The sequence below is a fragment of the Draconibacterium orientale genome (assembly GCF_900111425.1).
Classification (GTDB): Bacteria; Bacteroidota; Bacteroidia; order Bacteroidales; family Prolixibacteraceae; genus Draconibacterium; species Draconibacterium orientale.
In genome coordinates, this window is record NZ_FOHT01000014.1 from 57672 (window position 1) to 115342 (window position 57671).

Here is a 57671-nt window from a genome sequence, read left to right on the forward strand (position 1 = left end):
TAGTGGCGCTATTTCGCAAAGTGGCGGTTCGTTTGGGCCAACGCGTCCAACAACATTTCCTGGCGAAAACATGAAAACACTCGAAAAGGCAGAAGCCGATGGAGTGGAGTACATGCAAAAAGCAGGTGTTTCCAGTCTTGCTGAACTTCGTGCCTTGGATGCCGACGAAGTGCCAAGTGGTTTCGGCATGGCCGGCGGATGGCCAATTGTTGATGGTTATGTAATTCCCGACGATCAATATAAACTTTACGAAAAGGGAAATTACAACGATGTGCCTGTGCTTATCGGATACAATTCGGATGAGGGAGCAAGTTTCTCGCGCGAAAGAGAACCCGAACAATATTATGCCGGGGTACGAGCGCGCTACGGAAAATTTGCTGACAAGCTGATTGAAGCGTATCCTGCCGGTGAAAACACGGTTCCTAAAACCGCACGCGACCTGGCTCGCGATGCCGCTTTTGGCTGGCATACCTGGAGTTGGGCGCGTTTGCAATCGGAAACCGGACAAGCGGATGTGTATTTGTACTATTTCGATCAGCATCCCGATTATCCTGAAGATTCGCCACGTTACGGTTATGGTTCGCCACACGGACAGGATGTTGCTTTTGTTTTTGGTCTGAATCCCGAAGATCAGCATGAGAACGAGTCAGATCTGGCACTTTCGGAAACGATGGTTGACTACTGGACCAACTTTGCAAAATATGGTAATCCGAATGGTGAAGGAGTTCCGGAGTGGCCGGCTTTCAGCAACGAAAATCCCGACGTGATGTACCTGAAAGGGGCAACACCTTTTGTAGGAGAAGTTCCAAGTGCAGCGTCTTTGGAGGTGCTTAACAATTACTTTGAGTGGCGACGTTCGCCCGAAGGTAAAGAATGGGTAAATAGCCTTGAATAATTGTAGATGTATAAATTATAAATCAGAATTAAAATGAAGAAAATACACAGAGTCCTATTTTTATTAGTTGTGTTGGCGGCCGCGTTTGTAAATCGGGCTACCGCACAGGAAAGTGCTTCGCGAATTGTTGAAGACGGCGGTACTGGTGAGTACAAAGCCATTATGATTTCGGAGCCTTCGTTGGCTACACACACCGTTTTTCGGCCTCAGGATTTGAGCGCTTTTGGCAAGAAAAACAAACTGCCCATAATTGCCTGGGGAAACGGCGCTTGTGCCAACTCGCCCTGGGAACACATTAATTTTCTGAACGAAGTGGCATCGCACGGATTTTTGGTAATCGCTATTGGCCCGATGCCGGCAGAAGGCGAGCAAGGCGGTGGCCGTTCGCAATCGTCGCAACTAAGCGATGCCATCGATTGGGCCATCGCGCAAAACAGCGACAAAAACAGTCCGTATTACAAAAAAGTAGATGTGAAAAACATTGCCGTTAGCGGAATGTCGTGCGGAGGCCTACAAACCCTAGAAATGGCTCCCGACCCGCGTGTAACCACCACCGTGGTTTGCAACAGCGGCGTTTTGCCAACGCCAAACGGAGGCATGCCGGGAATGCCGGCTTTGGAAAAAGAAGACCTGAAAAAGTTACATACGCCCACGCTTTACCTTTTAGGTGGCGAAACCGATATTGCCTACAATAACGGCATGGACGACTACAAACGCATCAACCACGTTCCTGTGTTTGTAGCAAATTTGGATGTGGGCCATGGCGGAACCTATCGTGAGCCACACGGAGGCGAATTTGCAAGAGTGGCAACAGCCTGGTACCAGTGGCAAATGAAAGACGACAAGGAAGCATCGAAAATGTTTGTTGGCGACGACTGCGGTTTGTGTAACGATGAGGATTGGAAATTTGAATCGAAGAACCAAAACTTTTAAAGTGCAAAAAATGTAATTCGAATCAATTTGTATAGGTTTTGTTCGAATTATTCCGGAGCCCCTTATAAGGTTTACCTTGTAAGGGGCTGTTGTTTAATTTCTTTTGTACAGCCTGCTTCGTGCATTGTTTGCCCCCACAATTCCTGAGTTTTTCAATTTTTATCTAAAATTGAAATTGAATTATCTAAAATATAATGCCTGTCATTCATTACAGCAGTACATTTAGCTTTATGAATTACCGGTGAATTCTGTCTGGTTTTTAGTTGGGCAGAATACAGCGGTGACTATAATTTTTAAGAGACTAAATCAATTATTACTAATTCAAATGAAGACGGTGAAAAGTTACATTCTTGCAATATTTTTTATTCTTATTATTGGCCCAATCACAGCTCAACAAAATCAACTAACAAGTCCTGATGGAAAACTTGTTGTTGCTGTTGATATCAAAAACGGGCTACCTGTTTACAGCGTTTTGTTCAACGATAAAACCTTCATCAAAGAATCTCCGCTTGGAATGGAAACCAATATTGGTGATTTCACACAGGAACTTACCCTTTCCGAATCTGTTGAAACAAATCAAATAAAAGATTCTTACGAACTCCGGAACATAAAACAAAGCAAGGTGGATTATTCGGCCAACGAAGCTGTATTTTCTTTTCTGAAAGCTGATAAAACAGTTTTTGATGTTGAGTTTCAGGTAAGCAACAACAATATTGCCTTTCGTTATAAAGTGCATCCGCAAAAAGAAACCCGCAGTTGTGTGGTAAACCGCGAATCAACGGGTTTTGTATTCCCCGAAGGAACCACCACCTTTTTGTGTCCGCAAATGGAGCCCATGACCGGTTTTGCGCGCACTGCGCCAAGTTACGAAACCGATTATACGCCCGACGATGAAATGGGTAAAAACGGATGGGGATTTGGTTACACTTTCCCTTGTTTGTTTAAAGTGAACGATGCCGGTTGGGTACTGGTTTCGGAGACAGGAGTTGACAGCCGTTATTGCGCCAGCCGCCTGGTTGGAAACGAAGACAAAAGCTACTCCATTGGCTATCCTTTGCAGGAAGAAAATAATGGAAACGGCACCAATACCGCCGGAATTCCCTTGCCCGGATACACGCCGTGGCGAACCATTACCGTTGGCGAAACGCTGGCGCCAATTGTTGAAACCACTATTCCTTTTGATGTGGTGGAGCCACTTTACGAGGCCTCGCAAGAATATGAATACGGAAGTGGAAGCTGGAGCTGGATTATAAAAATGGACGGTGCAACAACTTTTGATGTTCAGAAAGAATACATCGATTTTAGCGCTGTCATGGGATTTGAAACCGTGTTGGTTGATGCCTTGTGGGATACGCAGATCGGTCGCGATAAAATTGAGGAACTGGCAAAATATGCGGCATCAAAAGATGTAGCCTTGTATTTGTGGTACAATTCTAACGGTTACTGGAATGATGCTCCGCAAGGGCCACGCGGAATTATGGATAATACCATTATCCGACGCAAAGAAATGGCCTGGATGCAAAGCATTGGAATTCGTGGAATAAAAGTCGATTTTTTTGGTGGCGACAAACAGGTTACCATGAAAGTGTACAAAGACATTTTGTACGATGCCAACGATTACGGCTTGTTGGTTGTTTTTCACGGTTGTACCTTGCCGCGTGGCTGGGAACGCATGTTTCCGAATTTTGCCTCTGCCGAAGCCGTTCGTGCCAGCGAAAACCTGCATTTCGGGCAACACAGCTGCGACATTGAAGCTTTAAACGCTTGTTTGCATCCTTTCATCCGTAATGCCGTTGGCAGCATGGATTTTGGCGGTAGCGCCCTGAACGAGTTTTACAATGCCAACAATACGCCGGGAAGAGGAACAAAACGAATGACTTCGGATGTTTATGCGCTGGCCACAGCTGTTCTCTTTCAAAGTGCAGTGCAGCATTTTGCGCTGGCACCCAACAACCTTACCGATGCTCCCGAATGGGCCATAAATTTTATGAAAGAAGTACCCACCACCTGGGACGAAGTGCGTTTTATCGACGGTTACCCCGGGAAATACGTGGTGCTGGCGCGCAGAAAAGGCGATGCCTGGTATGTGGCCGGTGTTAACGCACAGAAAGAAACCCGGGAGTTAACGATAAAACTGCCCATGATAGCTGCCGGAAATAGCTACCGGATTTATAGCGACGATGACGCATTGAATGGGAAACTTGAAACAGAACGATTCCCTAAAAGCCAGGAGCTAACAGTTTCAATTCCGGGTAATGGCGGGCTGCTAATCGTAAACCAGAAATAGAAATCGACAAAAAGAAAATTAACGAGAATGATCAAGTTACTGACAGCGCTTTTTGCCTTTGTTTTATTAAGTACAGGAGTTAACGCCGAAGATGGACACAACCTTTGGTTGCGAGCCAAAAGTACTATCCCGGTTGAGGTTAGGTGCTCAAAAAAATCGCCCACCATTAACATTGCAATTAACGAATTGAAAAATGGCTGGCAGGGAAAAGCCGGTCAGGTTATCGAGTTGAAGATTTTAAAAGACAAACTTTTAAAAGAGGATGGCTTTCGATTACGTGAAAATAGCATTCAGGCAAAAACTGATGCCGGCCTTTTATACGGTGCTTTCGAAATTTTGCGCCGGCAACAAACCGGTGAATCATTAACGGAAGAAGTTATAAATCCGTCGTATAATTTGCGCCTGTTAAACCACTGGGATAACCTGGATGGAAGCGTTGAACGGGGTTACGCCGGTCGTTCCATTTTCTGGCGTGGAATCGATTCGCTGGAAGTATCCGCAGATGATATAAACCTTTGGACGGAATATGCCCGGGCCAATGCTTCGGTCGGAATTAATGCAACAGTACTGAACAATGTAAATGCTTCGCCAACCGTACTAACCACGCCTGTTCTGGAGCGGGCAAAAGCAGTTGCCGACGTGCTGCGTCCTTACGGAATAAAAACGTATCTGGCTGTAAATTTTGCTTCGCCTGAAGTAATTGGTGGCCTCGAAACTGCTGATCCTCTTAACCCCGAAGTGCAAGCCTGGTGGAAAGAAAAAGTAAAAGAAATATATGATTTGATTCCCGATTTTGGTGGTTTCCTGGTAAAAGCAAACAGCGAAGGACAACCCGGACCGCAAAACTTTGGGCGCACCCATGCCGATGGTGCCAATATGATGGCTGAAGCGCTGGAACCCTACAATGGGATTGTAATGTGGCGTGCCTTTGTTTACGATCCATCGGATGAAGACCGTGCCAAACAAGCCTACAACGAATTTATGCCGCTTGATGGGCAATTTCACGAAAATGTAATTATTCAGGTGAAAAACGGCCCCATCGATTTTCAGCCACGCGAACCCTTTAGTCCGCTGTTTGGAGCAATGAAACAAACAACTGTAATGCCCGAGCTGCAGGTTACCATGGAATACCTGGGGCAATCGGTGCATCTGGTTTTTCTGGCTCCCATGTGGGAAGAATTTCTGAAAAGCGAAACCCGGCAGGAAGGTGTAGGCAGCACGGTTGCCCGTTGCACCGATGGCAGTCTTTTTAATCAGAAATACAGCGCTATTGCCGGCGTTGCAAACATTGGCCTCGATGCCAACTGGTGTGGTCACTATTTTGCGCAAGCCAACTGGTATGCGTTTGGTCGCCAAGCCTGGAATCATTCAATTACTAGTGCACGAATAGCCGACGAATGGTTGAAACTTACCTTCGGGCCACAAAATTCAGATGAAGAAACAAGCGCTTATGATCTGGAGTGGAATCTGTCGTTTTTGCAGCCTGTAAAACAAATGATGCTCGACAGTCACGAAGCAACCGTAAATTACATGATGCCTTTGGGGCTTCACCATATTTTTTCGGCACATGCACATTACGGTCCTGGTCCGTGGTGGGCGCCGGACGGTATGCGGCCCGACTGGACACCACCGTATTATCACCAGGCCGATTCGTTTGGGATTGGATTCGACCGTACAGCTTCGGGCAGCGATGCAATTAGTCAGTACCGCGGACCGCTTGCCAGCCAGTTAGCCGATGTGAATACCTGTCCCGAGGCGTTTTTGCTTTGGTTTCATCATGTTTCGTGGGATCATAAAATGAAAAATGGCAGAACACTTTGGAATGAGCTATGCTATCGCTACGACGAAGGAGTGAAGCAGGTGCGCGAATTTCAGCGGATTTGGGATAAGGCAGAGCGTTTTGTCGATGCCGAACGCTTTGCAGCCATTCAGTATAAACTTACAAAACACAGCCTGGATGCTCAGGAATGGAAAGATGCCTGCTTGCTGTATTTTCAGCAATTCAGCAAACAGCCAATTCCATATGAGCTGGAGCGCCCACTTTATAACCTGGATGAACTGCTCGAACGCGACGAACAGCGGGTTCGGCAAAGTGAATAGCCGGGAAACTATATGAAGAAAACCTCTTGTAAATATTCTTGATTGTAAATAATTAAACCGAATAAAAACCAGCAAAATGAACTTGAAAAAATACTTTACCCTTGCCATAATTTTTACCGTATCGGCGTTCACGGTTTGGGCGCAAAATCCGGTAATCAGAGATCAGTTTTCAGCTGATCCAACGGCCCGTGTATTCAATGGGAAAGTGTATGTTTTTCCATCGCACGACATTCCGGCTCCACCCAATAAAAACCTGCGCGAGAATTGGTTTTGTATGCCCGATTATCATGTGTTTTCATCAGAAAATCTTAGCGATTGGACCGATCATGGGGTAATTGTTAGTCAGAATAAAGTGCCCTGGGTCGATTCAACATCATATAGCATGTGGGCTCCCGATTGTATCGAACGTAACGGAAAGTATTATTTCTACTTTCCGGCCAATAAAAATGTAGCGGGCCCCAATGGCCGCAAGGGTTTTGGAATTGGAGTTGCCATTGCCGATAAGCCTGAAGGACCTTATGTTCCGCAGGAAAATGCCATTGACGGAATTTTTGGTATCGATCCGAATGTTCTGATCGACAAAGACGGGCAAGCCTATTTGTATTATTCGATGGGTAATATTTACGTGGCAAAACTAAAAGAGAACATGACAGAGCTGGCTTCGAAGCCGGTTGCCATAGATAATTTACCCACAAAAGGGATGAAAGAAGGCCCGTTTGTTTTTGAGCGAAATGGAAAATATTACCTTACATTTCCGCATGTAGAAAATAAAACCGAGCGGCTGGAATACGCCATGGGCGACAGTCCCGAAGGCCCGTTTACAATGACCGGCGTAATTATGGACGAGTCGGAAACTGGCTGCTGGACCAATCATCACTCGATGATCGAATACAACAATCAGTGGTATTTGTTTTACCACCACAACGATTATTCACCTCATTTCGATAAGAACCGATCGGTTTGTATCGACAGCCTGTTTTTTAACGCCGATGGAACCATTCAAAAAGTTATTCCAACCAAACGAGGTGTTGGCTTAACTGCGGCAAACGAGAAAATACAACTCGATCGCTACAGTGATAAAAGTGAAAATGTGAAGATCGTTTTTAACGACACCACCAACACCTTTGCCGGCTGGAAAACGGTTCTGGAAAATAAAGATGCCTGGATTTCGTACAACGCAGTAAATTTTGAAAAGAAAAATACAGCGAAAGTAGTGGTGAATGCCCGTGCATTAAACGGAGGAAAAGTTGAATTGAGAATTGATGCAGCGGATGGCCCCGTACTGGCGGAAATTAGTGTGCCGGAAGGTAGTGAAATGACGGTGTCAAAAACAAAAATAAGCAAAGTTAAACCCGGTATTCATAATCTTTTTGTGGTGGCGGCAAATAATAATCCGGTAGAAATCGACTGGATAAGTTTTGAATAGAATAAGAAAAACGCTTCTTCGTATGAAGAGTGTCAATAATGTGGAAAGATGAAGAGACTTGTATTTTTAATATTTATTGCCTTTTGTGCCTGCGCGCAGCAAGAACCCGAAGATAATACGCTGCTAAAACTTCGCTACGATAAGCCGGCTGAACAATGGGTTGAAGCACTTCCGGTTGGAAACGGCCGTTTGGGGGCGATGATTTACGGAAACCCTGAGAACGAAATTATTCAGTTAAACGAGAATACGATTTGGGCCGGAGAACCCAACCGAAACGATAATCCCGATGCCAAAGCAGCGTTGACAAAAGTGCGTAAGTTAATTTTCGATGGAAAATACAAAGAAGCTCAGGATCTTGTAAATCGTGATTTTATTACCAAAAAATCGCACGGAATGCCTTACCAAACTGCAGGCAATCTGAAGTTGAATTTTGAAGGGCACAAAGATGTTAGCAACTATTCGCGCGAATTGAACATCGAAAAGGCTGTGGCTTCAACTAGCTACCGGGTTGGCGAGGTAAACTACAAAACTGAAGTATTCTCATCGTTTCCCGACCAGGTAATTGTGGCCCGTATTTCTGCCGATAAATCAGGCGCTTTGAATTTTTCGGCAACGCTCGACCGGCCTTCAAAAGTAACTGTAACTACACGAGGAAACGACGAGTTGGTTATGACAGGTGTTACCAGTAGCCACGAAGGCGTAAAAGGTGCTGTTGAATTCGAAACCAGGGTAAAAATAATAAACGATGGTGGCGAAATAACTGCCGATGAATCGGTGCTGACCGTGAGCGAAGCAAAAGCGGCTACCATTATTGTTTCTATGGCCACCAATTTTAACAGCTACAACGATATTAGCGGAAATGCCGGCGAACGCGCAACCAATTATTTGGAAGCTGCGATTGAAAAGAGTTACAAGGATTTGTTAAAAGATCATATTGCTGATTACCAGCGCTATTTTAATCGGGTTGATCTGGATTTGGGGAAAACCGAATCGGTAAATAAAACGACGGATGTGCGGGTGGAGGAATTCGCAACAACCAACGATCCGCAGCTGGTGGAGCTCTATTTTCAGTTTGGCAGGTACTTGCTTATTTCATCGTCGCGCCCCGGTGGTCAGCCCGCCAATTTGCAGGGCATTTGGAATGACCAGTTAATGCCACCCTGGGACAGTAAATACACGGTAAACATAAATGCCGAAATGAATTACTGGCCATCGGAAATTACCAACCTCAGCGAATTAAACGAGCCGCTGGTGCAGATGGTAAAAGAATTGTCGGAAACCGGCCAAAAAACCGCGCAGGATATGTACGGCGCCAATGGTTGGGTACTGCACCATAATACTGATATCTGGCGAATTAACGGGCCAATTGATGGCGCTACCTGGGGCATGTGGCTAATGGGCGGTGCCTGGTTGTCGCAGCATCTGTACGATAAATATGCTTTTAACGGAGATACCGAATACCTGAAAAGTGTTTACCCGGCCATGAAAGGAGCAACTTTGTTTTTCCTTGATTTTTTGATTGAAGAACCTGAAAATGGTTGGCTGGTGGTTTCGCCTTCTGTTTCGCCCGAAAATACGCCGGCAGGCCACGGTTCAAACATTGCTGCCGGGACAACCATGGATAATCAGCTGCTTTTCGATTTGTTTTCGATAACTGTTAATGCTGCTGAAGTATTAGAAGCGGACACTGCTCTGGTAGAAAAAATTAAGGCCGCCATGCAGAAACTGCCACCCATGCAAATTGGCAACTGGGGGCAACTGCAGGAGTGGATGTACGACTGGGATAATCCCAACGATCATCACCGGCACGTATCACATTTATACGGACTTTACCCTTCGAACCAGATATCGCCTTATCATTCGCCCGAATTATTCGAGGCTGCACGCACTTCGTTGGTAGCCCGCGGCGACGAATCAACCGGCTGGTCGATGGGATGGAAAGTAAATCTGTGGGCACGTTTGCTCGATGGCGATCATGCCTACAAACTAATTACCGATCAGCTAAAACCTGTTTCGCGAAGCGGACGAAGAATGAGCGGCGGAACTTACCCGAACTTGTTTGATGCGCACCCGCCTTTCCAGATTGACGGCAACTTTGGTTGCACTGCAGGAATTGCCGAAATGTTGATGCAAAGTCAGCACGGAGCCATTCACTTGCTTCCGGCGCTTCCCTCAAAATGGAGCAAAGGATCGGTGAGTGGATTGGTGGCTCGCGGAGGTTTTGAAGTGGACATAAAGTGGGAGAGTGGTGAAGTGCAAACAGCGCTTATTCGATCGAAACTGGGCGGAAATTGCCGTATTCGTTCTTACGTTCCTTTAACAGGCGACGGATTGAAAGAAGCTGTCGGCGAAAATACAAATCCGTTTTATTCCATTCCTAAAATAAAATCACCAAAAGTAAACACGGAAGATGTGAAATTGCCGGAGTTGAGAAAGGTATATGAGTATGATTTGGAAACAATTGCCGGAGAGGAAATACTGCTTCTGAGATTATAAAACGGGAAAATGGAATATAACTTGAAAACTACAATGAATAGGAAAATGGTAAGAACATTCTGTTGCTTTATTACAGTATTCCTGCTGTTGCCGGCAACTAATATATTTGGTCAGCAAACAGACGAAAAACAAGGCGCCTATTACACCGGTGAGTACCCAAACCTTTTTACCGAAGCCGGGTATGCGCAAAAAGATATTGATGCCAAACTGGAAAAAGCCTATCACGATCTTTTTGAGGGGCCCAATCGTATTTATTTCGAGGTGGAAGATTCGTTGGCTTACGTTTCGGATATTAAAAATAACGACGCACGCACCGAAGGCCTTTCGTATGGTTTGATGGTGGCAGTTCAGCTGGATAAAAAAGAAGTGTTTGATAAACTTTGGCGATGGAGCAAAAAGTATATGCAACATCAGTCGGGGCAACGCGAAGCTTATTTTGCGTGGAGCGTTAATCCGGAAACCAACCGACTGAACTCGCCAGGCTCAGCCTCGGATGGCGAGCTGTATTTTGTAACTTCACTGTTGTTTGCATCGAACCGTTGGGGCAACGATACCGGAATTGATTATTACGCCGAAGCACGCCGTATTTTAGATGCCATGTGGGAAAAGGACGGCTCCAACAGAGTAAACCATATTATCAATGTGGAGCACAAGCAAATAAGTTTTGTTCCCGAAGGAGATGGGTACAACTGGACCGACCCATCGTATCATGTTCCGGCATTTATGGAAGTGTGGGCCGATTTTGCCAACGATGGCCACGAGCAGTTCTACCGCGACTGTGCCGATACGGCGCGGGTTTTTCTGCATCGCGCCTGTCATCCGGTAACCGGATTAAATTACGATTATGCCAATTTCGACGGCTCGAAACACGATGCCCGCTGGATGCCCCAGGCGTTTCGCTACGATTCGTGGCGCGTACCCATGAATATTACCATGGACTACATTTGGTTTGGGAAAGACAAAAACTGGCAGGAGGATTATGCCGGCCGCTTTCAGGGATTTTTACGTGCGCAGGGTATGAACGACTTTGTTGATCAGTATAATCCCGATGGTACTGAGCCGGAATGGATACTTCAGGCTGGCGGATTTAGGAAACTGCGCCATTCGCTGGGATTAATTTCTACCTCGGCAACACTTTCGATGGTTGATGATGTTGATCCGGATTTTGATTTTGTACATAAACTTTGGAACGCCAAACTGGAACCCTACGGAGATGGCTACTTCGATCCGTATTACGATGGTTTGCTGTACCTGTTCAGTTTAATGCACCTGAGCGGAAACTACCAGGCAATTTTACCCGGTCAGCAATAATAATGGACGATGATTTAATTTGAATTCCAACTAAAAATTAATATAAAATGATGACTAAAATGAAATTAACAGTGGCCGTTTTGTTAGTGCTTACAACGAATGTACTCTTTGGCCAAACCAAACTTACCTTGTATGCCGATCAGGCCGAGACAAAAATCAATAAAGAAATATACGGGCATTTTGCCGAACACCTGGGCCGTTGTATTTATGGCGGTATATTTGTTGGCGAAGACTCAGAAATCCCCAATACCCGCGGGTTTAGAGATGATGTTACCGGCGCTTTAATCGATATGAAAATACCGTTGTTACGTTGGCCGGGCGGTTGTTTTGCCGATACCTACAACTGGAAAGACGGCATTGGCCCACGCGAAGAACGCCCATCGATGGTAAATGTACACTGGGGCGGCGTTACTGAAGACAACAGCTTTGGAACACACGAATTTCTTGATTTTTGTGATTTGATAAATGCCGAACCCTATATTAATGTGAACGTTGGCTCGGGTACCGTTCGCGAAGCTTCGGAATGGATTGAATACGTAACATCGTCGAACATTAGCCCGATGACGGATTTGAGAAAGAAAAACGGACGCGAAGAACCATGGGACGTAAAGTACTGGGGAATTGGAAACGAAAACTGGGGCTGCGGCGGTAATATGACGCCTGAATATTATGCCGATGTTTATAAAAATTACGCGACCTACAGCCGTGGAGCTGATTATAAAATTGCCTGTGGTGCCAGCGATTCAGACTATAACTGGACCGATGTTTTAATGAAAAAAATGCAAGGTAAAGAAAACCTGATGCAGGGATTATCATTGCACTATTATACCATCACTCACAACTGGACCGTAAAAGGTTCGGCAACTGATTTTGATGAAAAAGAATGGTTTACCACACTTAGCAAAACCCTGTTTATGGATGAACTGATCCAAAAACATTCAACTATTATGGATAAGTACGACCCGGAGAAACGTGTTGGCTTAATTGTTGACGAATGGGGAAACTGGTTTGATGTAGAGCCCGGAACCAATCCAGGGTTCCTTTATCAGCAAAATACTATGCGCGATGCATTGGTGGCCGGTATAAACCTAAATATTTTTAATAATCACGCCGATCGTGTTAAAATGTCGAACATTGCACAAACCATTAACGTGCTGCAATCGGTTATTTTAACCAAAGACGACGAAATGGTGTTAACACCAACGTATTACGTATTTAAAATGTATAGTGTACATCAGGATGCAACACTAATACCTGCTAACCTTAAAACCGATAAGTATGAACTGGACGGACAGTCGGTTCCGGCCGTAAATGCCTCAGCATCTACAAAAGATGGAGTAATTTCAATAACACTGTGTAACCTTAATCCTAACGCGGGCGAAAATGTTGAATTATCGTTACACGGAAGCGAATTGTCAACATCGAATGCACAGATTATTACAGCTAAGAATATGAACGATTTTAACGACTTTGGCAAAAACGAAAGCGTTAGCCTTGAGGAGTTTAACGTACCAAACCCAAAAAGTGGAAAACTTACTTTTGAATTGCCTGCAAAATCAGTTGTGCTTGTTCAACTGAAATAAGAATACATAATTTAATTGGATGGATAAAAAGAGGAAGCGGTTGAGCTTCCTCTTTTTATGTTTTTAAATACATAAAAGTGATAAACACAAATTCCAATTCGTAAGGCAGTTGCCATAAAATAGAATTGCCTTGTTATTTCAGAATGAATTAGCCCGGCAGGTATTTGTTTATTCTTCTTAAATTTCTATATTCCCTCTCCATATCAAAACTAAATCATGAATACCGGAAAATATTATTTTTTTCAGCTTGTTTTCATTTTCCTTAATTGTGTATCGGGTGTTACCATTGCTAAAAATTCAAACCAGTTTTACAACCTGAACGAAGACTACGGAATGTCAATTCGCGAAACCAATGAGGTTTGCGAAGATGATGATGGTTTTATCTGGATTTCTTCAAAAATTGGTATTGTGCGGTATTCCAGAGATGATATCAGAACCTACCAGCTACCTTATGATACGGAGGATATTATCACTGTTCGTATGGAATATACCAATGGGAAATTATATGTATATACCAATAACGGGCAGTTGTTCATATACAACAATATTCAGGATAGGTTTGAGTTGATAACCAATCTGGCCAAACAAGTGGAAGACCCTCATGTTGTGGTGAACAGAATGCTGGTTGATGCTGAAGAAACAATTTGGGAAGCAAGTACTTCCGGATTGTTGCGCTACCATAAAAATGAAGGACTAAGCACCTATTTTGATAACCGAAATATTCATTTTTTGGAATGGTTGGATGATCATCGTTTTTTTTATGGAACTGAAGAGTACATCGGTATTTTTGATATTACTACAAAAAGTTCGGCGGAGTATTACACTTTGCCTGAACACCAGAATATGTTTTTTTCTTACATCAAGTTCGACCAAAAGGAAAATACCTTATGGTTAGGAACCTTAAACGATGGCCTGTATTGCCTTAAAAAAGGAAATGCCGGGGCTGAATTAACTGTTGTGGCAAATATCCCCAATCAACCGGTACAGGCAATTTGTCCGATTTCAAAATCAACCTTGCTGATAGGTGTTGATGGGCAGGGTGTTTGGGAAATGGATAAGCACACGTTTGAAATACTTGCCGTTTATAAAGATGATGCAGATAATCCAAATTCATTAAAAGGCAATGGGGTTTATGATATTTTTTGCGACCGGAACAACAGGGTATGGATTTGCACTTATAGTGGAGGAGTTTCTTTTTTCGATCAGGCAAGTAGTTCTGTTGTTACCAAGGTGGCACACATCGCAAACAACCCAAATTCGCTAGTAAATAATGATGTTAACAGTATTCTCGAAGACCGGAACGGGAATCTTTGGTTTGCCACCAATAATGGCGTAAGCTATTGGAACACAAAAACCAATAAATGGAAATCATTCTACCATAATAAGGAACAGCATGCCCAGGTGTTTCTGGCTCTGTGCCAGGATTCGCACGGAAGAATATGGGCCGGTTCTTATTCTTCGGGTATTTATATTCTGGATGGAAATACCGGAAACGAACTAAGGCATTTAAGCCAGGAAAATACGCCGGGCGATTTTGCAGGCGATTTTGTGTTTAATATCATTGAAGACCAGCAGGGCGATATCTGGATAGGAGGAGTGCGCGGAGATTTAATCCGTTACAATTACAACACCGACACCTATACCTCGTATCCCGATTATACAATTTACAATATTGCTGAATACGGGCCCGATCAATTGTTAATGGGAACAACGTACGGATTGTTACTTTTTGATAAGACGGATGGTACCCATGAAGTATTGGTGGAAGGTTTTGTGGTTTTCGACCTGTATATTTCGGAAGATATAGTTTGGATTGGAACCAATGGTAACGGCGTAATACGGTACAGTTTAACCAATAAGTCAACTCAGTCTTATACCGCGGATAACGGACTTCCAAGTAATTTTGTAAGTAGCATTGATTACGCCAATGGTTATTACTGGATAGGTACCGAGCTGGGCTTGTGCCGCTTGAATGAAGCCGACCAAACGATATTAACTTTTAACTCCTTGTTGTACCTTAGCAATGTTTCTTTTAACCAGGATGCACAATGTATTTTAAAAAACGGGAATTTGGTTATGGGCTCCAATAAAGGGGCTTTAATGTTCGCCCCTAACGACTTAAAGCTTACCACGGAAGAAGGGCGTATTTATGTTCAGGATATTTCCGTTTCTGGACGATCAATACGCGATATTGAAGATTTGAAACCGGAAGCACCTCTTAATGAACTTAAGGAAATCCGCCTTAAATATTTTCAAAATACAATAAGTTTAGAACTAATACCACTTGGAGTTACTTCTCCCGGAGCGAAATTCTCGTGGAAAATTAATGGTTTGGATCAGGAATGGAGTAAACCTGTTGATAACCGGGTTTTATCCTATTCAAATATTCCGTACGGAAGCTATACCATACAACTTCGTATGGTCGATAATTCTATAACAGGTGTAATTGCCGAGCGGGAGATTAACGTGAAAATCATTCCGCCGTTTTGGAAAACAAGCTGGTTTATCCTGCTCGTAATTCTCTTTGTAGCTAGCCTGGGTATTTTCGGTGTTTACTTTTACATCGACTGGTTAAAGAAAAAGCACTCGGAAGAAAAGATCAGGTTCTTTGCAAATACTGCTCATGATATTCGTACATCTTTAACCCTGGTTAACGGGCCTATCGAAGAACTGAATAAGGAGTCAGGATTAAGCGATAAAGGTACGAATTATCTTCATCTGGCTACCGAGCAGGTTCATCGGCTATCGACGGTGGTAACCCAATTGCTCGATTTTCAGAAAGTTGACATCGGGAGGGAGAGAGTGGCCTATAGTTTTGTTGATATTGTTAAAACAATAAAAGACCGGGTGATGATGTTTGAGGCCTATGCGAAAAGCAGAGGTATTGATCTGGTTTTTAGGGCTAATTGCGATAAATTCGAAACTTCCGTTGATGAACGAATGATACAGAAAGTAGTCGATAATCTTATTTCCAATGCCATAAAGTATTCAAATCCGGATTCGCATGTAAATATCGAGCTCCGGTGTGCGGCAACAAAATGGATACTTGAAGTTCAGGACACTGGAATTGGAATTACCAAAAAGGCTCAAAAAATGTTGTTCAGGGAATATTACCGTGGCGAAAATGCCATCAATTCAAAAATAGTTGGCTCGGGTATCGGTTTACTACTGGTGAAAAATTATGTCTCCTTGCATGGCGGTAAAGTTACCTGTTACAGCCAGTCTGGTGCTGGATCCACTTTCCTGGTAACCATTCCGTTTATTGCGAAGGAAAGTTCGGAAATAAAAAAGGAGCGCGGGGCCAAAGCAATCGAGAAAGAGATACCGAAATCGTCAATAGTTAATCCTTTAACCGAAAAGCAGGTGGCCGACAAGCGTGGGAATAAAATGACGGTTTTAATTGTTGAAGATCACGATTACCTGAGAGAATTTCTTCAATCGGCCATGCAGGATTTCTTTCATATTTACCTTGCCGGCGATGGAGAGGAGGCCTGGGAAATAGTACAAAAGCACAACCCTGATCTGATTGTTTCTGATATAATGATGCCGAAAATGGACGGCTTTGAATTGTGCGAAAAAGTAAAATCAAATTTCCTTACTGCGCATATCCCGGTTATTCTTTTAACCGCACTGGCCGGTAAAGCCCAGCAAATGCGCGGACTAGGACTTGGAGCCGATGATTATTTAACCAAACCATTTGACGTTACCTTACTTCTGCAACGAATTAAATCAATTCTTAAAAACCGCGAAATTATCAGGGACAAGGCCATGAAAATGACCAGCGAGTGCAAAGAGCCCGTTATTTTGGAAAACGAACTGAACGATAAGTTCCTAAAACGTATGATAGAGGTTGTGAATGACAATGTTAGTAATCCGCAATTTTCTAAAAATGAATTTGCTGCAATCATGAATGTTAGTCCTTCGCTGCTCTATAAAAAAATAAAGTCATTAACCGACCAATCACCAATCGAATTTATACGAACAATCAGGCTGAACCGTGCTTATGATTTGCTAGCTTCTCAAAAACACTCGATTACAGAAGTTAGTGAATTGTGCGGATTTAGTAGTGTTGGCTATTTCAGTACCGTCTTTCGAAAACATTTTGGTAAATCACCAACACGGGTCTTGGAATAACATTTTCTGACGTATTTTTCTGTCATTTTAGTTTCATATTATGATAGCTATCCCTTTTAATTTTGGATATTCCGATGTGTAGTTTCTAATAATACGCTGCGGAATCAGCTTGTTGAGTAATTTCTAGGTGTTGTTGTACAGCGTGTTAGTGCTCTTGAGGGTAAGAATGTCCCATTTTAAAAATCAAATGTCTAAAATTAGAAAGCCCTGCATATAATGGAGTTTATTTTTGAGCAAGTGAAGGTGTGAAAAATACCTGCGTGAACAAATAAAACTATTATTCCTAATTGGACAACTTTGATGAAACTAAACTATTTCATTCAGCTATTGATGACAACTCTTGTGTTGGCCGGAGTTTTTATTTTTAACTCCTGTCAATCCATATCCGGTTCCGGTAATCCAAAATTTGCAAACGATAGTATGGTTGCAAATTTCGATTATTTCACCTACAAAGGCAACGATGATTTCTACAACAATAATCCACTGCCGGGAGACGATTATTATTACAATCCCATCCTTCCGGGCTGGTACTCCGATCCGAGTGTTTGTACCAACGGAAAGGATTATTTCCTGGTAACATCTACTTTTAGTTATTTTCCGGGCGTTCCTATTTTTCATAGTACCGACATGCTAAACTGGAAACAGATTGGTAATGTACTGAACCGTCCCGAACAATTACCACTGGATGGTCAAGGTATAAGTCGTGGAATTTTTGCTCCTGCAATTAGTTATAATCCGCATAACGAAACGTATTACATGATTACCACCAACATGCAAGGCGGTAATTTTTTGGTAAAGACACAAGATCCGTTTGGCGACTGGTCGGATCCGATTTGGTTACCCGATGTTCACGGTATCGATCCGTCGTTGTTTTTTGATGAGAACGGCAAAGCCTACATTGTAAATAACGATGAACCCGATGGAGGTTCAACTTACGAGGGGCATCGTGCCATTCGTGGTATTGAATACGATGTGGAAACCGATAAAACCGTTGGCGAAAGTATAATGTTGGTGAATGGCGGTGTTCGCCTGTCAGAAAAACCAATATGGATTGAAGGGCCGCACCTGTACAAATTTAATGGCAGTTATTACCTGATGTGTGCCGAAGGAGGAACCTCGGTTGATCATCGCGAAGTAATTTTTAAAAGCGATGCGCCATTTGGAAACTACGTACCATGGGATAAAAATCCGATACTTACCCAAAAGCATCTCAACCCGAACCGCGAGTTGCCGGTTACCTGTGCCGGACATGCCGATATTATTCAGAAAGACAACGGACAGTGGTGGTCGGTGTTTTTGGCCTGCCGCCCCATCGATAATAAGTTCGAAAACCTTGGGCGCGAAACCTTTATGATGCCTATTCGATGGAGCCGGGACGGATTCCCGTACATGACCAAAAATGATGAAGTAGTGCCGCGTATTATTCGCATGGAAGGTGTAAAAAGAGACTCGTCGGTTCCGTTCGGAAACTTCGAAAAGAACGATGATTTTAACACCACCGAACTGGGAATGGAGTGGCTAACCATTCGTGGAGATGCTGCCGGCTTATACAATTTGAACGAAAATCCCGGATTTCTAACATTAAAATGTGCAGAGGTAACTACCAACGAATTAAAGGTACCGGCTTTTGTGGGGCGGCGTTTACAGCATCACAAATTTGAAAGTACCACTAAAATGTATTTCACACCTGGTTCCGAAACTGAGTCGGCCGGAATGGTTTTAATGAAGAACGAAGAGCATCAGTATTTACTGGTAGTAGAGAAGGTTAACGGGCAGAAAGCAGTTCGTGTAAAAATGCTTTCGGATACAGCAATTGAAGTTATTGGTTCGGAAACCATTAACGCAGAAGACGAACCTGTACGATTGAAAATTACATCGAATGGAACAGAATTTAGTTTCTATTATGCCGTGGACGATAAGGACTGGAAACTACTGGCCGATAAAGTGGATGCCTCGTATTTATCGACTGCCCGGGCCGGAGGATTTACCGGAACAACCATTGGGATGTATGCTTCAGGAAAGAAAATCGAATTTATACAATAAATAATTCGCACTTAATTCAATGTCAAATTTATAAATGAAAAACTTAGATCTTATGAGGAAAAACACTAATGGACATTCTGTCCTTCATTATTTCTATTCAACCACTCATTCTTCGCCATAGGTAAACGTGGTGTAAAACAGAGTGAATAAAATCAATTTCTAATGAAAATTAGAACTCTTTTGTCAATTTAATAGAGAATATAATGAAACACAGAATTAATTTATCATCTCAAAAAGCTTTGTCAGCTTTGATGAAGAACTACTTGTTAAAAACACTGGTAGTTGTACTTGGGATTTTTATCAATTTATCGTTGTTTGCTCAGGATACCAAAACCATAACGGGTACGGTTGTTGATGAGCAAGACAATCCGGTAATTGGTGCTACAGTAATCGTAAAAGGTACGCAAATTGGTGTGCCTACCGATTTTGACGGAAAATTTGAGCTGCAAGTTCCAACCGATAAGGAGATCCTGCTGATCTCGTTTATTGGAATGGAGCCACAGGAAATCGACATTACTAACCAAACTAAACTGGAGGTTGTATTGGCGCCATCGAGCGTACAACTGGAAGAGACTATTGTTGTTGGTTACGGCCAGCAAAAAAAGGAGAGTGTTGTTGGGGCAATCACCCAAACAACGGGCGAAGTACTACAACGTACCGCCGGTGTTACCGATATTGGAATGGCATTAACCGGTAACCTGCCGGGTGTAATTACCATTAACAGTTCGGGGATGCCGGGCGAGGAAGATCCGCAAATTATTATTCGTTCGGCAAGTTCGTGGAACAACAGCGACCCACTGGTGTTGGTTGATGGTGTTGAACGCCCGATGAGCGGAGTAGATATGAACTCGGTTGAGTCGGTTTCGGTACTGAAAGATGCTTCGGCAACAGCGGTTTTTGGTGTGAAAGGTGCAAACGGTGTAATCCTGATTACCACTAAACGTGGTAAAGAAGGTTCGGCACGTATCGATGTTTCGGCCAACATGACCATGAAAGTACCGTCGAAATTGCCGAACAAACTCGATTCGTACGATGCTTTAATGGCTCGTAACTACGCTATTGAGCACGAACTGGGTGTTTCTCCTGATTCGTGGGGATATATGACGCCGCAGAATATTATTGAAAAATACCGTTACCCGGCTGATTTAGCTGAGGCTGAGCGTTATCCGAATGTTGACTGGCAGGATGTACTGTTTAAAGATTATGCCATGTCGTACAACGCCAACTTAAACGTATCGGGAGGTACTAAGTTTGTTAAATATTTTGCCTCGGCAGATTTTGCACACGAAGGCGACCTTTTTTATGTTTTTGATAACGGACGTAACTACGACTCGGGTTATGCTTACAACCGTATTAACGTGCGAAGCAACCTCGATTTCCAACTTACAAAATCTACCGTGTTCCGGTTGAACCTGGCCGGATCGAACGGACAAAAGAAAACTCCCTGGGGACAAACCAATTCGGGCGACTGGGCTGTTGCACAACAGTGGGCCGGTGCCTATAATATTGCTCCCGACGTGTTTTTGCCACAATATTCCGACGGATCGTGGGGATTCTATCCAAACATCTCGAACGTGTCGAACTCGGCTCAAAACCTGTCGCTTTCAGGAACCATGCTTTCAACAACAACACAAATCAACACCGACTTCATTCTGGAGCAGGAGTTGGATTTTATCACTAAAGGCTTGAAGTTCCGCGGTGCCGTTTCATGGGATAATACTTTCCTTGAACGTAACAGAGGTATTAACGACCTTTACAACGATGCACAGCAAAAATGGATCGATCCGGCAACCGGTATCGCTACCTATAAAAAGGAATATGAGAATAACAATAAATTTGATTTCCAGCAGGGCGTATTGTGGAATACCTCAGATGGCTCGGTGGATAACAATTTTACGCAGCGTAACCTGGAATACCAATTGCGTTTAAACTGGGATCGCCAGTTTGGTAACCATAACATTACCGCAATGGGTATGTTTAGCCGCAAAGAACGCGCTCGTGGTAGCATTATTCCTAATTTCCGCGAAGACTGGGCATTCCGTACTACATACGACTATAAATCGCGCTATTTCTTAGAGTATAATGGTGCATATAACGGCTCAGAAACATTTTCGAAAGATTATCGTTTTGCCTTCTTTAGCTCAGGCGCAATTGGCTGGATGATCTCTGAGGAATCATTTATGGAAAGCCTCGGCTTCCTCGACATGTTAAAACTGAGGGCTTCGTATGGTGAAATCGGTGACGACTATATCAGTGGTCGTTGGTTGTACCTTACCCAATGGGCCTACGGGGGTAACTCATCGCTCGACTTAAACCATGGAACCAGCCCTTACGACTGGTACCGCGAATCGGCAGTTGGTAACCCCGATGTACGTTGGGAAACGGTTAAAAAGTTCAATGCCGGTATCGACTATGCTTTCTTTGATGGTTTATTAGCCGGTAGTGTTGAGTATTTCCGCGATAACCGTGTTGATATTCTTGTTGGCGGCGGCGACCGCGCTGTACCTTCTTACTTTGGTCCAACGCCTCCAACAGCTAACCTCGGAGAGGTAGAAACCAACGGTTACGAAATACAGGTGCGTGTAAATAAAGTACTGAATAACGGTGTTCGCTTGTGGGGCGATATGAGTATGACGCATGCTGTAAATGAAATTATCGAAAGAGATGACCCTGCATTGTACGAAGATTACCGTAAGCAAGCCGGTTACAGCCTTGGGCAAACAAGAGCTTATGTTGATGCCGGTTATTTTAACACCTACGATGCATTATACGGTAGCCCAATGCACGATACCAACGATCCGTATAAAGTTCCGGGCGACTATTATGTCCTCGATTTTAATGCCGATGGTATTATCGATAGTAAAGACCAGATTCCTTATGGTTACTCAGGTTCGCCACAAAATACTTACAATGCCACAGTTGGTGTTGAATGGAAAGGCTTTAGCGCATTCGTTCAGTTTTACGGTGTAAACAATGTAACCCGTAACGTACCATTAACCAGTTTCGGAAGCAAGCTGAATACGGTTTACGATTTCGGAACGTGGTGGTCGCAAGAAACGCCAAATGCCGATGTAACTGTTCCGCGCTGGTTGTCGGAACCTAGCTATAACTCAGGAACTCAGTACTTGTTCGATGGTTCGTATGTTCGATTGAAAAATGCTGAATTAGCTTATACCGTTAATGGCGGTTGGATCAATTCGATTGGTTTCCGCACCCTGAAAATATTTGTTAACGGTAACAACTTGTGGGTATGGTCGAAAATGCCGGATGACCGCGAATCGAACTTCGCCGGATCAGGTGGACAGGGAGCTTACCCAACTATGAAACGATATAATTTAGGAATAAGATTTACACTATAATTATGAGTACAATGAAAAATATACATAAGACGCTTTTGAAGAGTGGTGTACTGTTCATCATGTTATTGGGGCTCTTTTCCTGCGAAGAATACCTGGACAAAGCACCCGAATCGATCGTATCGGAGGAGGTAGCGTTTAGTAATTTCACCAATTTCCAGGGTTATATTGAAGAGATCTACAATTGTATCCCTGATAAAGAAAAGAAATACTGGACCACTTCGTGGAACTGGGGAGATGATGAGCTGTTTAACCTTGAAGGTAGCTGGCACATGACCAACCAGGTTGATATTGGTAACTTCTGGGCATGGCAAAACAACGCCGGTACCTGGCTTGACGACGATAATGCAAATCCCACTTCAACCAATAAATTCGATCATGGTTTATGGGCTCATGCATGGTATTGTATCCGTAAAGCCAATATGGGGCTCGAAAATCTCGACTTATTAACTGTGGCAACACAAGAGGAAAGAGATTTTATTGAAGGTCAGCTTTACTTTTTCAGAGCCTGGTGGCACTTCGAAATGATGCAATATTTTGGTGGCCTGCCATACATTGATCAGGTATTGCCTTCAGGCGAAAAACTTACTTTACCTCGACTGAGCTACCAGGAATGTGCCGACAAAGCCGGAGCCGATTTAAGAAAAGCCGCTAACTTGCTGCCAATCGACTGGGACGAAACAACTGTGGGTAAAAACACACTGGGTAAAAACCAGTTACGCGCCAATAAAATTATGGCATTGGGTTACCTGGGTAAAAACTACCTGTGGGCTGCAAGTCCGTTAATGAAAAACGGTGCAGAAACCGGTGGTGCCAATACTTATAACTACGACGAGGATTATGCACGCAAAGCTGCCGAAGCTTTTGGCGAGTTGTTAAGTCTGGTTGAAAGCGGACAAACACAATACTCGCTGGTCGATTTCGATTACGATGATATTTATAATCATAAGAAAGCGAGCGGTGTTGAGAGCAAGTACAGCGATATGTTCTATACTACCGGACAAAACTGGTTAATGCCGGGTTCAACCGAAGCTATTTTCCGTGGTCCTTCAACCGATTACAACGGTAGTAACTGGAACACCACAAAAACTTTCGGCCCAAAAGTAAAAGGTTTGGTAGAGCACGATAACATCATTCACCATCCTACGGCCAATTACGTGAAAAATTACGGTATGGCCAACGGTTTGCCTTTGGATGATCCGGAATCGGGTTTCGATCCTGAATATCCGTTTAAAGACCGTGACCCACGTTTCTATCATGACATTGTTTTCGATGGATTTAAATACGTGAATGCCACAATGCCTGCCGATATGGAGTACCTGCGTTACACCGGTTTGGCAACAAACGGAACAATGCGCAACCCTGCCGATGGTAGCCGAACCGGTTATCTGATTCAGAAACTGGTACCACATACCGCAAATAAATACGATGGAGCTTATAACTGGAGTTATAACCTGCATACTTACCTGCCATACATGCGTTTAGGAGATATTTACACCATGTATGCCGAAGCATGTGCCGCTTTTGGTGGCGCATCAGGAAAAGCCTCAAATTTCTCGAAAACGGCAGAAGAAGCCATCAACACACTTCGCGATCGTTGCGGAGCCGGACATGTTGCTGCTTCATATACTGCAAGCCGCGAAAAATTCATCGACGAGGTGAGAAGAGAACGTGCCGTAGAGCTTTCTTTCGAAGGTTTCCGCTTTAACGACTTACAACGTTGGTTGTTGCTTACCGAGTATCCTTACAATGTAAAAACTTCTCAAGAGTTTGACCGGGTAGAAAACCTTGAATTCTTCGAGAACAACGATCCAAGAGATGCAAGGGTGGCCAACTTTAGAGAAGAAGTTATTTTAACACGTCAGTTTGGTGTTAAACACTACTGGTTCCCGCTTAAAATCGAGGATGTATCAATGTATCCGGAGTTTGGGCAGAACCCGGGTTGGTAGCCAGATTGAGTTAAAGTTTTATGTAATTATAATCGAATAAGCAATGAAACGACCATGACAAAATCCGGCCACGTTGACATACGATTAAAATCATGGGAGTTACATCTTATACAGTTAAGAATTAACAATATTAATAAGATGAAACATATACAAAAGAGATTCATTTTATTTGCCCTGTTTGCAGTTGTTCCGTTTTTGATGAACGCGCAAACTCCGGCAGGAAATGAAACGGATACGATCATTATAACCGACGATCCATTAGTGCAGGTTCCTTATCGTAAGGTAGCTCAAAGCGACATTCTGGGTGGTGTTTCGGTGGTCGATCTCGAAGAATTAACCAAAAAGAACTATAATACCTATAGTTTAGACAATATGCAGGGCTACATTGGTGGTTTCACCGGTAATGCACTGTGGGGCATGGGCGACTACCTGGTGCTGGTTGACGGAGTGCCGCGTGCGGCCAACAATGTGCTGCCTACTGAAATTGAGCAGATTACATTCCTGAAATCGGCGGCAGCAGTGGTACTTTATGGTAGCCGTGCAGCAAAAGGTGCCATTTTAATTACTACCAAACGTGGTAAAAACACACCGCTTGAAATTAATGTGCGCGCCAACACGGGTTTTCATGTATCAAAAAGCAATCCTTCTTATTTAGGATCGGCACAGTACATGAGCTTGTATAACGAAGCACGTGTAAATGATGGACAGACGGCTTTGTACAGCGATGAAGATATTTACCACCACGCATCGGGAAGCAATCCATACCGTTACCCGAATGTGGATTTCTATTCATCAGATTATTTAAAGTCGTACTACAACCGTACCGACGTTTCTACCGAAATTTTAGGTGGTAACGAACGAGCTAAGTTTTACACCAATATTGGCTACTACCGTCAGGGCGATGTTTTCGACTTTGGCGAAGCTGCTGATAATTTTACCGACCGCCTGAATATCCGCGGTAACATCGATTTGAATCTGAATGATTTTATCAGTGCCTACATCAATACCAATGCAACCTTCTACAATGCAAGAAGTGCAAATTCGAGCGAAGAAGACGGCAATTACTGGACTGCTGCTTCTACACTACGTCCTAACCGTATTGCTCCGTTAATTCCTCTCGACTTTATTGATCCAAACGATCAGCAATCGTTGAATTTGGTAAACGGAAGTGCAAACATTATCGGTGGCCGTTATTTCCTGGGTGGTTCTCAGTTAGACCGTACCAATGTATTTGCAGATTATTATGCAGGTGGTTACAGCAAATGGACAAGCCGACAGTTTCAGTTTGATACCGGTTTGGATTTCGATCTGAAAGGTATTACTGAAGGTTTAAAATTTCACACACAGTTCGCTGTTGATTATGCTACTTCGTACAGCACATCGTATAATAATACGTATGCGGTATATATACCAAGCTGGTACGATTACAACGGTGCCGATGTAATTGCCTCACTGGCGAAGGAAGGTAACGATGAAAATCCGGGTGTGCAAAATGTAGGGGGAAGTACCAATAATCAAACAATTGCGTTCTCGGGATACTTTACCTACGACAAAACGATAAATGCCGACCATAACCTGAATGCGATGTTAATTGCCTCGGGTTATCAAATTACAAACTCTGGTCAGTATCACCGCACCAGTAGTGCAAATGCCGGTTTGCAACTGGCTTACAACTACAAGAATAAGTACTATGCCGATTTTAGTGCATCGGTAATTCATTCGGCAAAACTGCCCAAAGGAAACCGTCAGGCACTGTCGCCAACAGTGAGTTTAGGATGGAAAATCAGTGAAGAGGATTTTATGGCCAACTCATCGGTAGTTGATGAATTAAGCCTGAACCTATCGGGAAGTATCCTGAATTCAGACCTCGACATTGAAGACTTTTACATGTACGAAGCCACTTACGATCAGGCTGATGGTGCATGGTGGGGATGGTACGATGGTGCATCGGAACGTTCAACCAACTCGAAACGAGGCGGAAATGAGGAACTCGACTTTGTAAAACGCAAAGAAATTTCGGCTACTTTAAATGCCTCGCTTTGGGAAAAACTTTTAACAGTTAATGCCTCGTTCTTTATCAATTCTACCGAAGGATTGCCTATCGAACCGTCAACCATTTACCCGAATTATTTCTTTACCTGGTGGCCTGAGGCTTCATTTATTCCAACTGTTAACTTCAACAACGATAAACGCGTAGGATTCGACTTTAGCGCGAACGTAAACAAGCAGGTTGGCGAAGTAGATCTTAGCTTGGGTGTTTCTGGTATTTATTATACCACCGAAGCTACTCAACGTGATGAAAATTACGAGTACGATTACCTGTACCGCGAAGGAACTGCCATCGACGGACTTTGGGGTCTGGAAAGCGCAGGCTTATTCCAGAGTGCCGAAGAAGTAGCCAGTTCTCCTGAGCAAAAATTTGGTGGTGAGGTTAAACCCGGCGACATTAAATATGTGGATCAAAACAATGACGGTCAAATCGATGAAAAAGATGAAGTATACCTTGGCCGCGCCGGATGGAGTGGAGCTCCGCTTACTTTGGGTGTAAACTTTACAGCTAAATACAAAGGCTTTACCTTCTTTGCTTTAGGTACCGGAAATTATGGCGCTTATGCCTTTAAAAACGACGCGTACCACTGGGTTTACGGCGAAAGAAAATACTCGGAAGTAGTGCTCGATCGTTGGACAGAAGGAACAAAAGCTACAGCTACTTATCCGCGATTAACAACAACGAACGGAAGTAATAATTTCCGTAACTCTGATTTCTGGATGTACAAAACCGATCGTTTTAACCTGGCGAAAGTACAAATCACTTATGATTTGCCACAAAGCCTGATTCAAAACAGTGTGTTCGAAAGCATCTCGACATACGTAAGTGGAGCCGACCTGTTAACCATTTCAAAGGAAAAAGATATCCTGGAACTGGAATTCGACAGTGCTCCGCAAACGCGATTCTTTAACATTGGTTTAAAGGCCACATTCTAATAAGTAACACTAAAGAATTTTAACGATGAAGAATATAATAAAATTAGTGGTTCTTGTATTTCTGTTCACCGCCTGCGAAGACATGTTCGAGCCGGCTTTGGAGAACAACAGGGGACTTGAAGCGATGTACAACGAACCTACATATGCACAAGGTATTTTGGCCAACGCATACATATTATTGCCTTATTCGTCGGCTCCGCAAAGCGATGTGGCAACAGATGATGCAGTAAGCAACGATAACGAAAACGATTACCTGGCAATGGCCACCGGATCGTGGACTGCCAATACTAATCCAATGTCGCAATGGCAAGGCCGAAGAAATGCTATTCAGTATATCAACCTGTTTTTAGCCAATACCGATGAGGTGGTTTGGAGTAAAGACGAAGTGATAAACACCATGTATAACGACCGTTTGAAAGGCGAAGCTTACGCGCTGAGAGCCGTTCAAATGTTGGCACTTTTAAAGGCTCACGGCGGTTGGACCGCAGGTGGTGAACTGCTAGGTGTACCTATTGTTACCGAGCCTGAAACTGCTGAGTCGGACTTTAACGCACCACGTAATACATTCCAGCAATGCATCGATCAGATTATTGCCGATGCAAATACGGCAATGGATCTGTTACCATTGGATTTCGGCGATATTTCTGATGGCGAAATTCCATCAAAATACCAGTCGCTGGGCGTTACCAACGCCGGCGATTACAACCGCGTAAACGGTAATCACATGCGTGGCCGTATTACCGGGCGTATTGTTGAAGCCGTTCGTGCACAGGCTGCTTTGTTAGCTGCCAGCCCGGCATACAACGCCGGAACAACAGTATCGTGGGAAGATGCTGCAAACTTTGCGGCTGATGTGTTGGACCGTATTGGCGGACCAAACGGTTTGGCTGCCAACGGACATACCTGGTATGCCAATATCAGCGAAATTGAAGCTTTGGCATCAGGTGTAACACCTCCCGAAATTATCTGGAGAGGCGATATCGGCCAGAACAACGACCTGGAAACCGACAATTTCCCTCCGTCGTTATACGGCAACGGACGTGTAAATCCTACACAGAATTTAGTTAATGCATTCCCAACTGTTGATGGTTACCCAATTACCGATGCGGCAAGTAGCTACGATGCTGAAAACCCTTACGCCAACCGCGACCCACGATTAAACGATTACATTGTGGTAAACGAAAGTACGCAAGGACCAAACAGCGATGTAATTATTACCGGTACATACGCCGACGACAAAGACGGAATCAACCAGGAAAACGGAAAATCGACACGTACCGGTTATTACCTGCGTAAACTGTTGCGTTACGATTGTAACCCAAATCCTGAGTTCGATACCGACCAAAAGCACTATGCTGCACGAATTCGCTACACCGAAATATTCCTGGCCTATGCCGAGGCGGCTAACGAAGCCTGGGGCCCAACGGGAAATGGCGGAAACGCTTACTCTGCATACGATGTTATTAAAGCCATCCGCGAAAGAGCTGGTATTGGCCTCGAAAACGGCGATGCTTACCTCGAATCGGTTAAAGGCGACCAGGATGCAATGCGCGAGTTAATCCGTAACGAACGTCGTATTGAGCTTTGTTTCGAAAATCACCGCTTCTGGGATTTACGTCGCTGGGAGGTAGCAAACCTGAACGAAACGGCTCGCGGAATACAAATAGAAGATGCGAATGGTACCTATACATTAATTGATGTGGAATCGAGAAATTATGCCGATTACATGTATTACGGACCAATACCTTACGGTGAAATACAGAAATGGAGTAACCTGGAACAAAATGCAGGTTGGTAATTTTCTGAATATTAATTCAAAATATTGAAAGAGATGAAACAGATTAAATTTTTAATGATAGTGGCAGCCGGAATTTTTGCAATGCTATTCACGTCGTGCGAGAACCAGGATGTAGAGTTTCCGGATTTTGACTACAGCACCGTATATTTTGCCTATCAATACCCGGTAAGGACTATTGTGCTGGGCGAAGATATTATCGATAATACGCTCGATAACGAACATAAATGCGAAATTTATGCTACAATGGGGGGTGTTTACGCCAACGATCTAAGCATTGGTATCGATGTAACTGTTGACAATAATTTGTGCAGCAATCTGTATTTCGATACTGAGTTTACAACGCCGGTTCAGGCTATGCCAACCAACTACTATTCGTTGGCTGCCGATAAAATTTATTTGGATAAAACCTTACAAGATGGCGTTGAAGTTCAACTTTCGGATGCATTTTTTGCCGATCCGGATGCAATCAAAAATACCTATGTTATTCCTTTGCGAATGACAAATGTGGTAAATGCCGATTCTATTCTTTCAGGCGTTCCAAAATTTGACGGAGCACTTAGAGGAAACGATACCGACTGGGAAGTTTTACCAAAAGACTTTGTATTGTACTGCGTAAAATTCATCAATCCATGGCACGGTAACTACCTGCGCCGTGGTGAAGATGTAATTACCGAAGACGGAGCAACCACTACCGTTACCCGCGAGGCCGAATATGTTGAAGACGACGAAGTGGTGGCATTAAATACTGCCTCGTTAAGTTCGGTTGAATTCCCGGTTTCGCTTGTTGACGAAAACGGTGAAAACGTAACCTGTACCTTGTTACTTACCTTCGACGACCAGAATGCCTGCACTATTTCTTCTGCAACTGAAGGATTTACAGCATCGGGTAGTGGTTCGTTCGTAATCGATGGCGAGAAAAACAGCTGGGGAAACAAAGATCGTAACGCGCTTTACCTGGATTATACCATTGATATGGGGAGCAAAAGTTACGCTACAAATGATGTACTGGTTGTTCGCGACCGTGGTGTAACAATGGAAACATTTGCACCAGCATATAATGTAAACTAATCGCTTAAATCAAATTGAAGATGAAATACATAAATAAACTTTTGCTGGGTGCCGTTTCAGTTCTTTTTATGGCATCCTGCGTTGAAGATAGTTTACTCGACTATAGAGTCGATAAACCCGAAAGTGTTGTTCAACAGGAATATTTGAACGATTACGATGTGTTGAAATCATACGTTGACAGAAGCGCCAGCCCCGATTTTAAATTGGGGGCAGGAGTTTCGCTGAACGCTTTCAACGAAAGAGGGGTGGTTTATAGCCATATCATGTCGAACTTCGATGAGGTAACAGCAGGATATGCAATGAAACACGGTGCCATTGTGCAGAATAATGGAAGCATGAACTTTGCAGGAGTGAAGAATTTTATTGCCACCGCACAGGAAGCAGGTGTTACTATATACGGGCATACGCTTGCGTGGCATGCCAACCAAAATGCGGAATACCTGAACAGCACAATTGCACCAACGATAATTCCCGGAACTGCCGGTCCAACCTGGGATCCGGTAACCGAAATCGATTTCGAAACTGACGATGCTTCGAAGTACCTGGGTAATGCTGGTGCAGCTATGGAGTTTACTGCCGATGGTGGAGGTAAAGACGGTGAAGGACGAGCATTGAAAATTACCAACTCAGGAGGTCATGCTAATGACTGGGATTCACAGTTTTTCGTACTTATCGATCCGGCCGCACAGGAAGGCGAACAGTATGAACTTACCATGGATGTTAAGGCTGATGTGGATTTTAGTATCCCTACTCAGGCGCATAGTGTACCTTACGCTTACAGCTTTTATGATTTCTTTGGTGCTATTCCTGCATCTTCTGAGTGGATCACTTACACAAAACAAGTAACCGTTAGTGCCGATATGGCTAAAAATGGTGGTGCCGGTGCAATCGCTTTTAACCTGGGAGTAAATGCCAACGTTTTCTATTTCGATAATATTTCAGTAAAAAAATACAACGAGAGTGGTGGCGGAGGCCCGGTTCTCGAGGCAAGTGTTATTACCAATACTGATTTTGAAAACGGCGACGGCGGCTGGGGCGGCTGGGGCGGTGCCTCAACAAGAAGTCTGTCGGCCGATGGTGAAGGTTATGGCGGCAGTGGTTTTGCTTATACGTTTACCAATCCATCAGCCGGTAATTTCTGGGAGGCACAAGTGGCCTACGATTTGGCACCACTTGTTGAAGGATCAAATTATGTTCTTAATTTTCAGGTGAAAGCTACTGCTCCCGGAGCAATTCGCGCAGAAATTCAGTCATCGTCTGATTATTCAAGCGATGGTTTTGGTTCTTTCGATGTATCAAATGAATGGACAGAATATACCCTGGAAACAGTAGCGGGCAGAGATGATCGTAACCGCTTTATTATCAGTTTTGGAGATTATGTTGGAACGGTATATATTGATGATGTTACGCTACGTCGTTTAAATCCTGATGGTGGTGGCGAACAAATCATTGAAATGACACCCGAAGAAAAGAAAGACACCATTACTGCTGAACTCGATCGCTGGATTGCCGGAATGATGGAAGTATCGAAAGATTATGTACATGCCTGGGATGTAGTGAATGAACCAATGGATGATGGTAACCCATATGAATTAAAGACCGGTATTGGCAACAATAATTTGGCGGCCGATCATTTCTACTGGCAAGACTACCTGGGTAAAGACTATGCCGTTATGGCTTTCAACCTGGCAGCGCAATACGGTAGCCCTGAAGATAAATTATTCATCAACGATTATAACCTGGAATACAACATTGATAAATGTAAAGGGCTTATAAAATATGTTGAGTACATCGAAGAGCAGGGGGCTCGTGTTGATGGAATCGGAACACAGATGCACATTAACACCAACTCGGATAAGGATAAAATTGTGGAAATGTTTAACCTGTTGGCGGCTACCGGAAAACTGATAAAAATATCAGAACTTGATATGGGTATTGCCGACGGAGTAATAACAGCAAATGCAACCGAGGCTGACCTGCAGGCGCAGGCCGATTTGTATCAGTTTGTTGTTGAAAAGTACCTGGAATTGATCCCGGCCTCTCAACAATACGGTATTACTGTCTGGAGCCCGCTTGATAGTCCGAAAGAGTCTTCATGGAGGGCCGACCAGCCAATTGGTCTGTGGAATCTGAATTACTACAGAAAACCGGCTTATGCCGGATTCGCTGATGGCTTATCTGGTAACTAGTATCATATAGGTTTAGTTTAGGTAAAGGGACTGTCTTTTTTAGGCAGTCTCTTTTTCTCGTTTTTATAAACTCCGGATTTGATGCCAGTTAAGCAATCTCAATAAAAAACAGTTCAATAAAAAAACTATAGCTTTCTAAGCTAAATTCAACTAAAACGAATCCAATAAAACCTGAAAAGAAATGAAAACCATAAACCATCTAATGCTTGTTTTGTGTTGCTGTATTGCATTTCTATCGTGCAGTCGGCAACAATCAATCCCCAAAGTGTACAGTGTAGAAAACAGAGGAAAAGATTTTGAAAAACCGGTGTTGCCCGATCTGGACGAATTGCCGGTTGTAGAAGGCTTAACCGACCCTTTTGCCTGGTCGGACGGTAGCGGGCGTTCTACAAAATTCAGCGACTGGAGTAAACGTCGCAACGAAATAGCTGCCGAAATTCAACACTACGAAACAGGGCCCAAACCCGGTCGCCCCGATTCGATCTCAGCCAATTTTAAAAACGATACACTTACGGTTAATATCACCGTAAACGGAAAAACATTAACATTAAAATCAGGTATTATTTTACCTGATGGAGAAGGCCCGTTCCCGGCAGTAATTGGTATTGGAAGAGGCTCGGGAAGTTTGCCTGCCGATTTATTCTCGGAACGAAATATTGCTCAAATTACCTACGATTTCAGCCAGGTGGTGGCCTGGCAACAGAAACGCGGTAGCGAGCCCATAAATAAATTATACCCCGATTTGGCTTACATAGGATCGTATGCCGCATGGCCCTGGGGCGTTAGCCGCCTGATTGACGGACTGGAACTGGTGGCCGATGAACTGCCCATCGATTTGGAACACCTGGCGATAACCGGCTGCTCTTTTGCCGGGAAAATGGCGCTTTTTTCGGGCGCTTTCGACGAACGCATTGCCCTTACCATTGCACAGGAATCGGGTGGAGGAGGAGCCGCCGCCTGGCGCGTTTCCGAAACCCTGGGCGAAGTGGAAACCCTTGGTCGAACCAATTATGTTTGGTTTATGGAAAGTATGTCGCAATTTGCCAACCACGTGCAGAAACTGCCTTTCGATCATCATGAATTAATGGCCATGATAGCTCCGCGTGCCTTACTTGTACTCGGAAATCCGGATTACGAGTGGCTGGCCGATGAGTCGGGATACGTTTCGTGCCAGGCCGCAAAACGCGTTTGGGAAACGTTTGGTATTGCCGACCGGTTTGGATTTTCAATTGTTGCCGGTCATCCGCATTGCCAGTTGCCCGACGTACAACGACCCGAAGTTGAAGCCTTTCTCGATAAATTTTTGCTGGATAACGATACCGTAAATACCCATGTGGCCATTCATCCTTTCCCCGAGGTGGATTATAACAAATGGATCGACTGGCAGTAATCAGTTATTCAAAAAGACCTGTAGTAGTAGCATTTTCTTCTCTAAAATGATGAAATATGTGTAAAAGTAGAAATCAAATATTCAAAAACTAAAATCGCAAAAAGCACATCGGCTTATTTTTGAAGAAAAAGTTATAGGATTTCACTACCTGAAAAAGTGAAGGAATAAAATTTTGACTATTCGTGCTATTGATTTATCAAAACAAGTAAATGACAAATCAGTCCGAATACTGAATTAAACCAATAAAAATGAATAAAAAATTAGTTGAGCGATTTAGCGATGCAGGCGTTTGTTTAGGCCTTGTTCTGTTTGCATTTTTCGCACCATTTTTAACAACAGCTCAGGACAGGATGGATTATGTCGCGTTTGCACAGGAAGAGGGATCTTTTGCGCTAATCGAAAATAATCAACCAACTCCGGTAGTACTTGGTCCGAATGACTTTGCGGGAGTAAAAACTGTAGCCGAATGGTTGGTAAACGATATAAACAGGGTAAGCGGTCATACTCCGGAAATTATAGCTGCAAATACATCATTGCCTGAAGAAATAATCTTGGTAGGAACATTGGGTAAAAACGAATTAATCGACCAATTGATTCGCTCCGAAAAAATTAACGTTGCCGATATTGAAAGCGAGTGGGAACGTAGTTTAACCCAGGTGGTTGAAAATCCGTTTCCGGGCGTAAAAAAGGCCCTGGTTTTAGCCGGAAGCGATAAACGCGGAACCATTTATGCCATGCTCAACCTTTCGCGCGAAATGGGCGTTTCGCCCTGGTACTGGTGGGCCGATGTTCCGGTTGAAAAAAAGGAGGTGGTGCACGTAAAAGCCGGACGTTGGGTAAGCGAATCGCCAAAAGTAAAATACCGCGGAATTTTCTTAAACGATGAAGAACCGGCGCTTGGAAATTGGGCACGTGAAAAATTTGGCGGAATAAATCACCAGTTTTATGCGCATGTTTTCGAGCTTGTTCTTCGGCTGCGGGGAAACTTTATGTGGCCGGCCATGTGGGGAAAAGCTTTTTACGATGACGATCCTGAGAATGGCATTTTGGCCGATAAGCTGGGTATTGTTATGGGAACTTCGCATCACGAACCTTTGGGCCGGGCACAGGCCGAATGGCACAAATACGGTTCAGGCGCTTGGGATTACACAAAAAATAAAGATGTTCTATCCGATTTCTGGAAAAAAGGAATGGAGCGAAATAAAAACTATGAAACGCTTGTAACGGTTGGTATGCGAGGCGATGGCGATGAAGCCATGGAAGAAGGAACCAACATTGCCCTGCTGGAAAATATTGTAAAAGATCAACGAAAAATCATCAGCGATGTTACCGGTAAAAAACCGGAAGAAACACCACAGGTGTGGGCTTTGTACAAAGAGGTACAGGATTATTACGACAAAGGTATGCGTGTGCCCGATGACGTTACGCTTTTGTTGTGCGACGATAACTGGGGCGATGTGCGCAAACTGCCTGATGTAAATGCACCAAAACACGAAGGTGGTTTCGGCATGTATTATCATTTCGATTATGTAGGTGGACCCCGAAATTATAAGTGGATTAATGTTACGCAAATTCAGCGGGTTTGGGAGCAAATGAACCTGACCTACAGTCACGGAGTAGATCGCCTTTGGGTGGTGAACGTGGGCGACCTGAAACCGATGGAGTATCCCATTAGCTTTTTCCTTGATATGGCCTGGGATCCGGAACAATTTAATCCGAATAATTTAATGGATTATATTGAAAACTGGTGTGCCGAACAATTTGGCGAAAAATATGCCGCCGAAGCAGCGCGTATCCTGAATCAATACACGAAATTTAACCATCGGGTTACGCCCGAATTGCTGAATGCCAAAACCTACAGTCTGGAAAATTATAATGAATTTGAGCGGGTTCGGAACGAATATCGCGACCTGGCATTTGATGCACTCCGCCTTTACAACCTCCTTCCAAATGCTTACAAAGATGCATTCGATCAACTGGTATTGTTTCCAACGAATGCCACCGCCAATTTATACGAAATGTATTATGCAGTGGCCAAAAACCAGCAATTGATAGCGAACAAGGATACTGAAGCCAATTATTGGGCCGATGTTGTGGAAACCTGTTTTAAGCGCGATTCGGCGTTAACGGTTCATTACAATCAGCAAATTGCCGGAGGTAAATGGAACCACATGATGGACCAGGTGCGCATTGGTTACACCTATTGGCAGGAACCCCGACAAGCAACGATGCCAGCTGTTGAACGACTGAATACTCCTGAAGTGTTGAATGAAGAACTGGCATTTAAAGAAGCCGATGGTTATGTTTCTATTGAAGCCGAAAACTATCAGAAAGCAAAAGGTACTGAAACAATAAATTGGCAAGTAATTCCCGATCTCGGGAAAACAGTTTCGGCAGTAAGCACCTTCCCGCAAAATGCTTATCCCGGCGAAAACGACGAGGTATATCTGGAATATGCTGTTGATTTTACATCAACCGGCGATTTTGAAGTTCAGGTACTGGTATCGCCAACGCTGAATTTCAACGCTAACAAAGGATTACGTTACGCGGTTTCGTTCGATGGCGGACCGGAGCAGGTGGTAAATATTAACGGAAATTACCGGGGCGAATTAGGCCCCTGGCAAGCCAACCGTATCATTAAAACTTCTACAAATCACAAAATAGATAAAGCCGGCCTGCACCGTTTGCGTATTCGCGTGCTGGAGCCTGGAATTGTTTTGCAAAAAATACTGATCGACACCGGAAGCCTGAAACCGAGCTACCTGGGAGCACCCGAAAGTGAACGAGTAAAATTTTAATTAGATGAACAAATATAGAATACAGTACAGTTTTTTAGCGTTACTACTCCTTTTTGTCTTTGGCGGAAATCTAAACGCAGCTGTAAAATTACCCCGTTTGGTAAGTAATGGAATGGTGCTTCAGCGTAACGAGCCGGTTACGGTTTGGGGCTGGGCTGATGCCGGAGAAATGATTCAAATTGAGTTTTTAGGAGAAATATATAAAACCAAGGCAGACAGGAACGGCAACTGGCAGCTTGAGCTTGAGGCAATGGCTGCCGGTGGTCCGTATTCCATGACCATAAATGAGATAGAACTGACCGATATTTTGGTTGGCGATGTTTGGCTGGCTTCAGGGCAATCGAACATGGAGCTGCAATTGCGCCGCGTAATGGATTTGTATGCCGACGAGATTTTGAAAATAAATACCGACCAGATTCGTCTTTTCCGTTCGTCAACACGCGAAAATGCGGAGAGCAAAAAAGCCGATTATCCCGATGGAAAATGGCTGTCATCAACACCTGAAAATATTATGGAATTTTCGGCTGTAGCCTGGCTTTTTGCTGATAAAATTCATGAATCTCAGGATGTTCCGGTAGGCATAATCAGTACCGCAATTGGCGGTTCGCCGGCCGAAGCCTGGTTAAGTAAAAATAAAGTAAGGCCATTTCTCGATGAATGGTTAGCGCAAGGCGAGAAGATGGACTCGATGCGTGCAGCCTACGTTGAAGAGCATGGCGAGATAAAACCATTCAACTGGTTTGCCGAAGTAAACAAAAACGATCCGGGTGCAGGAAAATGGTCGAAAAAAGGTGTTGATGTTTCCAACTGGCCTCAGATTTCTTTGCCGGGGTACTGGACAGATAAAGGTGTTAACTTCTGGAACGGTTCCATCTGGTTTTACAAGGAATTTGAATTGGATGAATCGTTGGCAGGCGAAGAAGCCATTTTACGCCTGGGCCGCATTATCGACAGCGACTCGGCCTTTGTAAACGGAACCTTTGTGGGCAACATTACTTATCAGTATCCTCCACGAATTTATACCATTCCCGAGGGCGTTTTAAAAGCCGGAACAAACAAAGTAATGGTGCGTGTATTTAGCCAGGGCGGACGCGGTGGTTTTGTGGAAGAAAAACCTTACGAAGTGCGTGTTGGAAACGAAGTCATCGATATTACCGGCGACTGGCAATACCATATAGGAGCCGAGTTAAATCCTCCGAAAACAAATTTTGGCGGACTGGGATTTCGTCCGGGAGGGTTGTATAATTCATTGATTAATCCGATGAAACAATACACTGTTAAAGGCGTGATTTGGTACCAGGGAGAAACAAATGCCGGACGTGGCTTTCAGTATCGTCAGTTGTTTAAAGACCTGATTGTGGATTGGCGTGATCAGTTGGAAAAACCCGCTTTGCCATTCTTGTTTGTACAATTGGCCAACCTGGGAATTCCGAATAAACAACCCGTTAAAAGTGGCTGGGCCGAAACCCGCGATGCACAACGTCGTGCGCTGGAACTTCCAAATACCGGGATGGCAGTAGCTTTTGATATTGGCGAATGGAACGATATTCATCCGCTCAATAAAAAAGAAGTCGCTCGTCGTTTAGCTTTGGAAGCCGAAAGAGTGGCCTACGGAAATGATGAGCTGGTTAGTGCCGGTCCGCTTTACGAATCGATGAAAGTGGAAGACGGTAGTATTTTGCTCACTTTCTCGTCGGTAGGGTCGGGGCTCTACGCGAATAGCTTACTCGAAGGATTTCAGATAGCAGGAGAGGATGGCAAATTTGTTTGGGCAAATGCCGTGGTGATGAGTAAAAACACGGTTAAGGTTTGGAGCAGAAAGGTAAAAGAACCGGTGGCCGTGCGTTATGCCTGGGATGATAATCCGGCCGGGGCGAACCTGAAAAATAAAGAAAACCTGCCCGCATCGCCCTTTACAACCGAAGACTAAATTGAAAAAATCAAATAATACAAAAAATCAAATGAAAACTACTTCACAGAAAGTTTCTGTACTGGAAAAAATAGGATACAGCCTTGGCGACCTCGCTGCCAACCTCGTGTTTCAAACCCTGGTTACTTTCCTTGCTTTTTTCTATACCGATATTTATGGACTGCAAAACGAACACGCATCAGTAATTATGCTGGTGGTAGGACTGGTGGCAGCCTTTGCTTTTAACCCGATTATTGGCGCTTTGGCCGACCGAACACGCTCACGATGGGGAAAATTTCGCCCCTGGATTTTGTTTACCGCTATTCCGCTGGGCGTAATTGCCTTGCTGGCTTTTACAACACCCGATTTTTCGTACAAGGGAAAACTGATTTATGCCGCCGGAACTTACACGCTATTACTGCTGGCTTATGCGGCAAGTAACCTGCCTTATTCGGCACTGAGTGGCGTGCTAACCGCCGATATGTCGGAGCGAAACAGCCTGTCGTCGTACCGTTTTGCGGCAGTAATGTTTGCGCAGTTTTTTGTGCAGGTGTTTATGCTGCCCATCATTTTGCATGTGGGAAAAGGCGATAAAGCTGCCGGCATTGAATCGGTAATGACCTGGATGGCTATTATCGGTACCGTTCTGTTGCTGATCACTTTTCTTACCACCAAAGAACGTGTAATTCCTCGCCCGGAACAGGAATCGAGTTTAAAAGACGATTTAAGCGATTTATTCAAAAACCGTCCATGGATCATCATGTTAACGCTAACAATTCTGGTATTTGTTACACTGGCTATGAAAGGCGGATCGTACGTTTACTATTTTAATAATTACGTTGATGAAGCCACGCTGAAAAGTTTTATTCAGCCAATTTTAGATTCGCTTGCTGCTGTAGGCATGAACTTTTTTGAGTCGGATGTAGCATCAGCAGGCTTTGGATTATTCAATGCCGGAGGAATCATTTGTTCGATGATTGGTATCGCCGTTTCCAGTAAGCTGGCCAACAAATTCGGAAAACGCGATGTGTTCGGAACAACATTGTTTATCGCTACCCTGTTTATTATATCCTTCATTTTTTACAATCCCGAAGATGTTCGCCTGATGTTTTTAGCGCAGGCATTGCATATGTTTTTCTACGGTGTAACAACGCCAATTCTTTGGGCAATGATTGCCGATGTTGCCGATTTCTCGGAGTGGGTTAACAACCGCCGTGCAACAGCAATAATCTTTTCGGCAATGATGGTGGGCCTAAAGGCCGGATTGGCTATTGGTGGCGCAATTGTTACATGGATTTTGGGTTTGTACGGCTACGTATCGAAAGATGCTGTGGCAGCCGGCCAGGAACTGATTCAGCCCGAAAGTGTAGCTCAGGGAGCAAAAATGCTGGTTAGTATTTACCCGTCAATTCCGTTTTTAATTGGAGTTGCTTTGCTGTTCTTCTACGAAATCAATAAAAGTAAAGAAGTACTGATTCAGAAAGATTTAATTGAAAGAAGACAATAATAATGTACGCCGAAGTCTTCGGATGAAAAGAATATTTTAAACCATAAATACCATAAAAATGAGAAACAGGAATCGATTTGTTTTGATTATGCTACTTGCTGGCATTTTAATGTCGTGTAACAGCGGAACAACAACACGGTCGCAGAAAACACCAACATTAAAAGAAGCTTTTGCCGGTAAATTTCATATTGGAACAGCTTTAAACGAATGGCAAATTACCGGTAGAGATTCAGCCGGAGTTGAGGTAATAAAAAATCAGTTTCAGGCAATTGTTGCCGAAAACTGTATGAAAAGCGGACCAATTCATCCAAGCGAAGGCGAATACAACTTTGAATTGCCCGATCAGTTTGTAGAATTTGGTGTTGAAAACGATAAATTTATAACCGGCCATTGTTTAATCTGGCATTCGCAGGCACCACGCTGGTTTTTTACCGACAATGAAGGAAATGATGTTTCGCGTGAAGTGATGATCGAGCGCATGAAAGAACACATTTACACCGTTGTTGGCCGTTACAAAGGTAAAATTAAAGGCTGGGATGTTGTTAACGAGGCTATTATGGAAGATGGTAGCATGCGTAACAGCAAATTCCTTCAAATTGTTGGCGACGACTTTATTAAGCTGGCTTTCCAGTTTGCTCACGAAGCCGATCCTGATGCCGAATTGTACTATAACGACTACAACGAATGGTATCCCGGAAAACGCGATGCAATCGTTCAGATGGTGCGCGATTTAAAAGCCGATGGAATTCGTATCGACGGCATTGGTATGCAGGGGCACATCGGAATGGACAGCCCTTCGCTGGAGGACTATGAGGCAGCAATTGTAGCCTATGCCAACGAAGGAATGAAAGTGATGATTACCGAATTGGATATGTCGATTTTGCCAAACCGTAGCAGGGATGTTGGCGCAGATATTGCTACCAGCTTCGAATATCAGCAAAGCCTGAATCCTTATACCGACGGTGTTCCGGTAGAAAAAATGAACGAGTGGGACGAACGTATGCTCGATTTCTTCCGCCTGTTTTTGAAACATTCCGATGCAGTTACCCGCGTAACCTTGTGGGGGGTTTCTGATGCTACCTCTTGGAAAAATAATTTCCCAATTCGCGGACGTGTAGATTATCCTCTGTTGTTCGACAGAAACTACGAGCCAAAAAGCATTGTCGCAAAGTTAATTGAAGAAGCAAACAAAGCTGGTAAATAAAATATTAGTTAGTTAGTTAGTTAGTTAGTTAGTTAGTTAGTTAGTTAGTTTCTCCGGGAGATGCACATTTGTGCAGCTCCCGGAAAATTTGCTTAAATTAAGACGAAGAAAACGGAAGAACCAGTAAGAAAAATTTATTGAAAATGAAAAAAGCACGATACCTTGTTGACGACCTTTATACGGCCGATCCGGCAGCACATGTTTTTAACGGAAAAATTTACATTTATCCCTCGCACGATGTAGAATCGGGCATTCCGGAAAATGACAACGGCGATCATTTTGATATGCGTGACTACCACGTTTTTTCAATGGACGATATTGACGGAGAGGTAACCGACCACGGAAATGTGTTGGATGTAAAAGATATTCCCTGGGCCGGACGCCAGTTGTGGGACAGCGACTGTGCCTTTAAAAACGGAAAATACTACCTCTACTTCCCGTTGAAAGACCAAACCGATATTTTCCGTATTGGTGTAGCTATCAGCGATAAACCCGAAGGACCATTTGTGCCGCAGGAGGCGCCAATGAAAGGAAGTTACTCTATCGATCCTTGTGTTTTTGAGGACGAAGATGGCAGCCATTACATGTACTTTGGTGGTTTGTGGGGCGGCCAGCTGCAACGTTACCGCGATAACAAAGCCATTGAATGTGGCCACGAACCTGCCGACGATGAGCAGGCAATACCGGCTCGTGTGGCTAAACTAAGCGACGATATGCTGGAGTTTGGCGAAGAGCCAAAAGCTTTGGTTATCCTGGATGAAAAGGGTGAGCCAATAAAAGCCGGCGATCACGACCGACGTTTTTTCGAAGCTTCGTGGATGCACAAATACAACGGCAAATATTACTTCTCGTATTCAACCGGAAACACGCACAAACTGTGCTACGCTGTTGGCGACAATCCTTATGGCCCGTTTACTTACCAGGGCGTAATTTTAACACCGGTTGTGGGCTGGACAACACACCATTCAATTGTTGAATTTAAGGGCAAATGGTACCTTTTCCATCACGATTGTGTACCTTCAAATGGCAAAACCTGGCTGCGCAGTATGAAAGTTGTGGAGCTGGAGTACGATGCCGATGGAAAAATTATTACAATTGAAGGCACAGCAGAATAAATTTTATAAGAATACAAATGTTTAGTTTAAAAGATAAGGTTGCCATAGTAACCGGAGGTGGTGGCGTTTTGGGAGGAAGTATCGCCCGCAGTTTAATTGAGGCTGGTGTTAAAGTGGCCGTTCTCGATATTCGCGAAGAGAATGTAAATAACCGGGTTGAAGAACTGAAACAAATTGGTGGCGAGGCCATTGGTTTTGTATCGAGTGTTTTGGAAATGAATGAACTGAAACAAACCCGCGATACAATTCTTGAAAAATGGGGGCAGATTGACATTCTGATCAATGCGGCCGGAGGAAATCTTCCAGGCGCTACACTAACCGAGGAACAAACTGTTTTTGATATGAAAATCGAGGACTTTGAGCGAGTAAACGATTTGAATATGAATGGAACAGTTTATCCAAGTCTGGTGTTTGGCGAAGCCATGGCAAAACGCGGCGAAGGAAGTATTATTACCATTTCGTCGATGGCTACTTACTCGGCCATAACCAGGGTTTTGGGTTATTCAACCGCCAAAACGGCGATTAACATTTTTACCCAGTGGATGGCTATGGAAATGGCCACTAAATTCAGCGAAAAGATTCGTGTGAATGCTATTGCTCCGGGCTTCTTTATTGGCGATCAGAACCGGAATGTGCTGATCAACCCCGACGGATCGTACACCGAGCGCAGTAAAAAAGTACTGGCCCGTACACCAATGGGGCGCTTCGGCGACATAAAAGAACTGAATGGCGCAGTGCAGTTTTTATGCTCCGATGCAGCATCGTTCATAACAGGTGTAATTCTCCCTGTTGATGGTGGTTTTAGCTCGTTTAGCGGTGTGTAAAAATTGAACCCGATCCAATTTAATTTGTTTAAGTAATCAATAAAACGAAAGTGGTGTACCTGTTTTAGGTATAGCCACTTTCGTTATTTTTGAGGTGTTGAACGTTACGCGCAGATTTCGTCGATGCAATTAAACATTAAGCTAACTATCGGCGTAAATCAGTGTAATTTGCGAGAACTATTTTTTCAGTCTCGGTGGTAATACAAAAAGTAAATAGAAGAATAATGGCTTTAGAAAAAACGTGGCGTTGGTTTGGTGAGAAAGATTTGGTGACACTTGATGATTTGCAGCAAATGGGTGTGGAAGGAGTGGTTACCGCCCTGCATCATATTCCAAATGGAGAAGTTTGGCCGGTTGAAGAAATTTTAAAGGTAAAAACAGCCATTGAAAAACGAGGCATGCGTTGGAGTGTTGTGGAGAGCCTTCCGGTTTCGGAGGGCATAAAAATCTGCTCGAACGACCGCGAACGTCTGATTGCCAACTACCAGCAATCGGTGCGCAACCTTGGGCAGTGTGGTATCGATACCATTTGCTACAATTTTATGCCGGTTTTGGATTGGGCACGTACCGATTTGCATTTCAAACTAAAAAATGGCGGCGAATCAATGTACTTTGATTTTCCCACTTTTGTAGCCTTCGATGTTTTTATTCTGAAACGCCCGGGTGCCGAAACGGATTATCCTGCCGAAATTGTTGAAAAGGCCAAAGCGGTTTTCGAAAAAATGACGGAACAGCAAGCCGATGAGCTGGCCTACAATATTATCGTGGTTACACAGGGATTTATCGATGGTGTGATTGATGGTTCGGTGGCCGATCCAAAAAGCCTTTTCCTGGAGTTTATCGACCGTTACAAAAACATTGGGAAAGAACAGCTGCGTAATTATTTAAAAGCTTTTCTCGACGATGTAATTCCGGTGGCCGAAGAAGCCGGTGTGAAACTGGCCATTCACCCCGACGATCCACCGTTTCCGGTATTGGGATTGCCGCGAATTATTGGCCAACTGGATGACTACGAATGGCTTTTTAAAGCCAATGCTTCGCCCAACAATGGGGTAACTTTTTGCGCCGGATCGCTCTCGGCACGAAAAGAAAACGACTTGCTGGAAGTGATTGAGAAAACCCGCGAACGCATTCATTTTGTGCACTTGCGAAATACCCTGCTGCTTGATGATGGCAGTTTTTACGAATCGGGGCATTTAAGCGGTTCGCAGAATATGATGAAAATAATGTATGCCCTGCTAAAAGAACAGAAACGCCGGATACAAGCAGGCAGAAGCGATGTGAAAATGCCGGTACGCCCCGACCACGGCATACGTATTATGGACGATTATAAATACGATTACAATCCCGGATACCCGCTAATTGGCCGTTTAAAAGGGCTTGCCGAGCTTGACGGCCTAATGCACGGAATTGAATTTATGCTGGTGGATGAAGGGGAACCCAATTATATTTCTGCCCAAACAATAAGCAGGTAATCGGAATAAAAAAGCACCCAACCCGCAGGATGGATGCTTTTGTGAACCTTTAAAACAAAATTTGTAAATATTATTAATTATTCGTCGTTGGGAGCAGGAGTTTCATTTTCCTCGCCACTGTCTCTTCGGCCTTCGCGAATAGCAATCGTATTCTCGAAAGTTTTAATTTTCTGGTTTAGCTCTTTTATGAAATTCTCAATTTCGGGAGTTTGCATATTCAAACTCACCAAAGCATTTACCCGCTCAACCAATAGTTCGTACAACGGATCAATTTCAAGACGAACAGCCTTGGCATTGCCGCTGTTTTTGTTGGCCAATACGGTGTCGCGCTCGTTTTGTTTAGCTTTAAAAGCAATGTTTGCTTGTTTTAAGTGGTTAACCCAGGTATCGAGTTGGCAGGCGGTAACAATGTCGGTATTTTCCGGCTTTGTTAAATCGCCAATTAAATTGGTAAGACCTGCTGTTTCTTCGTTGTAGGTTACCCTGCGAACATCGCCATATAAATCGAACAAGCGTCGCAGGAGTTTGGCGGCCTCAACTTCTTGGTAAATGCCGCACAACATGGTAGCATTAATGCGCATATCTATAGCGCGCCAAATATTATCTCTGGCCTGATCTATACTTTGTAGTTGTTCGGTTAGTACGCTGCCCTGATCTACGCGCAACTCATCGTCGAGCTTCGTTAGCCGGGCATCGAATTCGGCAAATTCGGCCTCCGAATGTATGGCTGCCGGTGTAAGCGCTACGAGCAAACCTTTAAAGTCGCTCATAAACTGGAAGTATTCTCCGTTACGGAGTTTATACAAGAAAAGATTTAGAATTTTTTTCATGATAGTTTTTTTAAGGATTACAAAAGTTGTTTTTGAAAGGTTATTTAATTTTTTTGTTTTTGTGATAAGCGTTTGGCTGATCGAGCGTTTTATTTTTTGTTTAATAAAATTAGAGCAAATGTTTACCAAAGTCAATGCCGGTAATTATGTTATTCAGCATTCTTACCGATGCCGCATTTTAATCGCATCTGATTGATCCCGGAATTTACCACTTAATACTATTCCGGTGTGCAAGCAAAAAAAATGGCTGGCTTGCTGCAGCTGTGTTACACCGATCTCAGAAAAATTTTTAGCCTGTTACAAAACTGCGAGGGGGGTCTCAGAAAAATTTCTTGCCTGTTACAAAACTGCGAGGGGAGTGCCACAAAAATTATTTGCAGTTACATGGCTGCGGCAGGGGTCTAAAAAAAATTGGAGGCATGTTACACGGCTGCAGGAAGGGTCTCAGCAAAATTTTTTGCCTGCCGCAGCGCTGCAACAAGCCAGCCAACAAGTTTGCTGGCCAATTACACGGCTGCAGGAAGCCTGTAATCAGTGAGTTACAAGGGTGTGGAGGTTGTTTGGTTTTCGGAAAGCCGCCGGCAGCAAGGCACAGGGGCTGCCACCACCACATTCTATTAACAATAAAATATTTCCTCATTTTTTGCTACATTAGGGCTTCGTAAAAAACAGAACGATTACCCAATGGCTCTAAGCCAGAACGACGTGAAAGACCGGGCACTAAAACTGTCTCTTCAGTAGTTGTGTCGAATTCCTTTTTGAATTATATAACGAATACACTGCGCTGCTGCTAAAGAAAGGGAAGAAAAAGAGAAAATAAGAACTAAATGATTGACATATGGGAAACATTGCCACCGACACAGCTACACAAATAGCTCTTTTACAGGAGCGCGGAATGACCCTGGATTTGCCTGAAGCAAAGATAACTGAGCACTTGCTGGATATTGGGTATTACCGTTTAGGATTCTACTGGTATCCGTTTCAAAAAAACTCAGACCATGAATTTGTTGAAGGAACAAAGTTTTCAGACGTCATAAAACTTTATTATTTGGACACCGATTTACGGATTTTACTGATTAAATATACCAATAGGATTGAAATAAATTTTCGAACAAAAGTGATATACTATGTTTCGAATTATTATAAAGAATCGCCAACCTGGTTTGCCGATCCGGCAATAGTTAATAAAGAGGTTATAGACTTTGTAGACCGGAATTATAACCAACAGTTTATAAAAAATAACAAGCCAATTAAAGAGCATCATTTGAATCATATTAATGATAAATATGCGCCTGCATGGAAAACTTTGGAATTTCTTACGTTTGGTATCGTATTTAATATTTACCGTAACATACGAAACCAGGAACTTAAAGAACAAATTGCAAATGAATTTGGAGTGGTGAGCTTGGATAAATTTTATAATTTGTTTAAGGTCATAATCGATATTCGAAATAGCTGTGCGCATGGTGATGTTTTGTATGATTACCGGAGACCACGAGGTATGGCTGTTATTCCTTCTATTCCTTTTAATAATAGAGACAGAAGTTCACTTGATTCTTGTATTCGCGTAATCTCCTATTTTCTAGGAAATATTTCGAAGAACAGGCAGCTAGACCTTAAGAACTCGATCAAACAACTGTTTGGAGACTATGCTGATAATCCTGCACTTCAATCAATTATTAGCGAGAAGATCAATTACAATTATGAAGACAATATTTGATTTTGATGGTAAAATTTTTAACTTTGTACCGCAGTGCACTGCTATTCGATTATCGCTTTAGTTTCTGCACTTAAAAATATTCTAATAAACCCGGGTTCGCCCCGGGTTTTTTCGTTTGTATATGCTTATCTTGCAAAGATAGCGTAACGCTATTAAGCGATTCTGTCGCATTTCATTCTGATATTCAAAACACCATGCCCAACAAATTCAGAAATAAATACCGCATTTCGTCGGCCCGTTTGCATAATTGGGATTATGGGCGCAACGCGGCCTATTTTGTTACCATTTGCACGCAGGGTAGGGAACATTATTTTGGCGATGTTGTGGATGGGAAAATGCAATTATCGGCAATTGGGGAAATTGCCGAAACCGAATGGTTAAAAACATTTGATTTGCGCCCTGATATGAATTTAACCATGGGGGAATATATTATTATGCCCAATCATTTTCATGCCATAATTATAATTGGTAAAAACCAATATAATATTGATGGCGATGATGGCGGCAATAAAAACGATGTGGACGGCAGGGATGCCGGTGATCGCCACGCAGAGACGCAATACATTGCGTCTCTACCACCACCACCAACGCCACCGCCACCGACCAATCAATTTGGGCCGCAACGTAAAAATCTGGCATCAATAATACGTGGTTTCAAAATTGGGATAACAACCCGTGCCCGAAAAATAAACCCGGAATTTGCCTGGCAATCGCGGTATCACGAACTCATTATCCGAAACAATGAATCGTTTAAACGCATTTGCAATTATATACGATCAAATCCTGAAAAATGGAAGGAAGACAGATATCGAAAATTGTAGAAACCTCCAGTAGGGCATTTCTACAATTTTTAACCGATTCACTGCTGGTGCGCGATTCAATCGCGTTCTGAAATGCACAAAAAAAAAGGAACCCAAACGGCTTCCTTTTCTATTTTGTAAAACGATAATGGCTTATTGCAATTGTACCAAAACAACTGATTTTGATGGTAGCTCAACGGTTAATTTGCCGTTTTTGGGTTTGGCAACCTCAAAGTCTTTTAAGCTTACTGTTTCCTGCTTTCCAAAATCATTGTAGTTATTCATTTTGTCTGAAGTGATGATCTGTCCGTTTGCCGAAGCAAAATCATTTCCGGTTATTTCAATTTCAATTGTTTCGCTTTTGTTTGGATTGAGGTTACACATGGTAATTGAAACCACACCGTTTTTTGTTGAAGCCGAAGCGTGAACCGTAGGAACTGATTTTCCGTCGAGTTCATATTTGTCGGTTTTCAGGTTCGCAGGAATCAGTGTTGCATCCTGGTGAACGCTGTACATTTTAAATACGTAGTAAGTTGGTGTCAGCACCATTTCATCTTCTTTGGTAAGAATAACCGATTGCAAAACGTTAACCGTTTGTGCAATGTTACTCATCTTCACACGGTCGGCATGGTTGTTAAAAATATTCAGGTTGATACCGGCTACCAATGCATCGCGCAAGGTATTTTGCTGGTACAGGAATCCCGGGTTCGTACCTTCTTCCACATTAAACCAGTTACCCCACTCGTCAACGATTAAACCAACACGTTTGGCCGGATCGTACTTGTCCATAATGGTTGAATGACGGTTAACCAGCGTTTCCATATTCAGCGTGTTATTCAGCACCGAAATCCACTCTTTTTCGCCAAAATCGGTCGCATGTCCTTTATCTTCCCAGGCAGTTGTAAAGGTGTAGGCGTGTAACGAAACTCCCTGAACCAGGTGCGGGTGGCGCATGGTTTTTTGCATCAGTACTTCCATCCAGTTATAATCGGCAACGTTCGGACCACCGGCAATTTTATATTGGGCACCACCACAGTAGCTGGCAAAACGGTTGTATAGATCAGCATAATATTCCGGGGTCATGTTTCCTCCACATCCCCAGTTTTCGTTGCCAATTCCCCAGTATTTTACATCCCAGGGCTCTTCGCGGCCGTTCTTTTTACGCAAGTCGGTCATTGGGCTAACGTTTGATGAAGTAACGTACTCAACCCACTCCGAAGCTTCCCGAACAGTTCCCGATCCCACATTGATATTGATGTAAGGTTCGGCACCTATAATTTCACAAAAATCGAGGAATTCGTGTGTTCCAAAGCTGTTGTCTTCGGTAACTCCGCCCCAGTGAATATTTACCATCGATGGGCGTTCGTCTTTTGGGCCAATTCCATCTTTCCAGTGGTAGGTATCTCCAAAACATCCTCCGGGCCAGCGCAGCACCGGAATATCCATTTCCTGAAGTGCAACAATTACATCGTCGCGGAAACCACGGGTGTTGGAGATGTCGGAATTCTCTCCAACGTAAATACCACCGTAAATACAGCGGCCAAGGTGCTCGGCAAAGTGTCCGTAAATTTCTTTGTTGATTTTTGTTTCTGCCTGATCAGTGTGCAGCGTCAGTGTGCTTTGTGCAAACGACACCGAAACCGCCAACAGCAGAAAAGCAGATAGCGTAAGTTTTAATTTTAACATGATTCAATTATTTTTAATAGGTTTTTACTGTGATTTTTACTCTGTTTCGGATGGGCAGAAGCCCTTAAAACGAAAGTGCTAAATTAGCCTTTTCCGGTAAAGATTTCCACGAACTCAAGATGCTTTTCAGAAGTAATGGACAAATTACGGAACGGATAATTTCTGCGGGTAAATGCAGCCGGCGCTTCCCTGTAAATTGTTATTTCGTTATATCAACAACAGGCCAGTCGTTTTCATTCCACTTTATTTCCCTAATAATCAGTTTTTGTCGGGCATTGTCGTGCGCATCGTAGCCATGGCACACCAGATAGTCTTTTCCATTAAAAGTATAAGCGGCATTGTGCCCGATGGCATGCCAGTTTTCATTGCCTTTCAAAACCAGCGAGCCTCCACCTGCAAGCATCGATTTTCCTTGTTTGTCGAAATAGGGGCCATTGATATTTTTAGCCCGGCCAACCATAATTTTATAAGTACTCTCGGCCCCGCGGCAACAATAATCAAACGATACAAACAGGTAATAATATCCATTCTTTTTGAAGATAAACGGGGCTTCAAGAGCGCCATCACCTGCGTCTGTTTCATCAATATCGAAGCTTCTTTCGCGTTTGGCAATGGTGTGCCATTCCTGTGGTTCGGCAATCGATTTCAGATCGTCGTTAAGTTTTACCAGTTTTAGTCCATCCCAGAACGAACCAAACGACATCCATGGTTGCCCGTCGTCATCAAAAGCAATGGCCGGATCGATGGCATTCCAGTCATCTCTTCCCGGTACCGATTGAACAACTATTCCGTGATCAATCCACTCATAATCCGCATCCTGGGGGTTGAGTGTGCTGTTGGTAGCGACACCGATACACGAGGTGTTTTTACCAAATGCCGAAACTGAATAGTATAAATAATAGCGGCCATTATTGTAGATAATATCGGGTGCCCACATGTGCCCGGCAAAGTCGTCGAGGGTTTCCGAAACCCATTGTGGGGTTTCCTGAAAAACGCGGCCTTCCTTTGTCCAGTTTTTCATATCCGGCGACGACCAAATCGTTATTCCCAATCCTGTGCAAAACAAATAGTAGTTATCGTTCTGTTGAGTTATAACCGGATCGTGAACGAATATTTGAGAAAATGTCTTTCCTGAAAAAAGGAGCAGAACTATTATGATGAGAATTGATTGCTTCATTTTATTTGATTATTGAATTCCTTCAGATGTCATAATTACCCGTTTCATTGTACCATCCGGGTTATAGTGGAGTTCGTCGATACAAACCGACCGGCGAAAACTTCCGCCGTTGGGCTGAATACCTCCGGTGTGATAAATAAAATACCACTGATCGTTAAATTCGATAATAGCCTGATGATTTGTATTTGAATTGCCGGCCAATTCGTTTAAAATGCCTTTGTATTCCCACGGGCCTGTAATCGACTTGCTCATGGCATAGGCTGTTTTCTCGGGAAATTGATAGGCGTATGACAGGTAATACCAGTCGCCACGTTTATGAATCCATGGAGCTTCGGTAAAATTCGGTAAATCCACCGTATGAATTTCTCCGTCAAGCTCCATCATATTGTCTTTAATTTTTGCCCAGTAGCAAGCCGTATTTCCCCAATAGAGGTAGGCCTGGCCATCGTCGTCGATATAAACAGTCGGGTCAATGTCGTCCCAGGTGATTGCTGTTTTGTCAGTGGTCATGTCGTTTGTTATCAGTGCTTTTCCCAAAGCATCTTTAAACGGGCCAACAGGACTGTCGGCTACAGCAACGCCAATTGCTTTCCCCGGAATACTTCCGTGTTCAACGGTTACATACCAGTAAAATTTTCCATTACGCTCGATTACCTGAGCTGCCCACGCATCGCCTTTTGCCCACTCAAAATCTGTGGTTTTCAGTGGGACCGGGTGTTCTTTCCAGTTTACCATGTCGGTAGAAGAATACACCAACCATTCGTTCATGCGGTAAAAATTGAAATCGTCAGGTGCTTCGTCGTGACCTGCATAAAGATAAACGGTATCGTTATGTACCAGTGCTGCCGGATCGGCCGTGAATTTATCTGTAATAATGGGATTATTTATTTTCACTTCCTTTATGGAAGTATGGCTCGCAACTTGTGTTTTTTCATCCTTTTTTCCCGAAGTGCAATTCCAAAGAACTGAACCTAAAAGGCAAGCTGTAAATAGGTATGCTAATAATTTCATTATTCAGACTTTTTTCCCCAATAGGTGGCATTAAGATTTTTTTCGGTTCCGGCATAAACCAATGTCACCTGGCGCGGTGAGGCTTCCCAGTCCACTTCGCGTTCAACGCAAACAATTACGTTGCCCAGCGTAAGTTGCTTTTTCGTTTCGTCGTAGCTCCAGTTTCCTGTCAGGGCTCCTTCCATTGTTCCGTTGGCATTTAGGGTTAATGCTGTGGCTGTATTTTGCTGGGCATAGCTGTAGCTCAGGTTTATGTGCTCCCAGGTTCCTACCAGCTCGTTTTCGGTAATTGCACCGTAATCATCAGGAACACCGGCATATCGTTCGGGCAAGGCAATGGGCCACAAGTTATCGGGTTCGCTGGCCGAAGCCGGGCACCAAACAATTCGGCGCACATGACCCATCATTATGGCATTGGAGTAGGCATTGCCACCAACGTTTGCAGGCAATCGTCCCTGCGACATGTAAAACCACTCATCGGTATTTTCCTTTTGGAAAACGCAGCAGTGGGCAATTCCCACCCATCCGTAGCTTAAATTGAATTTATACGGATGTGTAACGATGGGGTAGGTGTCTCCATCGCCGTTTGTAAAATTACGTCCGTTAATATCGAGGTACGGACCTTCGATATTTGTACTTCGAACCACTCGGGTGTTGTAAGGTACATCAAGCCCGTCGTAGGCCAAAAACAGGTAGTAGTAACCATCTTTGTATATTACTTCGGGTGCTTCACTACCTTGCCAGCGCGATCCGGCTGTACGTGTTCCAATTCTTACGCCATAACGGGCTGTAAGCTCTGCAGCATTATCGGCCCAGGGATTTCCCAGCGTATTGAGCGGCTTACCGCTTGTTGGATCGACTTGCAAAAGTGCAAAACCACTGTGCCACGAACCATGTATGAGGTAATGGTCGCCTTCGGGCGAAACAATGTACGTTGGGTCGATGGCATTGTAGTAAAAGTAGCCACTCCAGTCGTTGGTGTTGGCACGGCTGTAGTTGAGTCCCCGGTCGGATGATGATGTTGTAACAAAACCCTTGTCTTCCCACACTGCCCCGGCCGGATCGGTTGATTCGCACATACCAATAAAGGCGCGTTCTGTCCAGCTTCCGTCGAAAGCATCAGATGTGGGATTACCTGTTTTAATATAGTTCTGGATAACGATGCTGTAGTACATACGCAATTTTTCTTGTCCGCCAACATTTACGCGGCGCACTACCGGTGCCCAGTAACCGTAAACGATGTCATCGTTGGCAATAGGAGCGAGATTCATGCGCGAACGGATGGCGTTGAGCGAGTCGGCAACCCATGAAGGAGCTTCATAGAAAGGTCCGCCTACCCAGTCCCAGTTTACCAAATCGCTTGAACGTTTTCCCTGAAAATGTCCGTGCCCTTCGTGCGCATTACCATACGATGCATCGGTGGCATACATATAGTAATAGCCGTTGTAGTAGGCAACCGACGGGTCGTGCACGTTCGCCAGGTTCCACTCGTCGCGCTTATCCCACGATGCTATTGCAGAATAATCGTCGGGATATGTTGGAATAGTGAAATCGGGATGGGTATCCGGCTCCTCGTCCGGTTCATCGGGTTTGGTTGTAATGCCGGTTGGTTCCAGGCCGTCATCGCTACATCCTGCAAACGAGAGAGCAAACAGGCTAATAATGATAATCAGTATGTACTTTAGTCTCATATATAAAATGTTTTCAGTTGAAAAAATTTCCTCGTCAACATCCAAAAAATGCGTTGACAAGGAAGTCTGTTTTTGAGATCAGTTCTTAGTCGAGATCTACCACAGGACGAACCGTGTAACCTTTTTCAAAGAAGGCAGGTCCGTTATCTTCGTTTTTGTTTGCCGAGTTTCCTACAAGGTTAGGGTTGGCATTTAGCGTGTTCTGATAAATCGGGAAATACTCATGTCCCTTGTAGAAGTACTGAAACGATGAAGCGCTTGCAGTTTCAGCAGTAAGCTCATCGGTATTGGCTGTGCCGTCGAGCACATAATACGCATGTTCGGTTATCTGGTTTAACCGATCAGCATCGTAAAAGAATCCCCAGCGCAGCAGGTCGATACCACGTCCGTTTTCGCAACCAAACTCTTTCGGACGTTCAACATTTGCAATTTGTTCGAAAAGTGCATCAGCCGACGGGAAATCAGAAAGCTTAAGATCTTCGAGCGCTACACGGCGACGTACTTCGTTTATGTAATCGATAGCCGTTTGTGTTGGGCCATTAATTTCGTTTTCGCACTCGGCTGCACGCAGCAGCACATCGCTGTAACGCATAAGCCGAATGTTTACCCCACAATGCAATCCATTGGTAATCGATTCATAAATATTGTTTCGCGCGTTGGTGAATTTGGCGATTGAAATACCTCCCTGTGCATTGTTCGATAACGGTGTTTTTGTAATCTCCTGCTGGTAAATCGTGTTACTGCGTGGATCGCCATCAGGGTAAGCTGCTGTTTTCAGTCCGGTGTAAGTACCATATTCAGGTTCGAAGGTTACCAGTGTCCAATACAGTCGAGGATCTAAACGACCATCGGTACTGTTCTCTTTTTTATACAGGTTGTACAACCATGGAGAACCTGCAAGGTCGCCCCAGCTACCCAATTCCTGCGAAGCATAGTTGCTTTCAACGGCATGTCCCTGAGTGGCTTCGGAGCTAATATTTACCGGAGTCCATTCTTCGTCAACGCCGCCTGTTCCGTAGTCTAAAAACTGAACTTCGAAAAGACTTTCCGAGTTGTTTTCTGTGTCTTCTCTGAAGTTGTCGCCAAAATCGGCAGTAAGCGCATACGTTCCGTATTTACCGGCAATAATGTCTTTCAGTACCGAATAAGCTTCTTCAAACTTATGACGGAACATTAAGGTGCGCGCCAAATATCCGGCTGCAGCACCGCATGTTGCACGACCTCCGGCCCATTCGCCACCTTCGTCGCGCGATGGCAACATTTGCATGGCTGAAGTGAGGTCGGCTTCAATTTGATCCAACACTTCGTCTTGCGTATTATTTGATGCATACATGGTGTTAATGTCGGCATACGATGCATAATCAGTAATCAACGGAACCGTTTGGTAATAGGTAGTCAGTTGATAGTAGGCCAAAGAGCGCAGGAACAAAGCTTGTCCGGCAATTTGGTTATACGCATCCTGCGATAGGTCAACATCGTCAACTTTCGATAATACAAAGTTGGTGCGGTTTACCACATGGTACAAATCGCGCCATGGCCATTCTGCCATAAAGAATGTTGCCGGGCCATTCAGGTTGTCGGCTTCTAAATACCACTGTTGGGAAGAGTTCCATACCTCGTCGCCACGTACGGCATCCATGGTGTAACCAACGCGGGCAAATGTTCCTTCAAGGCGTATGCGGTTGTAACACGCAATAATAGCTTCCTGAAGTTCAGATTCTGAATCACCAAAATCAAAAGTAGTTTGGTTATTCGGATTTGTAATCTCCAGTTCATCGTTACAGGAAGCAAAGCCTCCAACGAGTGCCAATACTATTAGAATTTTATATATGTTTTTCATCTTATTAAAATTGTTCGTTTTCTAAGGTATAAGACGAAACTCGCATGATTTTACTGATTCGCTTATGTGTGATCCGCCAGCTGGCAGACTCATGCTCGTTTCATTTTGATATCCTTTTATTGATTTGATTATTAGAATGACAAGTGTACTCCAAACATTACAGTTTGTGGTGTTGGATACGATGCGTAGTTGTAACCCGGAGTAAATGTACCACCGGCAAAATCTACGTTGTAACCTTCGTATTTCGTAATTGTTGCAATATTCTGTGCCGAAACGTACATACGCACATTCTGAATATAACCACCAAACCATTGGTCGGGGAAGTTGTAACCCAATTCGATATTTGCAATTTTCAGGTACGATGCATCTTGAATAAAACGCTGACTAAACATATCGTTGGTAATTGAACCTGTTGATTTGTAAGCCACGCGAGGAACATTGGTATTTGTATTCTCCGGTGTCCAGGCATTCAGCAGGTCGGTTGTTTTATTCAGCATGCCATACGAGCTGCTTAAAGTAACACCAACAAAGTCTACTGCTTTAAATCCTGCAGCACCATGTGTTGAAATACTCAAATCAAAACCATTCCACTCGGCACGTGCATTAAAACCGAAGTTTATATCAGGTAAACCGCTGCCCAGGTACGTTTGGTCTTCGTTGGTAATTTCGCCATCGTTGTTCAGGTCGGCGTATGCCACATCACCAGGTTGTGCACCGGGTTGGTTAATGTATCCGCCTTCTGAATTCACGCGGGTGTCAATTTCTTCCTGCGATTGGAAAATGCCCTCGTAAACGTAACCATAAAATGAACCCACTTCGCGGCCAACTTCTGTTCTGCTGTAGCCATCGGTACGTGGTTCGCCCGAAACGCCCAGTTTAGTAACCTTGTTGCTGAGGGTAGATAAGTTGGCAGAAAGATCGAACTTAACCGCGTGTTGACGATTGTGATAGGCCGCCAGAAACTCTAAACCTGAGTTTTCCATTGTGGCCGCATTCATTGTTACTGTTGCGTTTGTAGCGCCCGCATTGGCCGGTACAGCTACACTGTACAACAGGTCTTCTGATGTTGATTTATACCAGTCGAAAGTAAATTCCAGCTGGTTGTTGAACATGCCGAGGTCTAGACCAACGTCAACCGTTTTCTTTTTCTCCCAGCGGATTGCAGTGTTTACATAGTTTGAAATGGCAGAACCGGTTACCTTGTCGTTGTTGAAACTATAAGTATAGTCGCCTCTTGCCATAATATCCATATACTGGTATTCGCCAATGTTTTCGTTACCCAGTTCGCCATAACTACCGCGCACTTTTAACAGGTTAATGATTGATTCGTCAACCGGGAAGAAGTTTTCGCGTTCGATACGCCAACCTGCCGACACCGATGGGAACCAGTCCCAGCGGTCGTCAGAAGAAAGACGACTTGAACCATCGCGACGTACGGTTGCCGAAAGCAGGTATTTATCGTCGTAATTGTAGTTTACGCGACCGATGTACGATGCCAGTACGTGTTCCGTTTCCTGGGTGTATCCCGAAGTTTCCTGAGCGTTACCTACTTGCAGGAAGTAAGGCTCGGGCATGTTAACACCTGTACCTGTAAGTGTGTGGAAAAGCTCGCGCTGGAAAGTTTGACCGGCAAGCATATTAACATGATGACGACCAAATGTACCATCGTAAGTTAAGGTGTTTTCAATCAATGCATCGCTAAAACTACGGTAGCCTTGTGTAAGTTTTTCGTTGCTTTTTGATAAGTAGTTGGTTGTACTCTGAATAAAAGCCGGAACAAATGTAAAGTCTTTTGCAGTGGTTTTGCTGTACGACAAGTTAAGGTTGTAACTCAACTTGTGGTTTTCGTTTACCTCACCAACCATGTCAATAAGATCAACATTTGCTGAACCCGATGCTACAACACGGTCAACCACTGTGTTTCTTTCCAAAAGGTTATTGGTAAGTAACAGGTTGGTTACACGTAAGTCGCCGTGCACATCGTCGTAATACGTACCATAACCGTATGAGTCGTAACTATATTCTGATGCTGAAGAAATTTTGTCGTCGAGCACCCAGGTCGATTCATCGTAGGCTTTAATACTCGGTGGAGTAAGCAGTGCCGATGCCATTACCGGATATTGTGCCCCGTATAAACCCTG

At 43.8% G+C, this 57671-nt stretch carries 33 protein-coding genes (2 of these 33 cut by a window edge); 26 read left to right on the forward strand and 7 right to left on the reverse strand.

The features are described 5' to 3' along the window. From BMW53_RS09395 to uxuA, 24 genes are all read left to right on the forward strand, one after another. On the forward strand, positions 1 to 895 hold the 3' portion of the coding sequence (locus BMW53_RS09395; RefSeq protein ID WP_038555062.1) for a carboxylesterase/lipase family protein. The gene continues 671 nt to the left of window position 1, outside the view; 895 of the gene's 1566 nt are visible here — the last part of the coding sequence; its start codon lies beyond the left edge, outside the window; its stop codon occupies positions 893 to 895. A gap of 33 nt (positions 896 to 928) precedes the next feature. Further along, positions 929 to 1828 (forward strand): alpha/beta hydrolase family protein, encoded by a 900-nt coding sequence (locus BMW53_RS09400; protein WP_038555059.1) that lies wholly within the window; start codon positions 929 to 931, stop codon positions 1826 to 1828. Between the two features lie 325 nt (positions 1829 to 2153). Next, positions 2154 to 4115 (forward strand): glycoside hydrolase family 97 protein, encoded by a 1962-nt coding sequence (locus tag BMW53_RS09405; RefSeq protein WP_038555056.1) that lies wholly within the window; start codon positions 2154 to 2156, stop codon positions 4113 to 4115. A gap of 27 nt (positions 4116 to 4142) precedes the next feature. After that, on the forward strand, positions 4143 to 6215 hold the full coding sequence (locus BMW53_RS09410; protein ID WP_038555053.1) for an alpha-glucuronidase: 2073 nt from the start codon (positions 4143 to 4145) through the stop codon (positions 6213 to 6215). Positions 6216 to 6291: 76 nt separating this feature from the next. Next, positions 6292 to 7641, forward strand: a complete 1350-nt coding sequence (locus BMW53_RS09415; protein ID WP_038555052.1) for a family 43 glycosylhydrolase — start codon at positions 6292 to 6294, stop codon at positions 7639 to 7641. 48 nt (positions 7642 to 7689) lie between these two features. Then, positions 7690 to 10137 (forward strand): glycoside hydrolase family 95 protein, encoded by a 2448-nt coding sequence (locus BMW53_RS09420; protein ID WP_038555047.1) that lies wholly within the window; start codon positions 7690 to 7692, stop codon positions 10135 to 10137. A gap of 45 nt (positions 10138 to 10182) precedes the next feature. Beyond that, complete coding sequence (locus BMW53_RS09425) at positions 10183 to 11448, forward strand: family 8 glycosyl hydrolase (RefSeq protein ID WP_038555044.1); 1266 nt, start codon at positions 10183 to 10185, stop codon at positions 11446 to 11448. Between the two features lie 47 nt (positions 11449 to 11495). Continuing rightward, positions 11496 to 13031 carry an alpha-N-arabinofuranosidase gene (locus BMW53_RS09430; protein ID WP_081804744.1) on the forward strand — a complete coding sequence of 512 codons (1536 nt, stop codon included), beginning with the start codon at positions 11496 to 11498 and terminating at the stop codon, positions 13029 to 13031. Positions 13032 to 13247: 216 nt separating this feature from the next. After that, the gene (locus BMW53_RS09435; protein WP_074780560.1) at positions 13248 to 17165 is read left to right on the forward strand and encodes a hybrid sensor histidine kinase/response regulator transcription factor; all 3918 of its coding nucleotides are present in this window, start codon (positions 13248 to 13250) and stop codon (positions 17163 to 17165) included. 300 nt (positions 17166 to 17465) lie between these two features. Then, positions 17466 to 19208 (forward strand): glycoside hydrolase family 43 protein, encoded by a 1743-nt coding sequence (locus BMW53_RS09440; RefSeq protein WP_038555038.1) that lies wholly within the window; start codon positions 17466 to 17468, stop codon positions 19206 to 19208. A 203-nt stretch (positions 19209 to 19411) separates the two neighbouring features. After that, on the forward strand, positions 19412 to 22567 hold the full coding sequence (locus tag BMW53_RS09445) for a SusC/RagA family TonB-linked outer membrane protein (RefSeq protein ID WP_217642921.1): 3156 nt from the start codon (positions 19412 to 19414) through the stop codon (positions 22565 to 22567). An 11-nt stretch (positions 22568 to 22578) separates the two neighbouring features. Beyond that, positions 22579 to 24513, forward strand: a complete 1935-nt coding sequence (locus BMW53_RS09450; protein ID WP_038563635.1) for a RagB/SusD family nutrient uptake outer membrane protein — start codon at positions 22579 to 22581, stop codon at positions 24511 to 24513. A gap of 138 nt (positions 24514 to 24651) precedes the next feature. Continuing rightward, positions 24652 to 27498, forward strand: a complete 2847-nt coding sequence (locus tag BMW53_RS09455; RefSeq protein WP_038555036.1) for a SusC/RagA family TonB-linked outer membrane protein — start codon at positions 24652 to 24654, stop codon at positions 27496 to 27498. Between the two features lie 25 nt (positions 27499 to 27523). Next, positions 27524 to 29296, forward strand: a complete 1773-nt coding sequence (locus BMW53_RS09460; RefSeq protein WP_038555033.1) for a RagB/SusD family nutrient uptake outer membrane protein — start codon at positions 27524 to 27526, stop codon at positions 29294 to 29296. A 33-nt stretch (positions 29297 to 29329) separates the two neighbouring features. Further along, positions 29330 to 30364, forward strand: a complete 1035-nt coding sequence (locus tag BMW53_RS09465; RefSeq protein ID WP_038555031.1) for a DUF5627 domain-containing protein — start codon at positions 29330 to 29332, stop codon at positions 30362 to 30364. A gap of 20 nt (positions 30365 to 30384) precedes the next feature. Further along, complete coding sequence (locus BMW53_RS09470) at positions 30385 to 32553, forward strand: endo-1,4-beta-xylanase (RefSeq protein ID WP_038555027.1); 2169 nt, start codon at positions 30385 to 30387, stop codon at positions 32551 to 32553. A gap of 181 nt (positions 32554 to 32734) precedes the next feature. Beyond that, complete coding sequence (locus BMW53_RS09475) at positions 32735 to 33943, forward strand: alpha/beta hydrolase family protein (RefSeq protein WP_038555024.1); 1209 nt, start codon at positions 32735 to 32737, stop codon at positions 33941 to 33943. A 248-nt stretch (positions 33944 to 34191) separates the two neighbouring features. Continuing rightward, the gene (locus tag BMW53_RS09480; RefSeq protein ID WP_038555022.1) at positions 34192 to 36741 is read left to right on the forward strand and encodes a glycosyl hydrolase 115 family protein; all 2550 of its coding nucleotides are present in this window, start codon (positions 34192 to 34194) and stop codon (positions 36739 to 36741) included. A gap of 4 nt (positions 36742 to 36745) precedes the next feature. Then, the gene (locus BMW53_RS09485; protein ID WP_074780563.1) at positions 36746 to 38671 is read left to right on the forward strand and encodes a sialate O-acetylesterase; all 1926 of its coding nucleotides are present in this window, start codon (positions 36746 to 36748) and stop codon (positions 38669 to 38671) included. Between the two features lie 31 nt (positions 38672 to 38702). After that, positions 38703 to 40157 carry an MFS transporter gene (locus tag BMW53_RS09490; RefSeq protein ID WP_038563630.1) on the forward strand — a complete coding sequence of 485 codons (1455 nt, stop codon included), beginning with the start codon at positions 38703 to 38705 and terminating at the stop codon, positions 40155 to 40157. 58 nt (positions 40158 to 40215) lie between these two features. After that, the gene (locus tag BMW53_RS09495; protein ID WP_038555016.1) at positions 40216 to 41361 is read left to right on the forward strand and encodes an endo-1,4-beta-xylanase; all 1146 of its coding nucleotides are present in this window, start codon (positions 40216 to 40218) and stop codon (positions 41359 to 41361) included. A gap of 143 nt (positions 41362 to 41504) precedes the next feature. Further along, the gene (locus BMW53_RS09500; RefSeq protein ID WP_038555014.1) at positions 41505 to 42476 is read left to right on the forward strand and encodes a glycoside hydrolase family 43 protein; all 972 of its coding nucleotides are present in this window, start codon (positions 41505 to 41507) and stop codon (positions 42474 to 42476) included. 17 nt (positions 42477 to 42493) lie between these two features. Further along, a complete protein-coding gene (locus BMW53_RS09505) occupies positions 42494 to 43300 on the forward strand; it encodes an SDR family oxidoreductase (protein WP_038555010.1) in 807 nt (268 codons plus the stop codon). A gap of 224 nt (positions 43301 to 43524) precedes the next feature. Further along, positions 43525 to 44775, forward strand: a complete 1251-nt coding sequence (gene uxuA, locus BMW53_RS09510) for a mannonate dehydratase (RefSeq protein ID WP_038563628.1) — start codon at positions 43525 to 43527, stop codon at positions 44773 to 44775. A 77-nt stretch (positions 44776 to 44852) separates the two neighbouring features. On the opposite strand, the gene BMW53_RS09515 is transcribed toward uxuA, so the two are convergent. Beyond that, on the reverse strand, positions 44853 to 45605 hold the full coding sequence (locus BMW53_RS09515) for a DUF6261 family protein (protein ID WP_038555006.1): 753 nt from the start codon (positions 45603 to 45605) through the stop codon (positions 44853 to 44855). Between the two features lie 838 nt (positions 45606 to 46443). Here BMW53_RS09515 and BMW53_RS09525 point away from each other — a divergent pair. Both BMW53_RS09525 and BMW53_RS09530 read left to right on the forward strand, forming a co-directional pair. Next, positions 46444 to 47325 carry an Abi family protein gene (locus tag BMW53_RS09525; protein WP_038555001.1) on the forward strand — a complete coding sequence of 294 codons (882 nt, stop codon included), beginning with the start codon at positions 46444 to 46446 and terminating at the stop codon, positions 47323 to 47325. 194 nt (positions 47326 to 47519) lie between these two features. Continuing rightward, a complete protein-coding gene (locus BMW53_RS09530; RefSeq protein WP_038554998.1) occupies positions 47520 to 48146 on the forward strand; it encodes a transposase in 627 nt (208 codons plus the stop codon). A gap of 132 nt (positions 48147 to 48278) precedes the next feature. Here the strand turns inward: BMW53_RS09530 and BMW53_RS09535 are convergent, their stop codons facing one another. From BMW53_RS09535 to BMW53_RS09560, 6 genes are all read right to left on the reverse strand, one after another. Then, complete coding sequence (locus BMW53_RS09535; RefSeq protein WP_074780567.1) at positions 48279 to 49811, reverse strand: alpha-N-arabinofuranosidase; 1533 nt, start codon at positions 49809 to 49811, stop codon at positions 48279 to 48281. 199 nt (positions 49812 to 50010) lie between these two features. Then, positions 50011 to 50988: an arabinan endo-1,5-alpha-L-arabinosidase gene (locus tag BMW53_RS09540; RefSeq protein WP_038554994.1), complete on the reverse strand. Its 978-nt coding sequence runs from the start codon at positions 50986 to 50988 to the stop codon at positions 50011 to 50013. Positions 50989 to 50997: 9 nt separating this feature from the next. Continuing rightward, entirely contained in the window at positions 50998 to 51999 is a 1002-nt protein-coding gene (locus tag BMW53_RS09545) for a glycoside hydrolase family 43 protein (protein ID WP_038554991.1), read from the reverse strand. Further along, a complete protein-coding gene (locus tag BMW53_RS09550; RefSeq protein WP_038563622.1) occupies positions 51999 to 53690 on the reverse strand; it encodes an arabinan endo-1,5-alpha-L-arabinosidase in 1692 nt (563 codons plus the stop codon). Before BMW53_RS09550 ends, BMW53_RS09545 begins: the two co-directional genes overlap by 1 nt. An 85-nt stretch (positions 53691 to 53775) precedes the next feature. After that, entirely contained in the window at positions 53776 to 55530 is a 1755-nt protein-coding gene (locus tag BMW53_RS09555) for a RagB/SusD family nutrient uptake outer membrane protein (RefSeq protein ID WP_038554989.1), read from the reverse strand. Positions 55531 to 55661: 131 nt separating this feature from the next. Next, positions 55662 to 57671: the 3' portion of a SusC/RagA family TonB-linked outer membrane protein gene (locus BMW53_RS09560; RefSeq protein WP_038563618.1), read on the reverse strand. Its footprint extends 1188 nt past the window's final position; only the last 2010 of its 3198 coding nucleotides appear in the window; its start codon lies beyond the right edge, outside the window; its stop codon occupies positions 55662 to 55664.

What these genes read in the sequence shown, in the direction of transcription:
- BMW53_RS09440 (WP_038555038.1), top strand. Translation starts at nt 17,466, where the DNA reads ATGAAACTAAACTATTTCATTCAGCTATTGATGACAACTCTTGTGTTG.
- BMW53_RS09550 (WP_038563622.1), bottom strand. Translation starts at nt 53,690, where the DNA reads ATGAGACTAAAGTACATACTGATTATCATTATTAGCCTGTTTGCTCTC.
- BMW53_RS09495 (WP_038555016.1), top strand. Translation starts at nt 40,216, where the DNA reads ATGAGAAACAGGAATCGATTTGTTTTGATTATGCTACTTGCTGGCATT.
- BMW53_RS09420 (WP_038555047.1), top strand. Translation starts at nt 7,690, where the DNA reads ATGAAGAGACTTGTATTTTTAATATTTATTGCCTTTTGTGCCTGCGCG.
- BMW53_RS09555 (WP_038554989.1), bottom strand. Translation starts at nt 55,530, where the DNA reads ATGAAAAACATATATAAAATTCTAATAGTATTGGCACTCGTTGGAGGC.
- BMW53_RS09430 (WP_081804744.1), top strand. Translation starts at nt 11,496, where the DNA reads ATGATGACTAAAATGAAATTAACAGTGGCCGTTTTGTTAGTGCTTACA.
- BMW53_RS09475 (WP_038555024.1), top strand. Translation starts at nt 32,735, where the DNA reads ATGAAAACCATAAACCATCTAATGCTTGTTTTGTGTTGCTGTATTGCA.
- BMW53_RS09500 (WP_038555014.1), top strand. Translation starts at nt 41,505, where the DNA reads ATGAAAAAAGCACGATACCTTGTTGACGACCTTTATACGGCCGATCCG.
- BMW53_RS09530 (WP_038554998.1), top strand. Translation starts at nt 47,520, where the DNA reads ATGCCCAACAAATTCAGAAATAAATACCGCATTTCGTCGGCCCGTTTG.
- BMW53_RS09405 (WP_038555056.1), top strand. Translation starts at nt 2,154, where the DNA reads ATGAAGACGGTGAAAAGTTACATTCTTGCAATATTTTTTATTCTTATT.
- BMW53_RS09410 (WP_038555053.1), top strand. Translation starts at nt 4,143, where the DNA reads ATGATCAAGTTACTGACAGCGCTTTTTGCCTTTGTTTTATTAAGTACA.
- BMW53_RS09450 (WP_038563635.1), top strand. Translation starts at nt 22,579, where the DNA reads ATGAAAAATATACATAAGACGCTTTTGAAGAGTGGTGTACTGTTCATC.
- BMW53_RS09425 (WP_038555044.1), top strand. Translation starts at nt 10,183, where the DNA reads ATGGTAAGAACATTCTGTTGCTTTATTACAGTATTCCTGCTGTTGCCG.
- BMW53_RS09515 (WP_038555006.1), bottom strand. Translation starts at nt 45,605, where the DNA reads ATGAAAAAAATTCTAAATCTTTTCTTGTATAAACTCCGTAACGGAGAA.
- BMW53_RS09485 (WP_074780563.1), top strand. Translation starts at nt 36,746, where the DNA reads ATGAACAAATATAGAATACAGTACAGTTTTTTAGCGTTACTACTCCTT.
- BMW53_RS09470 (WP_038555027.1), top strand. Translation starts at nt 30,385, where the DNA reads ATGAAATACATAAATAAACTTTTGCTGGGTGCCGTTTCAGTTCTTTTT.
- BMW53_RS09445 (WP_217642921.1), top strand. Translation starts at nt 19,412, where the DNA reads ATGAAACACAGAATTAATTTATCATCTCAAAAAGCTTTGTCAGCTTTG.
- BMW53_RS09535 (WP_074780567.1), bottom strand. Translation starts at nt 49,811, where the DNA reads ATGTTAAAATTAAAACTTACGCTATCTGCTTTTCTGCTGTTGGCGGTT.
- uxuA (WP_038563628.1), top strand. Translation starts at nt 43,525, where the DNA reads ATGGCTTTAGAAAAAACGTGGCGTTGGTTTGGTGAGAAAGATTTGGTG.
- BMW53_RS09480 (WP_038555022.1), top strand. Translation starts at nt 34,192, where the DNA reads ATGAATAAAAAATTAGTTGAGCGATTTAGCGATGCAGGCGTTTGTTTA.
- BMW53_RS09400 (WP_038555059.1), top strand. Translation starts at nt 929, where the DNA reads ATGAAGAAAATACACAGAGTCCTATTTTTATTAGTTGTGTTGGCGGCC.
- BMW53_RS09415 (WP_038555052.1), top strand. Translation starts at nt 6,292, where the DNA reads ATGAACTTGAAAAAATACTTTACCCTTGCCATAATTTTTACCGTATCG.
- BMW53_RS09525 (WP_038555001.1), top strand. Translation starts at nt 46,444, where the DNA reads ATGGGAAACATTGCCACCGACACAGCTACACAAATAGCTCTTTTACAG.
- BMW53_RS09460 (WP_038555033.1), top strand. Translation starts at nt 27,524, where the DNA reads ATGAAGAATATAATAAAATTAGTGGTTCTTGTATTTCTGTTCACCGCC.
- BMW53_RS09490 (WP_038563630.1), top strand. Translation starts at nt 38,703, where the DNA reads ATGAAAACTACTTCACAGAAAGTTTCTGTACTGGAAAAAATAGGATAC.
- BMW53_RS09435 (WP_074780560.1), top strand. Translation starts at nt 13,248, where the DNA reads ATGAATACCGGAAAATATTATTTTTTTCAGCTTGTTTTCATTTTCCTT.
- BMW53_RS09540 (WP_038554994.1), bottom strand. Translation starts at nt 50,988, where the DNA reads ATGAAGCAATCAATTCTCATCATAATAGTTCTGCTCCTTTTTTCAGGA.
- BMW53_RS09455 (WP_038555036.1), top strand. Translation starts at nt 24,652, where the DNA reads ATGAAACATATACAAAAGAGATTCATTTTATTTGCCCTGTTTGCAGTT.
- BMW53_RS09465 (WP_038555031.1), top strand. Translation starts at nt 29,330, where the DNA reads ATGAAACAGATTAAATTTTTAATGATAGTGGCAGCCGGAATTTTTGCA.
- BMW53_RS09545 (WP_038554991.1), bottom strand. Translation starts at nt 51,999, where the DNA reads ATGAAATTATTAGCATACCTATTTACAGCTTGCCTTTTAGGTTCAGTT.
- BMW53_RS09505 (WP_038555010.1), top strand. Translation starts at nt 42,494, where the DNA reads ATGTTTAGTTTAAAAGATAAGGTTGCCATAGTAACCGGAGGTGGTGGC.